Origin of the sequence: Paraburkholderia fynbosensis, assembly GCF_902859935.1 — a bacterium.
Classification (GTDB): Bacteria; Pseudomonadota; Gammaproteobacteria; order Burkholderiales; family Burkholderiaceae; genus Paraburkholderia; species Paraburkholderia fynbosensis.
Window position 1 is genome coordinate 57672 of sequence record NZ_CADIKI010000005.1, and the last position, 57135, is coordinate 114806.

The following is a 57135-nucleotide window of genomic DNA, read 5'->3' on the forward strand; positions in this document are numbered from 1 at the left end:
TGCCAGCAACTATGAACTTGGTTTGAAGTGCAAGCCAGCGCCAGGTGGGGTACGCATAGCGTTCAGTCCATCGTTGGGGCTCGCTGTCACGCCCGAAACCACCGTCCACGATGCGGTCGTGCGTGCGGCCGACACATTCCGTGACCTTGGCGCCAGGGTCCATCCGGAAGACCCGCCGGGTATCGCTCGCTGTAACGCGATCCACGCCATCCTCTGGCCGGCCTGCTGCCGCCAGCTCACCGAAGGCATGCCTGACGGCGGCGCGGCGCTCGATCCATCGTTACAGGCATACTCTGATGCGGGCGCCGGGATATCGCGCCAGGCGCTGCTGGGTGCGCTGATCGAGAGAGGCGAACTGGGCGCCACCGTCAACGCATTCTTCAAGCGGTACGACCTTGTCATCTGTCCCGTGTATCCCCGTGTGGCCATGCCCCTTGCGGAACTCCCAGCCAGCGGTGAATTGTTTCCCCACTTCACCGCATGGTGCAACCAGCTGGGCCTTCCCGCTGCAAGCATCTATGCAGGTGCGACTTCGGAAGGACTGCCAGTCGGCGTACAGATCGTTGGCGGCCGTCATGCGGATGCACTTGTGCTCTGGGCCAGCCACATCCTCGAACTTGCCCTCGGACGCGCGCCGTTGACTGAGCTCGCGCGCGCGCTTTCCTCATCCATTGCTGGCCGCAAACTGCATTGACGCTACCTGTCAACAAACGTTCGGACCTGCAGAACGCGGGGCCGGACGCCTTATCACGAGCTTCCTTTACTCCGTACGTGCAGACCAAGGTCCGAATCCAGGACCAGCTTCTGCCGCAAGGCCGCATGTACCTTGCGCAGTTGCGCTTCCGCTTCTTCCATGTGCGCCGCCATGAACTGCTCCACCGCGTCGGCGTCGCGCCTCTTAGCGGCATCCATAATCGCTCGATGGGCAGCGACGGTCTGCCGGCCAAATGCCTGGTAATCATCTTGCGTCACGTTACCTGCCACGATCACCAGGCTGTGCAACATCTGGTTGATGATCTGGCATACGCAGCGAAGGAATGCGTTCGGATTTGCCGCGGCGAGCACGTCATGAAAGTGGATGTCCTCGTGGCGCTGGTCAAGCGCATGGTCATGGCTTGCGACAAACGGCTCGCACACTTCCACGCTATGCTCGAGCGCTTCCAGGTCGGCCTCCGTCAGATGCTCGACCGCCCCTGCTGCAAGTAGCGGCTCCAGCACGCGCCGCACGGCGTAGATATCTTCGAGATTGATGCTCTCGAAAAACAGGTAGTTCTGTAATGCCTGAAATGCACGGGCAAGCGGCACTCGCGTAATCGTCGCGCCACCGTCCGGTCCTGTACTCAGACGCACAAGTCCCTGCACCTCCAGTGCCTTGAGGGCATCGCGCATCGAGCCGCGGCTGACGTTGAATATGTCCTGGAGCTCGGCCTCCTTGTTCAGTCGCACACCGGGGCGCACCTTTCCATCGGTAATCCACGTCTTGATAAGTTCGGCCACCTGGTCTCCCCGCTTGGTCGTGCGGGGCCCCCGCTTGTCTCGCTTCAGCAACGGTTTTTTCTCTGTCGCCTGTTTTCGCGCTGCCATACGTCACACCCGTAGTTAGCCATCATCGTTCGATCCAGACGTCATTATCAGTCATCCGCTGTCGCGTGACCGCGATAACGTCGCCGCCGACGCCCCCCGATACAACACCTCCCAATGTTCGGAGGTGACGCCTTCCCGTCCCATGCCTACGCTCATTGCCAGACGACACGCAAACTTCATTAATGGCTTGGCGTGAATGTTGGTCCTGGGCGCAGACACGCCCGCTTGGGAGAGCTCCATATGACACGGCATGAGCAGACGTCGCAGGCGGTTCGCACGATCGACGATATCGGTGCCGCGCTCGCCGAGCGTGGACTCGATCTTGATCTGCTTGCCAGGCGTATGCGCAACGTCAGCCTCGAATCGGATACAACCGGCCAGATCGTCGGCCCTCCCTGGCGTGCGGATGACGTCAGCGCCCTGAACATGAACCTTGTACCCATCCAGTACGGCGGCTGTCCGCTCCTGCAGTCCCTCGTGGCGCAGGCAACGTTGATGGCCTTCCTCGGGGAAGCCGATGCAAGCCTCGCCCTTGCTTTACCGGGCCCGGGTCTCGCCATGCCGCCTGTCGTTGCGCTCGCCTCGACGCAACAGCAGGCCCGGTTCTTCCAGCGATTCCAGTCGGGCACACCGCGCTGGGGCGCCTTCGCTATCACCGAGCCGGACTATGGTTCCGACGCGACTGCCATGCGTACCAGTGCAAGGAAGACCGGTCGCGGCTGGGTTCTGAACGGCACAAAGTGCTTTATCACGAACGGCGCGCGCGCCGACTATGCCATCACGTTTGCAACGATCAACCGGCAGATGGGCCGTTACGGTATCCGCGCATTCCTGGTAGAGAGCAATACACCTGGATTCGAAGCGTCGCGCATCGAGCGGATGGCAGGCCTGCGCGCGACCCAGCTTGCCGTGCTCTCCTACACCGACTGCGAGGTCACCGACGATGCGCTGCTTGCCCGTGGCGACGAAAAGCCGCTCGACGACGCTTTCTCGGGTGCACAGCGGTCCTGGGCCTACTTCAGGCCCCTGCTTTCCGCCGTCATGGTCGGTAGCTGCAGGCGGGTGCGCGCGGACCTGGCGGCCTGGCTGGATGCGGGTGGCACGCCCGCGGACAGGCACCAGGGCGTGGCCGGCGTGGAAGCCTCGCTGCTCGACATCGACCGCCAGATTGCGGCCGCATGGCTCCTCTGTCACTGCACGGCCTGGAAAGCAGATCGCGGCATTGCAACGTCAATGGATTCCTCCATGACCAAGGCGTTTGCCTCGCGCGTGGCCGCGCGGGTGACGCGCGCTGCAATGGACCTCGCCGGTCTCGATGGCATCGCCGCCTGTCCGTCACTTGAGCAGGGCTACCGGGACGCCAGGGCGTTCGACATCATGGAAGGTACCGGCGACCTACAGCGGCTCATGATCGCACGGGCGGCGCAGCGATCAACGTCACGTCCATGGGACATGACGGTCGTGCCTTGCAACTGCCCCGCCACACCTGACTCATCACCTGTCTTACCGACCGACCCATCGCCTGACCTAGCCAACGCCCACCGATCCGGGAAGGAGATACCCCATGACGACGCATAACGCGTACAGCCCGGGGCGCGAGGAAATCGCAGCCACCATCCGGTCATGCCTGCTATCAGCCATCGGCATCACCATGGCCGCGGACCTGATCGCGGACGACACGAACCTGTTCGACGTTGGTGTCGACTCCATGAACATGACAGACCTGCTTCTTCAGCTCGAGCAGCGTTTCGGCTTCACGCTCGCGCCGGAAGACCTCTCTGCCGATCTGTTCCTGCGCTTCGGCAACCTCGTCTCCTTCGTGGAATCCCATGTCCTTCGCAACTGACCCCGTTCGCGGGCAGGCATGCATCGCGGCCACGGCACGCTACGTCCCGCAGGCGCGCGTGCGGCCCGACGCAGTGTTAAAGCAACCAGCGGCCGCACCATCATGCGCGCGCGAAACCATCATGCGATCAGTCTATGCCGATACGCTGCGCTGGAGTGGCGAGGTGGCACGTCCTGCCCACGTCAGTCATTCGTCGGGATCGGTGCACGCCGCATTGCCGGTGCGCGTCGCCTGCGAGCCACGCCTTTTCCTCTCGGAAATGGCATCAACGGTCGCCGGGAAAGCTATCCGGCGGTGTCCCGGGAAGGACAACCTCGTGCCGGATCAGGTCATCGTCTGCGCGACAAGTTTCGAGCAGGACCTCGCACTCTCCTGTGCGGGCCGGCTGCACAGCGAACTGGGATCGACGGGTGTGCCGTTCGCGATTGGACAACTGCAGGGCGTGTCCTTCTTTCTTGCACTGAAGATGGTGGCCGACATGATGGCCAGTGACGATCACACGTGCTGTGCACTGATCGTCGGCGCTGAACGCTGGCTGCCGCCGTTCTCGCGGCTGGCCGGATCGCTAACGGCACTGGGCGACGGTGCGGCTGCCGTAGTGATCCGGCGTCACGCCGGTCCCGGATGGAGGGTGCTCAGCGTCAACGTATGCACGCCTTCGGTTCCCGTCGCGCCCCCCGATATGTGCATCGACGAAACCGTCGTGGTGGACATCATCGGGAAGACGTGCAGGCAGGCAGGCCTGAAACCCACGGCAATCGACTGGATCGTGCCGCCGCGCATCAGCGCAACCCTGGCGTGCAACGTCACCGCACAGGCCCGATTGCCTGCATGGCGAATGTGGTACCCCGACCCGGGCGACATCGGGTACCTGTGCGCCGCAGACGCGCCGGCGCAACTCCACATGTTGCTGCAATCGGTTGCTCCGTCGGACGGACAACGCATTCTGCTGTGGTCGGCCGGCTTTCAGGGACAGGCCACCTGCGCCATCTTCGAATACCGCGTGAGGCAGCCATGACTGCGCCCGCAACCACTTCCATGTTATCGCTGTCCGGCATCGCAACCAGCTTTCCGGCCCGGACAGTCGATGCGAACACCTGGGCCCGTCGCTGCGGATTTCCCCAAGCGCGCGCGAGCGCGCTGCTGCGCAATGGCGTACAGCAGTTCCACGATGCTGCAGCGGGGTCACCCGTCACATTCGCGTGCGAGGCGGTTTCCACCCTGCTCGACGATACCGGTACGACACCGGCAAGCATCGATGCGCTTATCTATACCCACACCATCCAGAGCAGCGTCCTCGCACCGCCTGCCGGTACGGCGGCATTCATCCAGTCCCGTATGGGCCTGGACCGCGCACTCGCGTTCTCGCTGATGCAGCAGAACTGCGTCTCACCGGTAGCCGCCATCCGCCTGCTGCGCGTGCTCACCGTCGCCGGTCGTCCCATCCAGCGGGCGATCGTTGTCTGCGCGGATGTGATGGGCTCGGGCTGCGATCATCTGCGCGCCATCCAGGACCTCGCGCTGCATAGCGACGGGGCGTGCGCAATCCTGCTGGAGCGCGATACCGACCGCAACCGCATCATGGGGCTGCATCTTTATACAGACAATCGCTACTTCCGCGGCACCGACGACGACCTGCAGCCTGTGCCAGATGATCGTTACTACTGGTCGGCATTCACGACAATGCGTGCGGCACTTCGACAGGCAGGCATCACAGGCAATGAACTCGTCCATGTCCTGCCTCACCACGTCAACCTCCCCGGCTGGCAGCGCCTGATGGCCATGCTGTCCGTACCACAGGAGCGCCTTTTCACGGCGAATTTCGGACGCCTCGGCCACGTGTTCGGTGCCGACCCGTTCATCAACTTCCACACCGCGCCGCGCGCGCAACCGGACTCGCACTCGCTGCTTTTCTCCAGCGGACTTGCCGGCTGCTTTGGCGCGATGGTGATCCGCCATTGACCCAGAACTTAATAGCAACCGGCCATGCGAAACCTCCTTGATCTTGTGCAGTCAGCAGCGCGCCGTTCACCTGATGCGCAGGCGCTCGTATGCGGCGATGTCCGCGTCTCCTACCTCGAACTACTGAAAAGGAGCCACGCATTCGGGCAGGCTCTATCCTCATTTGGCATCGCTCCGGGGGAGCGCGTTGCAATCTTTCTCGACAAGCGTATTGAGACCGCCGTCTCGATGCTCGGCGCCTGCGCTGCGGGTTGCGTGTTCGTCCCGGTCAATCCGCTCCTGAAACCGAACCAGGTGGCCCACGTGCTTCGCGACAGCGGCGCGCGATGTCTGGTGACCTCCGCATTTCGCGCCCGGTCCCAGGCTGCGGAAGGCCTTGCACCAGTATCCGATCTGATCGTGGTAGATGAGCCTGACCCGGTCCTCTTCGGCACAGGAACGGTCATGATTCATCGCTGGCCGGACCGCGACACCGCTGCCCCCGGGAATGCCTCGATTCCGGCACCGTCCACGCCATGCATTGACACCGACCTTGCCGCCCTTCTCTACACCTCCGGCTCGACGGGCCTGCCCAAGGGCGTGATGCTCAGCCATCGGAACCTGCTTGAGGGCGCCTGGAGCGTCGCGGAGTATCTGCGTCATGAACCGTCCGACCGCATCCTCGCGCTCCTCCCGCTGAGCTTCGATGCTGGTCTGAGCCAGCTCACCTCGGCCTGGTCTGCTGGTGCAACAGCAGTCCTGCTGAACTACCTCACTGCGCAGGACGCCATCCTCGCGTGCGAGCGCGAACGCATCACCGCCATTACCGGAGTACCGCCACTGTGGATGCAACTCGCGGGCGCGACGTGGCCCGACGGGCCGCGCAATGCGGTGCGCTACTTCGCGAACACCGGCGGTCGCCTCCCATTGCCCGTGCTGCAGAAGCTCAGGACGCTCTTCCCCCGTGCCACGCCGTACCTGATGTACGGGCTGACCGAGGCATTCCGTTCCACCTATCTCGATCCCGCACAGGTCGACCGGCGGCCCGACTCGATCGGCAAGGCTGTGCCCAATGCGCGCATCCTGGTGGTCCATGAGGACGGTACGCCGTGCGCGCCCGACGAACCCGGCGAGCTGGTGCACGTGGGCGCGTGCGTCACACTCGGCTACTGGAACGACGCCGCGCGCACCGCGCAACGCTACCGCCCGTCGCCCGAAGCAAAGCCGGGCGGTGCGCCGCGTGATACGGCAGTCTGGTCTGGCGACCTCGTGCGGCGCGACAGCGAAGGTTTTCTCTATTTCATCACCCGCAATGACGCCCAGATCAAGAGTTCCGGCTACCGGATCAGTCCGGAGGAAATCGAGGAAACGGTCCACGCAAGCGGCCTCGTCGTGGAAGCCGCCGCGCTCGGTATCCCGGATGATGCGCTTGGCGAAGCGGTTGCGCTGCTTGTCGTCCTGGCTGATGACTCAGCTGTCGATGACCTGCGCGACTGGTGCATGCAGCGCCTGCCACGTTATATGGTCCCGCGTGACATCGTGAGCTGTCCGGAGATTCCACGCAATCCCAACGGGAAGTTCGACAGGGCGGCGCTACGGAATAGGGTTGCCGCGTTTGGATTTGCCGCGCTCGCCCACGGTTCAGGGGAGAAAACATCGTGAGCCTGACTCTCATCCGGCGACCTCCGGGGCTGCAGTTCGGTGGCGTGGACGTAAGACAGCTGGCCGATCGTGCCGGGCACACACCGTTTTTTGCCTATGACCGATCTGCGATCGACGCCCGCATCCGGGAACTGCGCAGGCTGCTGCCTTCCGGCATGCACCTTCACTACTCGATCAAGGCGAATCCGATGCCCGCCGTGGTGCACTACCTCGCCGGGCGGGTCGACGGTTTCGATGTTGCCTCCGCACAGGAGATGGCCATCGCGCTCGATGCCGGTACCACCCCAGCCGCAATCGGCTTTGCCGGGCCAGGCAAATCTCACGACGACCTGCGACGCGCCGTCGCCAGCGGAGTGAACGTGCACGTTGAATCAGAAACCCAGTTGCGGCTCGTCACCGCACTCGGATGGGAGCTCGGCGTGCAGCCCAGCGTGGCAATCCGCGTCAATCCCGACTTCCAGGTCGGACAGAGCGGCATGCGCATGGGTGGCGGTGCGGCGCCGTTCGGCGTCGATGTGGGCCAGGTCCCGGCGCTGCTGCGCGAACTCGAAGCGCGGGAAGTCGCACTCGCCGGCTTTCACATCTTCTGGGGCTCGCAGTGCCTGCATGCAGCGACGGTCATCGAGGCCCAGCGCCAGAGTGTTGAGCTCGTTCTCCGGCTGGCCAGCGGCTTGACCGGACCGCCGCGGTTCGTGAACCTTGGCGGCGGCTTCGGCATCCCCTACTTCGCGGGCGAAACACCGCTCGATGTAAAGGCAGTCTGCGAGGCGATGCACGACTGGCTGCCACGGCTTGGCGAACGTCTGCCGGGAATCGTGCCTATCCTGGAACTCGGGCGCTACCTGGTCGGCGAGGCGGGAATCTACGTATGCCGCGTCATCGACCAGAAGGTCTCGCGCGGCAAAACGTTCGTGATCACGGATGGCGGCCTGCATCATCACCTCGCGGCCTCCGGCAACTTCGGTCAGGTCCTTCGCCGTAACTTTCCGGTCGTCATCGGAAACCGCCCCGACGGTGTGACACGCGAACGCTGCCATGTGGTGGGCTGCCTGTGCACGCCGCTCGACCGTCTGGCGGACGACATTGAACTTCCCGAAGCTCATATCGGAGATTTCGTCGTGGTGAGACAGTCGGGTGCGTACGGCCGCTCAGCGAGCCCGCTGCATTTCCTGAGTCATCCCGAACCTGTCGAAATGCTCGTATGACACCACGAGATCTGGAGGAACATCATGCCATCGAGTGAATCCGTTGTGGCAGACCTCACACCCGCGTCCTGGACACTCAGCGACGACCAGCAGGCGTTGCGTGCTGCCGCCAGGCAGTTTTCACGCGAGCGCCTTGAACCACTGCTGGCCGCCCGGCCAGACTCCGCCCTATGGAGCGAAACGGTCACGCTCGCGGCGACGCTCGATCTCGCGACCATGATCCTGCCGGAACAGGTCGGAGGCATGGGAATCCGCCGGCACGACCTGGCACTTGTCGTCGAACAGTTCGCGGCAGGGCCGCTGGAACGCGCAGCCGAACTGACTCTCAGCAGCCCCGCACTGATGACGCTGCGCGAATACGACTCACTCGACCGGCTGCCCGATCGCGATATCCAGCATTACTTCGACGGCACCGCATCCATTGCGCTGGGTATCCCTGACGCGGATGCTTCGAGCGTCTGGATCCTGCGCCAGCATCCAGCCTCGCCGGCAATGATGGTCGGTATGAACGATGAACGTCCGCAGCTCATGCTGGCGACGCTGCCTGCCGGACAGGACGTTCAGGGTGCCGTTCCCGTTGCCGTGCTCGGCGCGCTATCGATCACCCGCACTCCCATTCGGGCGGGCGATGTCCCACTCCTGGTGATGCCCCAGGGCGCGAATCACGGCGGTGATCCGGTAAGACGGTGGCTCGTCGATACAGCAATCTACCTCACAGCGCTGCTTTCCGGTGCCGTGCAGCAGGGCATCAACTTCGCTCTCGCCTATAGCGTGACCCGACAGACATTCCGCAAGCCGATCGTCACCCATCAGCTTGTCGCTGCCCGACTCGCCGACATGCTCATGTCCGCGCACACCATCCACCTCTTTCTGCGGTCGGTGGCGGCGGACGATACGCAGGCGCAGATCGCCGCCGTATCGCAGATGGCGCGCCACGTTGCCACCGAAGCGACGGACGTTGCGCGGGAGCTTGTACAGCTTTGTGGTGGCCATGGCTACGTGGAAGGTCTTCCACCTGCTGCACGGTTCCAGACGGCGCACTGGTTTGCGATGCTGCTGATGAAGGTCGAGGCGGCGCTATGCACGTTCACCACGTCGGCATAAGTGGTTCACCAGCAGGACATTCCCCGTGAGCAGCGAAGGGCGGACACAGGCATCCGCGCCCCAGACTGAAGGACCCGGCGAGACGGGTGGAGGATCCAGCTCGTGCTGGCTTCGTGAACCGGACAGCAACGATGTGAATGACATCGCTGCCTGGCTCTCCGAACCGGACATCAACCAGTGGTTCGATTTTGGGCAAGGCCGTCAGACGCTTCCTGCGCTCGCCGTGCAGATCATGATGCAAAGCGCTCGGCACCGCCTGCGCGTATTCGGACCGGCAGGCCATGAAGCGGCAAGCGGCGTTGTGGCTGTCAGCGATCTGACGCATGGATTCGGCACCGGCTCGTTCTGGGTACTGCGCGACAGCCAGCGGCCCACCTGCCGGGACATGACGTTTGTTGCCTCCATCAGGCTGCTCCACGAGGTGCTCGAAACCGACCGGCTGCACTGCATCACGGCGTGGGCCGTAGACTGCAACGTGCGCTCGCGACGCCTGCTCGAACGGATCGGTTTTCAGCTGATCGGGCTGCAGCGGGATTGCCACGTCATACATGGATCGCGGTTTGGGCGCGTACTGTATGACCTGCTGCCCGCCGATCTCGCCAACGACTGCGGCTCGGCCGAGGGTGGCGCATGAACCCGCCCGTCATCACCGCAGTGACGGCCTGGGTGCCGGACGCCATACCGCTGTCCCGATGGACGGCAATGGAGTCGGCATTGCGCGCGACAGGACATCCCGGCTGGGATGCGTGGATGAGATCCTGGCATGCCGACTACGGGCACTGGCTGGAGGCTTGGCCCGGTGAGGAAACCGGTGGCTCGCGCCCTGTGCATTCCGGTCTGGCAACACCCGACATGACCTGCATGGTGCCGGTCGAAACCGGTACGGATCTTTCCGGACTCGCCGCAAAAGTGGCAAACGCGATCTGCGCCGCCCGGCCGCCGGACGCGCGCCCAATCGATGTCATCGTGTTCTGTCATAGCAGCCTCGATGAACATATTTCGACCACAGTTGCCGGACGGCTGTGTGCAGGGATCGGCGCACCGTGTTTTCCTTTTTCGGTCTCGCAACAGCACGGCGTGTCGCCATTCACAGCATTGCGGCTGGCGTCCGACCTGTTCGTCGCTGAACCGGAGGTTCACACGATACTGATTGTCGCGGCGGAGAAGTGGAGCCCACCGCTTTCCAGAATATGCGGACCTGGCATTGTGCACGGTGACGCCGCCGGTGCGTTGCTCGTTGAAAGAACCGACTACGGAACAGGTGGGCTGCACCTGCTCGATGTGGCAGCCCGGCACGTTCCTGTTGACATCTGTCGTCGTGCCGCACCAGTCTCCGACGCCCGGACATTCACTTTGCTATCGGTGATCGAGTTTCTGCTCGCGCGACACGCTCTTCGTCACTGTGAAATTGACGAGGTTGTCGGGCACCCGGGTATCCCGTCGCTCAAGCGCGCAGTATGCAATCTGCTCGGTCGGCAGGACGCCGGAGCGCAGCATCGACATTGCATCCATCTCGGCGCGGCCGAATCCATCGTACGCCTCGCACAGGCTCTCCGCCGCACCGCATGCAGCCGGACACACCGCATGCTGCTATGGGGCTACGGGATCGGCGGCTTTGCGGGCGCTGCGCTGCTGGAAGCTCGCGGCGCACCCTACCTCTGTCAGTGGGACGATAGCCGGTCTGTCTCATGACCCCCGATCTCGGCATACCGCACGTCGCCTTCCATCTTCCCCAACGCATCGACGACGTCCGGTGCTGGGCAAAGCGCACCGGGCAGAACTCCAGCACCGTACTGAACCTGGAGCGGGCCGGGATGCGTTACTACCGCAATGCGGATGGGCAGACCGCAATCGGACTCGCGGCCAGTGCGATCCAGCGTCTCCTGCTCGCCTCCGCCGTCGCACCTGGTGAAGTCGACTGCATCGTCTACGTGCATACGCTCCAGGGCAGCATTGCGCCACCGCCGCAGTCGCTACCCGGCCTGCTATGTGACCGGTTCGGTTTCATCGACGCTGAGGCGTTTTCGTTCGCGCAGCAGCATTGCGCATCCGCCCTTGGCGCACTACGTGTGATTCGTGCGATGTTCATCGCCCGGCCCCACATGAAACGGGTCCTGCTTGTCGGCGCCGACATCATGCCACTCGAATCAGAAAGGTTAATGCAAACCGAGGGGATTCTGGGTGATGGTGCATTCGCCGCATTCATCGAGCGCGGCGCCGCCGTCAACCGCCTGCTCGCCATCGCGACATATGCCAGCGGCCAGGGCTGGCGAGCGGTACTGACAAATGAGGAACCGCGCCTGGCAGCGCAGCACTTCTTCGCGGCGCGCAGCCTGATCAGGCGGACAGTCCAGCAGGCACATTTCACGCTGGACGACATCCAGCGTATCCTGCCCCATCATCTGGATCTGCCTGCATGGTACCGCCTGCTCGATGCGCTTAAGATCCCGCAGGAGCGGCTGTTCACGGAGAATTTTGCCCGCATCGGCCACGTCACCGTCAGCGATGCGTTCATCAATCTCGCCCAGTGTCATGGACTGGTACGGGGCAGGCCGTTCCTGCTCTTTGCACGGGGCGTCGGCGGGTTTTCAGCAGTAGCGTTGCTGCTCCGTTAGCCCATCGACACAATCAACCTTCCTCACACCTGCCCCTGCACGGTGCGCATGATTTCAATCCCTTACATGCGTCGTTGAACCGCCATCCACAGACTACAATGAACGCTAAACTGACTCGGGCGGGGTGCACAGTATGCCCGCGGTTGCCATCGCCGATGCCTGCGGCAATCGCATGTGCCATCTGACTCGCCGCCTCTCTCCCAAAAGCCCGTGCCGCATGGACCGCGCTGTCATCGCGCGCGTGCCTCGTTCTCATTTGGCACCCGCCGTTCCAGTCCCTGTCGGGCAACGCCAGGGTAGCGAACATGAAACATGTCTCTCGACGCCGTTCGAACGAGGGCCAGCATAGGCCGTCACCCATTTCTGATCGTCGGCAGGCTGGCGCACCAGCACCGGTCATGCGTCTTGCATGCGCCGCCGATATTCCTTCCCTCGTCGACTCTTTCGGCCATGCGGCTGGCAAGCTCGGCTTCCCGCATTACGTGATCAGCCGCGTTACGCGGAGCCGTTCGACCACCGCCCGGCGAACGGCGCTCGAGATGATCGGCTCACATTATCCGCAGGAGTGGGTGCGGCAATACCAGCGTCGGGATTACGCCTCCACCGACCCCGTTCATCGCACTGCATTCCTCCAGTCGGCTCCCTACCGATGGCACGACATCATCGGCTTGAGCAAAGCCGAGCGGCGTCTGCTCGACGAAGCAAGAGAGGCCGGCCTGCCCGCGGGACTTAGTATCCCGGTTCACCAGTCCGATGGCAGCATCCTCCTGTTCAACCTGTCGGGCCCTCTGCATTCCGTCAACAACACAATCAACTCCCGGCTGGCATACCTGATCAGCGCGCAGTTTCACTTCGAAATGCATCGCCTCGCGCTGATGCCTCCGAAAAGGGCGGCACACCTGCTTACGGCGCGTCAACTCGAATGTCTGACCTGGGTCGCCCGCGGAAAAACCTCCGCCGAGATTGGCGAGATCCTCGGGCGCTCCCGCTATACCGTTGACTACCACATCGAAGAAGCGATGGAGGCTCTCAACATCCGAAGCAGAACGGCCGCAGCAGTCCACGCGACCGTACAGGGCATCATAAAGCCCTGAATCCTTTTTCTGAAGTTCCACCCCACGTCCTGCCCGTCACCGTACAAGCGACGTGGGCCAGTGCACGCTCGTGCGTGCAAAGTGACACCCTCCGAAAGCTCCGAGTTTCTGGGCCATAGACACGCTGATAGCGTCGCGTCAACGGCTGACATCGGAGGAGCCCATGTCGTACATCATTGCCGGCAGGCTTGATGACCTGCCACCGGATATCCATCACCATCTTGGAGCATTCCGCCACAAGGTCTTCGTCCAGCGCCTGCACTGGGAAATACCCGGTGTGTCCCAAGATGCGACGAGCGAGTGGGATGAATTCGACGGAGGCAGTACCGTTCATCTGGTCGCACTGTCCGCGGACGACGGGGTCTGCGGATGCGCGCGGCTGATGCCCACCACAGGAGCCTATCTGCTCCGTGATGTTTTCCCACAGCTCACAGACCCAGGCTCACTGCCGTCATCGAGTTCGATATGGGAGATGTCGCGATTCGCAGGATCAGGTCTGCCGGACCATCGAACCGGCTCAACCTCGGGCATGTCGTTGTTCCCTTACGCGATGGCACTCGCCCTCTCGTTCGGCGCGACGCGAGTGATCGGTGTCGTCTCGCGCTCCGTTGCGCGTCTATACCGACGCTTCGGGCTCGAACTGCGCGATATCGGCGCTGGCACTACGCCCGGCCGTGCCGATATCGTTGCGTGCTCATTCGAACTGGGTCCTGCTACGTTCCGCAATCTCCAGTGCGATCCCAACGCGCTACTGGAGTCGATCACGCGCTTCGGACAGATCCCACTCGCCGAAGCTGGTTTGCCGGGTCATTCGTCCTCCACCGACGCGGGCGCGCGTCCTGCGTATGGCCCCGGTGACAGGCACCTCGCGGTGGACGACAACGAAACGATGCGCACGCAAGCGCCAGTCTAGACGACTGGCCTCTTGCATGGGCGCATCAGCGCATCGCTGCAGGCCGGCAATGGTGGCGATTGTCGGCCTCCTTTATCCAGTCCGGCCTGATCGCCGACGCGTAAGCCTGCCCGCTACGCGAAGCCTCTCCATTCTGCTGCGAGGCCAAGCCCAGGCGTTCGTCGATGGCGTGCGCCACAGTCGCGGACTTCGGCGGATGTGCGCGATCGCAGTCCGCCCAGAACGTACACATCGCATCGATCAGGACGGACAGTATTGACGTCACGTAGGGCAGTTTCACGACCCTGCCCTCCTCTGGTCGGTCGCTGGCGGACCCGCCCCAGTGCTCCTGGAACCCGTTCACGGGCATCATGATCCGCAGGGAATCCAGTTCACGCTGCAGGCGATTTTCAAATGAATAGTGAACCGTCGCCGAATGCGCAAGCGCCTTGCGCAACTCGCAGAGTTGCCGGTCCTTCATCTCCATGCATCTGGTCAGCCGACGGACTTCGGCTTCGGCCCGCTGCAAACGCTGATCGGGAGCAGCGTTCGCCGGTAGCATCAGTGGGGTGCCGTCCATGCCAGCGACGGTCCATCCGTGGAGTTCTTTCATGATTTTCCCTGGCCCAAATGCGTATGCCTGTATCGTTCTGGCTGGCCCACTCTCCCTCTTCCGCACGCACGGGAAGGCGCCTGGAGTACCCGCCACCGGTCAATCGCGGGGCTTAATCGCGGCGAAGTCATCCTGCTTCAGCCACGTATCTTTTTTCGGTTTTCTCAGACGAAATATCAACTGCGAAGCAAAGCAGGGCATGCTGTGCCACCGTCGGCACAGAAATGCGAAGCTGAACTTCCTACAGTTCTGATGACGGTTGGTCAGCGCGCACGCGCCGCTGGAACGCAAGGCGCATGTCGTCGCAATCATGATGGAAAGGAGCATATTTCTAGGTAGCAAGCGATCTCGTACGGAAGCTCGTTTTCACGGCCCACTGGATGCGTTTTAAAGAATGTCCTGCAATGGCTGACGTTCGATGACCCGTCGTGGGTGCCGTTCGCAATCACGCAGATGACGCTCGACGAGCTGAAAAACCAGGTGGACGATGCCGTCGACGCGATGGAAAAAGCCGCCGACGTAGCCCTGCGCAGGATCGGCAACAGCGCACGCGTCGCGTGCAAGCAGGCGCAGACCGCGATCGACGCGCAGGCAGGCGCGACCGAAAAGATTCGGGATACGATGCTTGCCATTGAAGGGGCGTCCGCGCAAGTTACCGGACACTGCTGGCCGAATTCTCGGCGGAACATCTCGGCAAGCTCATTGAGAAGGGTACCAACTCCACTCCTGCGGAGAGATTGGCCGTGCGAGCGTGCCCGTTCTCCTGCACCTGCACGGCGCCTTTGGGCTCGGCGAAACGGAAGTTATTCTGGCAGCCTTGGCTCGTCGTGCCGGGTTCGCATTCTTCGCCCCAGACAGCTTCTCGCGTAAGATGCGTTCCAGCAACTGCCAGATCGAGAACTGTGAAACCGGAGCATTTCCCCTGGCAGACCTCTATCGTCGTGCTGAGCTCTTAGATGCAGTGAGGCGCGTCGAAGCGTGTCCATTCATAGAACCGGGACCGCTTGTCGTATCGGGTTTCAGCGAAGGCGGAGCCGCTGTGTCCATTTGGGGCGGCGCCGTAAAGGCGGAAGCCTACATCATAGCTGGGTGGTCATGTAGCGCTCCGAAGAACTGGGGGTGGGCGGACGGATTGCGCACACCTGACCATACGGGGCTGTACTACACATCCTGGCGGATCGCGATCCGTGGTTTGCACGGCCAGGTTGGCGGCGCCGTGAAGCGGCTAAGCCTCCTTGGGTTCGCGAGGTTATCGTGGATAGTGACGATCACTACGTTTGCCGCGACGCGCGTGCACAAAATGCCATAACGACGTTTCTTGACGGAATTCGCAGTTCTCGATGCTCGATTGAGGCAAGCGGTGAACAAGACCCATCTCAGTGATAAGGCCATGACGTCTGACAGTAATTCGTACCGCAGCCTACTGGGCATTGCAAATGTGCCGCTCGTATTGGGCGCAGCTGCCATGTCACGTCTGGCTAGCCACATGTTCGCACTTTTGATCGTTCTTTATGCGCTATCCCGATTCGGATCGCCGTCCTTCGCGGGATGGCTATCGTTTGCAGCAATGGTGCCAGGTCTGCTCATCAGCCCCGTGTCGGGTGCCTTCCTGGATCGCATCGGTGCCCAACGCGCGATCATATTAGACATGGCTGCAAGCAGCGTGCTGTTGGCTACACTGACCGGCAGCCGAGCTGCTTACCTCGGCTAATGAAGTAGTTATCCTCTTGATCGTTGCCGCCTATTCACTGACGAGCCCTCTTAGTGCTGCCGGAATCAGGACATTGTTTCCAAGACTCGTTTCGCCGGCGGAGCTCGACCGGATAAACGCAGTTGACACTGCCATATACGCAGCTACCGACGTGTTGGGCCCCGCCCTCGCTGGTGTGGTGTTCTCTTACCGCGGCGGTGCCGCTACGTTTCTCGTGATTGCAGTCGCGTATGCTCTCGCCGCCTGCTGCCTGCTTCCCGTCCATCTCGTCGAGCCTCATCGTCCTCATTCTGGCTCGATCTGGCATCAGACTTGGGAGGGCCTAGTACTGGTCCTGAAAGAACCAACGCTGCGTGGACTGGCAACCTCTTATTCGCTGTACCAGATGACATGGGGCGCGCTGCTTATCGTGATTCCTGTCATAGTAGGAGCGAATTTTCACGCTCCGGAAAATGATCGGATTACGGGCGCACTTTGGGCCATCGTTGGCTTCTCCGGCGCTATTGGCGCCTTGGTAACTGGACACCTCCGAACCGCGGGGAGGGAACGTGCGGTGATGGCAATCGGGATGGCTGTCACCGCCGTCGCCTGTTGGCCTATCGCTGCCTGTAACGGCTGGGCGGGAGTGGTGGTCTGCCTGATTATCGCGGGCGTAGCGGTCGGCCCCGTCGATGTTGGACTACTGACGCTGCGACAACGGCGAACCGACCCGTCGAAATTCGGCCGAGTCCTTTCGGTTTCCATGAGCTTGAACTTGTCCGGCTTACCCATCGGTTCGGCGGTTGCCGGCCTGCTCTTAGGAATATCCGCAAACGCGGCGTTTCTTTTTGCTGCCGCCGCTGCCGCTCTTGCCGCTTTTCTTATCCGGTTGATACCAACGAACGGTAGTCCTCGGTAGGATAGGGGTGGCCATCCAGTATGGCTAGATGCACATCCCGTGAAGGTATCAATTGCTTCTGGCGCCAGATATGGAAGCGCACCAATTGCCGACTTCGACGTCGTCCGAGTTGAAGTGCCTCCCTTCGGCGGCTTCGATGAGTTCCTCCTGCATCCTTTTTCTCGATGCCGAAATCGGTAACCTTCACGGCATGCAACTGGAAGCCACCAGTCACCATGATGTTCGTCGGCTTCAACTCGCGGTGCTCGATGCCAACACGATGAACGGCAGCAACACCCTTTTCCATGTGATGAAAAATCTTCGCCACGAGGAACGTCACGGCGTCCTCTCTTTGAGGGCTGTACTCTCGTCGTCAAGTCTTGTGCTGACCGCGCAGGTCGTTCTGCGCCTCAGAAGATCACAACGACTGCGGTGGCTGCAGTTCCGTTAAAAACGCCTTGATTGAACCAGCATCCCGGGGCCCAGCGCCTCGCGCGCGGTAGCGTAGCTGTGCTTGGATCTGATGAAAAATTCCGTCGGACTCGCCAGCGTCGGGATCCGACGGCGCTGATCGTCACCGGGAGCGCCCCATGCGCTAACAACCCGCAGCTTTGTCCAGTCCGGTTCCTCGCCGCTCTGTCCAATGCAAAAATTGTTGATGGGCCGCTTGAACTGCCCTTTAAGCGACCGGGTGTGGAATGTGACCGCGATGCGCAAGTCTGGATGCTACGTGTGAAGATACGCGGCCTTGAGTGCAAGCACGATCGTCTTGCCAGAACCTTCCAAGCCCCGTACCTGTTCCACCCCGTCCACCGTCTCGATGACGGCACGGTTCTGACGGTGATCGAGCGTTGCTATCGAATATTCGAGTCTCTTGAGCTTTGCACCTCGCGAGTTGGGATTGCTGACTTCGCGCCTTAGCTGGCTCTTGCGGATGGAAGACAGGCTCTCGATCGCTGACAGCGTCGTCCAGTACAGGTTATCGGTGTCGCTCTCCCACGACGCGACGGCCGCCATCACATCCGCCAGGTTTTTCTCGTTTGCGATCGGATAGCCTTCCTCCGCAAACCGGGCAACGTCCGTGACTGCAGGCACAAAGGTGATAACCTGGAGTTCGGGAATGAGCTTTCACCCTTTGACTAGTTCCTTGTGCAGTCTCAGCTTCGCGTCGATCTTGTTGGCGAGATCGTCCTGACGTGCAGGGTAATCCGCTACGTCGGTCCCCTTCAATCAGATCGAAAAAAATGACGCCCTTTTGCGGACTGACAAACGTCGCATCAAGAAAATATTTGCCCTCAGGCGTCGCTATCAGCGGATAGCCAAAGAAGCAATCGCCCGAGAAGCCGCTGATGGCGGCAAGGGCCTCCTCCAGAGCCTAGGTCTCGACAAGCTTCCCATTGGCTCCGCGTAAAGTTCACACTGGTCATTTACTTGTCCGTCCGACGATTCCACGTGCGGGCGCCCTCGAAGGGCGGTTCCCACGGCAGCCCCGGCGGGGCCATCGCACGGGCCGACGCAGATGTCAGTCGAGCGACCCGGAGAGACCGGAACTCGCGGTGAGCGACGTCATTGCGCCGCATCGTCGCCAAGTCTTTCTGATGGAGTCGATTCCCGCCGGCACCCTAAAGTCCAAGCTACGTTGACTGACACGACCCACGAAACGCGGCCGCCGGATGCGACTCGACGGACCACGCCGGTGATTGTTGCTGCCCCTACAGCAAACGAGAGGCTATGTCGGACCATGACGGGTGGCTTCTGCGCGGCTCGCGATCCATGCATCGATTTCGCTTTCGAGCCAGGCCACCCGTCCGCCACCGATCTTGACAGGTCTGGGGAATTTTCCTGCCGCGAGGTACCGGTATACCGTGCTCGCGCCAAGGCCCACCCGCATGCGCACCTCTCGAAGCCGAATAAGGCGGACTTTCGTACCTCCGTAACCACCAACGTGCTCGTTCATGATGCGGGCCCTCCTGACGGCGTCGCATGCCACCGGACGTTGCCAGACTAACGCACGAGCACGGGCTCCATCAAAGGAGCGGTCAGGAAAATAGTTACTGGAATCGCAACCACGGCTTCTGCGGTGGACATCCCATGGATTCCCATCGATTCCCCTCCGCCAGGTCCACGAGGCGGTTTTTTTCGGCGCTAGCCCACCAGGGAGAAAGTCCAGGCTATTTCCGGCTACGACTGACCGGCAACAGAACGACACGCTAGCATGAACCACTGACACGCAGCATGTTGCCCCCAGCGTTGGCGTTCATCACTTGCGAGTTGGAATTCCCGAGCACTGCTAGGCTATTCTTTCCGCGAACAATAAGCCGCCCAGTCGTCCATCATCTGCTTGCGACGCAGGAACATGTCGCCACGACGATATGCGGCCTCGACCTTGTCATCCACTGTGTGCGCCAGCGCCATCTCCGCCATCTCGTTGGGATAGGTCGTACACTCCGCGGCCCAGTCACGGAATGTCGAGCGAAAACCGTGTACTGTCAGGCCGGTGCGTTTCATCCGGCGCAGAACCGTGAGCATTGCCATGTTGGACAGTGACCTGCCCTTCTTCGCCCCCGGGAACACCAGGTCGCCGTCTGCCTCTTCAAGCAGCCGGCGCACCAGTGCAAGCGCGGAATCAGGCAGCGGAATCCGGTGTGCCCGTTCGGCCTTCATCCGCTCCGCCGGCACCGTCCAAATAGCCGCCTCCAGATCAAACTCGTTGCGGAGAGCACCAATGACTTCGCTGGTCCTCGCCGCAGTCAGGATGAGCAGTTCGAGCGCCCGTGCCGCGAGGCCATCCTGCACCCTCAGTGCCTTGACGAACGCAGCTGATTCCTTGTACGGCAGGGCTGCATGGTGCCGGACCTTCCGCACGTTTGTGCGCGCAGGCAGTATCTTGTCGAGGTGGCCCTTCCATCGTGCCGGATTCTCGCCTTCACGATACCGGTGCACCGTCGCCCAGTCGAGCACTGACTCGATACGCCCACGCACCCGGCTGGCCGTTTCAGGTTTCGCTTGCCATATTGGCTCAAGCACGCTCACGATGAGCGCCGTATCGATATCACGCGCGCGAAGCGATCCGATGATGGGTGAGGCATAGGTGGCCAGCGTGTTCTCCCACTGCGCGACATGCTTTTCATTCTTCCACCCTGCACGGTTCGTTTTGGTAAATGCCTTGGTGCATTCATCAAATGTCCGGCTGCGCGCGGCGGTCGCAAGCTGCTGTGCCCGCTCGGCATGGCGGGACTCGATCGGATCGACGCCGTCGAACAGCATCCTGCGGCAGCGCGCTGCGAGCTCGCGTGCGTCGGCAAGCGAGATAACGTGCAGTGGCCCGAGACCCATTTCACGCAACCGGCCCTGTAGCCTGAAACGGTAGACCCATGAGCGCGTACGCGCCGCCGACACCTGAAGGTACAGACCACCCCCATCGCAGTAATGGCCAGGCTTGTTCAGGCGCGCGACGCCGAGCGCGGAAAGACGGTGGATGGAACGCGGATTTGTGCTCATGGCGACCTCCCCTGTACCCATACTACTACCCATACTTCTGAGTGCGATTGAGGGGTATGGAACGGGAAGGTCCGGCACAAGAAAAAACCCCGGAAGGCCCATGTGGCGGCCTTCCGGGGTTTGGTCCGGGACATTGCGAGATGCCCCGGGAGGTGCTCCTGGCGGAGACCTATGAATATCTCTACATTCTCACAAACAAACTGCATGTTTAACTGGCACCGTGTCCGCTGATACTCAATGAAATATCAGCGGATCGGCAGGCAACGAAGCGCCGACGCCCCCGCTTTCCCGATATGCCGATGAAGAATGCTCGCGAGCAGTGCGCCGACCCCGAACTCCCAGGGCGCAATGCGATGCGAATAGTTGACCGTGTTGACGAGCGCTCCGAATCGCGGGCTCGATATCGTTACGATATCGCCGATCTGATGCGTGAATCCTTGCCCCGGCACGTTACGATCTGCGGTCGGTGCGAACAACGTCCCGAGATAAAGCATCATTCCGTCCGGGTATTGATGGTGAGAGCCCATCGCTTGCGCAACGAGTTCCGACGGGTCCCGGCTGATGCGCTTCATGGAACTTGTCCCTGTCAGAACATGTCCATCTGTTCCTTCTACGTGCAGCGAAAGCTCCGCAGCCCGAACATCATCAAGGCCGAATGTACCGTCGAAGAGGCGAATGAACGGGCCAATAGAGGCCGACGCGTTGTTATCCTTGGCCTTACCGAGCAACAGTGCACTCCGGCCTTCGAAATCCCGAAGGTTGACGTCGTTCCCAAGCGCGGCGCCGACGATTTCCGCCCGGCTGGTCACCGCCAGCACGATTTCAGGCTCCGGGTTATTCCACTGCGAATTTTCATGAATTCCGATCTCGCTGCCGGTGGCGACGGCGGACATGGGTTGCGCTTTCGTGAAGATTTCCGCATCCGGACCGATGCCGACTTCCAGATACTGCGACCACATTCCTTCCTGAATAAGCACGTGGCGCACCGCCCCGGCTTGCTCAGACCCCGGGCGGACGCTTGCGAGCCGATCGCCCAGCACGGACATGACACGCGCGCGCACTTCATCGGCCCGGCTCGCGTCACCTCCCGAGCGCTCCTCGATCACCCGCTCCAGAAGGCTTTCGACGAACGTCACCCCGCTCGCCTTGACCGCCTGCAGGTCACATGGCGCGATGAGCCAGGGGTAGACGGATCGCGTCGATCGAAGGCGGAATTGGCAAGAACCGGGTCCAGTGCCGCAAGCCTCGGCAGGTTCGCAGCGGCCTCCTTAAGCCGAAGGCCGATTTCTGGTTGTTCAACCAGCGTGCTGGTCGTCAGCGCGACCGACGACACATCCACCAGTTCGCCACCGATAACGGCAACAGGACGCGGTGCGCCGATATCGGCGCACCACGCGCGCCCCACGAGCACAGCCCGCTCCAGATCGTCAGGCAGCGCGGATCTATCATTCAATGACATCTTCTTCTCCAACCTTGCATGGGTATTGCCGGGCATCGGTGCGGTATATGCTCTACTTATGCCGGACACCGGCGGCTCACATGATTGCGCTGATCTGCCAGGGGACGAATTCGTTTTGTCCGTAACCGTGCTGCTCGCTACGGGAACGTGTCCCGGAGGCCACGTCGAGCAGCAGTTTGAACAGCACTGCGCCAAGTTGCTCGATCGTCGTGCTCCCTTCCAGCACTTCTCCACAGTTCAGGTCCATATCGTCGGACTGACGTTGCCAGAGTGCCGTGTTTGTCGCGAGCTTCACCGACGGCGAGGGCGCGCAGCCGTAAGCCGAACCGCGTCCCGTCGTGAAGCAGATCAGGTTCGCACCGCCGGCAACCTGGCCGGTAGCCGACACCGGGTCGTAGCCAGGCGTGTCCATGAACACCAGACCGCGCGCCCTAACCGGCTGGGCGTATTCGTACACCTCGACAAGGTTCGTCGAACCTGCCTTTGCGATGCCGCCCAATGATTTCTCGAGAACGGTCGTCAAGCCACCGGCCTTATTGCCCGCCGACGGATTGTTGTTGATCTGCGCCTCCTGCCGCTGCGCGTACGCTTCCCACCACCTGATGCGATCGACCAGCTTCTGTCCCACTTCGGGCGTTACTGCGCGGCGGGTCAACAGGTGCTCGGCGCCATAAATCTCCGGCGTCTCCGAGAGGATCGCAGTACCGCCGTGCCGCACGAGCAAGTCGACGGCTGCACCCAGCACGGGATTGGCCGTGATGCCCGAATATCCGTCCGACCCACCACATTGAAGGCCGATGGTGAGATGACTCGCCGAAACTGTTTCCCGCTTGACGTCATTCGCGTCGGGCAACATCTGCCGAACCAGTTCGATACCCTTTGCAATTGTCAGGCTCGTGCCACCGGTGTCCTGAATCGTGAAAGTTCGCAAGCGGTCGTGTTCCCTGAGCCCCTGAGTTTCGAGCAGCCGCGAAATCTGATTCGTTTCACAGCCCAGGCCGACAAGCAGCACGCTCGCGAAGTTGGAATGGCACGCATAGCCACCAAGCGTGCGCTGCAGCATCGCGAGACCATCGCCTTCTGAGTCGATGGCGCAACCCGAACCATGGGTGAGCGCGACGACCCCATCGACATTCGGAAACGCGGCCAGCGCTTCGGGACGAATGTCACGGCGGAAATAGTCGGCAATGGCTCGCGCGACCGTGGCCGAGCAATTCACCGAGGTGAGAATGCCGATGTAATTGCGCGTGGCCACACGGCCGTCTTCACGCACAATGCCCTGGAATGTCGCGGGCTCGGTTGACGGGACGGTGGCGCGCACGCCCTGACTGAATGCGTAGTCACGGGCGAATTCGCCCATCGCAAGATTATGCGTATGAACGTGCTGCCCCGCGCGGATCGGCTGGCTCGCAAAGCCGATGATCTGGCCATAACGGTGCACCGCCTGGCCCTGACCGATGTCGCGTGTCGCCACTTTGTGACCGGGCGGGATCAATCCGGAGACCGTCACCGCTTCCCCATCCAGCACCGTGCCGGACATAAGCTGATCCAAAGCGATGACGACGTCGTCAGCGGGATTGAGTCGAATGACGCGCACCGGCCTGAGCGCGGTGGATGCGACGGGCTTGCCCACAACAGGGGACGACATGGAACTGCTCCTTCGTTTCTCAATGCGTGACGACAGTTTCAGGACCGGCTGCGCCGCGTCGCGTGACGCGCCGCACAGCCGTGTTCAAACGACGTTTCAGCCGGCGCTCCACGGCGTTTTGCACCGTGTGTACTCCAGTTGATAGAGCGTAGAGTCCGGCGCAATCGCAGCGGCCCCGGGCAAAGCAGCGAGTCCGGCAATGAATGCGTCCACCGCTGAGCGGACATAGTCGGCGCGGCATCCTTCGATCATCACGATCCATGTCGGCACCTCGGTGCCTTCCGAGCGCGCCTTCTTCTCCGCAGTTTCCACCTTGCTGACGGCCTCATCGGCCAGACACAGGTGCACGCCCGTGATGCCGCGCTGGTCGGCGAGCGGCGGCAAGACCTGCTGGCGCAATCCCTTCACGACGTCGGCCCGCGCCGCGGAAGGCACGTCGAAGCGCACCGTCATGAGATTGGCGCCCTGGCCCACGCCGTCAGAATACGCCACATGGCAGATCGAGCGGGCCACGCTGCGAAACGAGGGAACGACCTGCTTCGTCCACGGCGTCGGCGAATTCAGCCGAAGCAGGTAGTCTTGCGCGCCGAGCACCTCCACGGTGTCGGCTTCATACAGATTGAAGTACTCGGGTCCCGCATCCAGCGCGATGTAGCGCCGGCCGCGCCTGAACCCAGGAATTCCGGCGCGTTCCGGCATGTGCTCGCGGTTGTGCCATTCGTAGAATTCATCCTTCGCTTCCGGCAGCAGGTCATGCCAGATCGCGACCACGCCCGTTCCAGCAAGGCTCATATCTCCTCCTTCCATAGGTTCAATCGTTTTATCGTGCCAACGGATATTCGCCGCGGACCCATGCCGCGCCAAGCGAATCCGCGTATTGCACAACCTTCTGGGCCTGCTCGCCGAGTCCGCTGCCGCCAAGGGTCATCGTGTCGCCCGCTTTCAGAAAGACGGGCGGCTTCTGACCGAGCCCCACGCCGGGGGGCGTCCCGGTGATAATCACGTCGCCAGCCATCAGCGGCATGAAGCGGCTGAGATACGCCACGATATGCGCGACGTTGAAAATCATCGTGCGTGTATTGCCCGTCTGACGACGCGAGCCGTTAACGTCGAGCCACAGGTCGAGCACCTGCGGGTCGGGCACTTCATCACGCGTCAGGAGCCACGGGCCGAGCGGGGCAAAAGAGAAGCCGCTTTTGCCCTTGGTCCACTGACCTTCGCGTTCGAGCTGATAAGCGCGTTCGGAGATGTCATTGGCAAGGCAGTAACCCGCCACATGATCGAGCGCGGAGCCTTCATCGATCTGCCAGGCGGGTTTGCCGATCACCACTCCCAGTTCAACCTCCCAATCCAGCTTTTGCGCGTCTGCCGGCAAGATGACCGGATCGTTCGGACCGCTGATCGAACCCGTATGCTTGTTGAACACGACGGGTTCCCGCGGGATCGGCGTATCGGTTTCGGCGGCGTGATCGGAATAGTTCAGGCCAATGCACACGAGGTTACGGACATTGCCGATACAGGCGCCGAGGCGCGTGCCTGCTTCCACGGTGGGCAGACGATTCAGATCGAGTTCGCCCAGCTTTGCAAGGGCCGCTGGCGAAACAGTCGTTCCATCGATGTCGTCGACGATGCCGGTCAGATCGCGGATCGCACCGCTCGAATCGATGACACCGGGATGCTCCTGACCAGGCTGGCCGAAACGGACGAGACGCATTTGGATACTCCTATCAAGACGAAAAAATTAGGGGCAACGTGCCCAGATCACCGAAGCCGATATGCAACTCACAACCGATCGGCAATTCGAGCACGCCCGCGTAAGAGCCCGTGATCACAGCCTGCCCGGCATGCAATCCAATGCCGCGAACGCGGAGAAAGTTGGCGAGCCACACGATCGGCGCGAGCACGCTGCGATCAGGGTGGCGGCCTGCAAAACTGACCGTGTCCTGCCCGGCGCGAGCCAGACTGACGGTGAATTCAACCGGGAGATCGGCCGGCGTCGCGCCCTCGCGCAATCGAACGCGCGGGCCAATGACAAGACCGGCATTGAACAGGCCGTCTGCCAGCAATTCAGGAAACGTCAGCGATTCGGGACGCGCATAGCGACTGCCCAGCAGTTCGAGCGCGAGGTGAACATTCCCGAGAGCGTCGAGCACTTCGGCTTCGCTATATGCTTCGCGCCGTGGCGGCAGATCGCGGGCCAGCAAACAGGCGAGTTCAGGCTCTGCCCTTACCCCAGGTTGCCCAGGCACGGCGCGAACGCGGCAGTGGGCGCTTCGATGAATGTCGGCGTCATAGATTGGTGCGGCGATGATTTTGCCCGCCGGCGGCAGCGCACATTTCCACGCGCCAGCCTGCCAACCGAGCTGATCACTCACCTTTCGCTGGATCGCGAAACCTTCGTCCAGATTCGCGGGCCGCAGTTCGACGGAAAGGCGCTCCGCGAGCTTGCCTTGCCGACGCGCCGCGACGAGAAGGCGTGCTGCCTGCTCATCCAACGCGGCGGTTCGCTCGATAGCCTGATGTGTTCCCGGCGTGTTCATGCCGCCTCACTCACATGCGCACCGACGCTCTGGCGCGGCCAGACGGCACCCAGCTTCGCAGACGCTTGCTGCAATAGCGCATAAAAGGCCTCGTAGCGCTCCGGCCGAACCCGTGTGACCGGCCCGGCAATGCTCATCGTGCCCACCACCGCACCGTCAGGCAGCGAACGCACCGGCACCGCCAACGCGACGACACCCGGCTCGGCCTCTTCAACGACCAGGCCATAGCCACGCTGCCTGGTCCGCTCCAACTCCGGAATCAACTGCTCGACGCTGGTGATTGCCTTCGGCGTCCATGCGCCGGCGGCAGACGCTTTTCCGAGTCCGCCACGCAGGGCGTATTCGATCGCCTGGTCGTTCGGCATTCCAGCCAGCCACACCTTGCCAACCGATGTGGCATGCAAGACGATGGGACTGTGCATGGACGGCGAATACATGAGGCCCGGCGCCGCGCCCTGGGACGCTGCCAGCCACGCGAGGGTTCCTTCGTTGACCACCGTCAGCCGGACCAGCTCGCGGCACTGCCCGGCGACTTCGTCAAGGATCGGCTGCACCAGCCCCGGCAGACCGAGCCCATGCAGGTACCGCTGACCGAGCAAGGACAGCTTCAAGGTCAGACGGTACTGGGACGTCTGTTCATCCTGCTCCGCCCACCCCTGCTCGCACAGTTGCGCGAGCACCCGATGGGCAGGGCCCTTCTCCAGCCCGAGGTCGGCGGCAATATCGGACATGCGCATCCAGCGCGCTTCACGTGCGAGCAACTCGATCGCCTGAAGCGACCGGTCAACTGCTCCCTTGACAACTCTCATAATTGACGTAACATGATTCTTACTGGAACGATGTTACAACAATAGACAACCAGCACCGAAAAGTCAATCGAGACGGAGACAAGCATGACTCGGAACACTCAGGTTCAGCCTCACGGCAAGCGCCAGTCGAAGATAGCCGCGGCCAGCGGCTGGATTGGCTCGGCATTGGAGTATTACGACTTCTTCATCTACGCGACCGCGGCGTCGCTGGTGTTCCCGCAGCTCTTCTTTCCGTCTGATAACCCAACGGCCGCGATCATTGCGTCACTGGCGAGCTTCGGTGTCGGCTATATCGCCCGGCCGGTGGGCGCCGTCGTCCTCGGGCACTGGGGCGACCGCTACGGCCGTAAGACGGTGCTGATCCTCTGCATGTTCGTCATGGGCCTTTCGACAATGGCCGTCGGGGCCCTGCCAACGTATAAGCAGATCGGGATCTGGGCGCCGGTGCTGCTCGTGATTCTTCGCCTGATCCAGGGCTTCGCGGTCGCCGGGGAGCTTTCCGGCGCCAGCTCGATGATTCTCGAGCACGCACCGTTCGGTCGGCGCGGCTACTTCGCGAGCTTTACACTCCAAGGCGTGCAGGCCGGACAGCTCATGGCGGCAGCCGTCTTCCTGCCTCTCGCGCACTTCATGCCCAAGGACCAGTTCACTTCCTGGGGCTGGCGGATTCCGTTCCTGCTGAGCATCGTCGTGATGATCGTGGCTTACATCATTCGCCGCGAAGTCGACGAGACCCCGGCCTTCGCCGAGGAGCGCGCACACGGCGAAGTTCCCGCCTCGCCGGTCGTCGAAGTATTCCGGCAGAGCTGGGACGATATCGTGCGCGTGGTCTGCATGGCGCTTACCGCCGTGATCGCCCTGGTCGCCGCGGTCTTCGGTGCCGCCTACGCGGTTCAACCGGCGTACGGCATCGGCTTCCCTTCCGGCGTGTATCTGTGGATTCCTGTTCTGGGTAACATCTGCGCAGTGATCCTGATTCCCTACGTCGGCAATCTCTCGGACAGGATTGGCCGCCGGCCGCCAGTTCTTGTCGGCACCCTCAGCGCCGGACTGCTGTCGTTCGTGTATCTGTACGCAATCAGCATCCACAACCTGTGGCTGGCGATGGTTCTCTCGGTGCTCATGTGGGGCATCGCCTATCAGGGCTTCAACGGCGTATTCCCGAGCCTGTTCCCCGAACTGTTCCACACGCGCGTGCGCGTGTCTGGGATGGCCATCGGACAGAACGTCGGGACGACACTTTCCGCGCTTCTCCCGGCATTTTTCGTCGCGGTCGCGCCCCCCGGCTCCGCCCATATTCCGCTGAAGATCGGAGCCCTGACATTCGGCATCTGTGTCGTGGCCGCGATCGCCGCTTTCACCACGCGCGAGACGTACCGCGTCCGCCTCCACGACCTCGGCGACCGCAACGCGGTCCCCGTACCCAAAGGCGACTACGATCGCCTGCGCGCCGGGGCGATGCGCGGGACCACCGGAACAGCCGACCCACAGGACTTAACAAACCAGCTGCGCTCATAGCTGAAGCCACGGCGATATCGCTGCGACCGCCATGTTGGCGCAACTTAGGACGTTCGGATGGGCCGGGCAGGATCCAGCGGTCGCGGCACTTGCGAATATCTGATGCCACACAGGAGAAAGGCACATGCATAACCAAGGTACGCCACGTTACGACGGCCCACGCGAACTCGCGCAATCCCTGACTCCGTTCGCACGCGTGAGCGCGTGCGCGGCGGTCTGGAACCAGGAGGGGCTGCGCGCGGACGCCGAGTATCGCGACCTCGGGCTCGCCGCAGTGACCAACGGTCGCATCGGAGCCAAGCACATTCGCGCGCTGAAGCCGTTCACCGATGCCACGGGCTGGCACTGGCACGACATGACTGCGCACTACCTGTATGTGCTGCGTGGATCGGTCACGTTCCGTTTCGCCGGCGTCGAGGGCAATGTGACTCTCAACGCCGGGGACGACCTCTCGCAGCCCGCCGGCGTTCCGCACAACGTGATCTGGCGCTCCGATGACCTTGAAGTGATCGAGATTAACGAGCCCGCGGTCTACGGAACATGGGATCTCGCCGAACCGCCGGCACCCTGGAAGTGAGCACCAAGCTATGACTGCACCTTCCGTCAACATCGGACATGAGGCCGCAATGCATCCACCTATCACAGGAAGAACGCGACTCTACGGGTTAGTGGGCGATCCACTGACGGCAGCCAAGTCGCCGCAATTGCTGAACCAGCTTTTTATCGAACAGCGCGCGGACGCGGTTTGCATTCCGTTTGGGGTCAAGGCGGAGGGCCTGTCCGCATTTGTCGCCGGCGCACGAGCGATAGGCAATCTTTCCGGCATGCTGGTCACGATGCCTCATAAGCAACGGATGCTGGCTTTTGTCGACGAACTGCATCCCACTGCTTCCAGGGTCGGCGCACTCAACGTCATCCGTTGCGAAGAAGATGGACGCTGGGTCGGCGCCATATTCGATGGCGTCGGCTGTGTGCTTGGCATGCAATGGGAAGGCAATCATCCGGCGAACAGGTCCGTTCTTCTCGTCGGTGCCGGAGGCGCAGGCAGAGCTATTGCATTTGCAGTCGCGGCCGCGGGCGCCCGGACGCTCACCATATCCGACGTCGACGCGCATCGGGCTGGCGATCTCGCTAAATCCGTGGCTGCCGAAACCGGTTGCATCACGCATGCCGGACCACCCGACCCGCACGGATTCGAAATCGTTATCAATGCCACACCGCTCGGCATGAACAGGAATGATGCCATGCCGGTAAATCCCGAGCGGCTCGCGCCCGGCACCGTCGTCGTGGACATCATCAATGCGCCCGAGCCGACGCCGCTTCGCCGCGCCGCGCATGCGCGCGGCTGTCGTACCCAGGACGGAGGGCCAATGCATGAAGGGCAGGCATTACATGCCCTACGCTTCCTTGGGTTCGATTACCGCCCTGCTGGAAGGTCAGCACCAGACGATGCCTTGCTGTTCGCGCCTGCCAAGGACGCAAGCCCCTGATGCCGAACGCCTGAGCGAAAACGCCCGGAATCAACGGTTATCACCAGTTTGAATGGAGGGAAGATGCGATGAATAGTTTCAACGTTCTCACACCAGTATGTGCGGATGGCTTTAACGCGCGCAGCGCGCAAGCACCAAGTCGACTTGTCGACGGTGCGAAGGGAGAACACGCATGAAAGTCGCATTGCTGGAGGCCAGCCATTGGCATGTCCCACTCTATCTTGATGCGCTCGAGGCGCCCGGGATCCAGGTGGTAGCCGTTTCGGATGCGGAGCAGGCGAAGGGGCAGGCAATTGCCGCGCGATTTGGGAGCAGGTTGTACTCGTCAGCCTATGAGTTGCTAGAGCGCGAGGAGGTCGATTTTGCATTTGTGTTCGGGCGGCATTCCGAAATGCCGACGCTCGCTGAGGCGGTGATCGCACGAAAAATTCCATTCGCGCTCGAAAAACCCTGCGGCGTCAACAGGTCGCAGGTCGCGCGGCTGCGCAAACTGACAGAGGAAGCCAATCTTTATTGCGCCGTACCGTTGATCTTTCGCATGAGCGAATTGCTCACCGCACTGGAAGATGCCGAGGGGCGCATTCCGTCGGACTTCAACTACATGTCGTTCCGTTTCATCGTGGGTCCGCCTGGTCGTTATGAAGCTGCGGGCGCAGGTTGGGCACTCGACCCGGTGTTTTCCGGAGGCGGATCCACGATCAATGTCGCAACGCACTTCATCGATCTCTTCAGATTGCTGACCGGTAAAGAGGTCGCGCGAGTCTCCGCCACCATGAACGCCCGAACGCATCGAGGCGCCGTCGAGGACTACTCGTTGCTGACAATGCAAACCGAAGACGGCGTGATCGGGCTGGTGGAGACCGGATACAGCTTTCCCAGTACTCAAGACGAGCAGCGCGAATTCTCCTTCACCCTTTCATCCGATCGCATGTACGCGAAATCGGGCCCCGACCGGATCGAGATTCGGGACCGAAGCAGCCTTGCCTTCGGCACTCGAAGTCGCCGTCTCCAGTTAGAGACTGACATTTACTACCCGCTGTTCGTCAAGCGGGTGCTTGCTGAATGCCGCACAGGTGCAAAGCCGATCGCGTCATTGCGCGACGCCGAGGCGATGATGCAGGTCATGGATGCGGCCTACGCTTCTGCCCGGCAAGGGGGTGCGCTTCAGACTCTTGCGCCAATTTCTGTATGACCCGAGCTGCGGGATCGCCTCGCACGCCTGTGCCGCTAACGAGATATTGCAATTTGGCCCATTATCCCGCACCGAAGGAAGACGACTGGATCGCGCGAGACTTCCGTTTCCACACCGGGGAGGTGATGCCGGAGCTGCGGCTACACTACCGAACCATCGGCGACCCGTCCGGCGAGCCGGTCCTGGTCCTGCACGGCACGGCGGGCACAGGCGCCAGCATGCTGACGCCCGCCTTCGCGGGAGAGTTGTTCGGGCCGGGACAGCCGCTTGATGCCAACAACTATTTCATCATTCTCCCGGACGGGATTGGAACAGGCGGATCGTCCAAGCCGTCCGACGGGCTGCGCACGCGGTTTCCAGCTTACAACTACGACGACATGGTGCTTGCGCAGTACAGGCTCGTAACCGAGTGCCTGGGCATCCGCCACCTGCGGCTGTTGATCGGCAACTCGATGGGCGGCATGCACGCATGGATGTGGGCGGTGCGATATCCGGACTTCATGGACGCGCTGGTGCCAATGGCGTCGCAGCCCACAGATGTCCGGCCGCAACTGGATGCTGCGCCGCATGCTCACCGAGATGGTCCGCAACGACCCGGAGTACCAGGATGGCAATTACCCCAGTCCGCCCCGCTCCTTGCGCATTGCCAGCGCGTTCTTCGCGCTGGCCACCAACGGCGGAACGCTGGCCTACCAGAAGGTGGCGCCGACAATGGAGTTGGCCGACAACTACGTGGACACCCAGTTGGCCCAGCCCTTCACGTTGGATGCCAACGACTTCTTATATCAATGGGCTGCCTCGCGCGGCTATAACCCGGCACCCGGTCTGGAGCAGGTCCAGGCTACGGTGCTCGCCGTCAACGCGGCCGACGACGAACGCTATCCGCCCGAGACCGGTCTGATGGAGCGCGCGATGCAGCATGTGCGCCACGGCCGGCTGTTTTTGATCCCTGCCAGCGAGGATACGTGCGGCCACGGCAGCAGCGGCCTGGCTCGTTTCTACAAAGCTGAGCTGCAGGAACTGCTGCTATCAGCCCCACGCCGCGCCTCCATGTGATGCTGACCCGACTATACGGCGCCCGTTCGTCCGGCGCGCCGCTATTGCGGTGGATCTACACAACATGTCTTTCGAGCAACGACCATGATTGCGTTCGGCGACGAGTGGTGCTGTCGCCGTGCGGCGGCCGAACGTGACGCTGCTGCTCTCACGTCGGCCTTCAGCGTCCGCCCGATGGTGTTGTCGCTGCGGTGCTCGTTCTGGCCGTTCAGTGGATCGAGCGAGCTGGCGCCAAAGCCCGAAGCAACGCGGCGGTTCGCTCGATAGCCTGATGTACTCCCGGCGTGTTCATGCCGCCTCACTCACATGCGCACCGACGCTCTGGCGCGGCCAGACGGCACCCAGCTTCGCAGACGCTTGCTGCAATAGCGCGTAAAAGGCCTCGTAACGCTCCGGCCGAACCCGTGTGACCGGCCCGGCAATGCTCATCGTGCCCACCACCGCACCGTCAGGCAGCGAACGCACCGGCACCGCCAAGGCGACGACACCCGGCTCGGCCTCTTCAACGACCAGGCCATAGCCACGCTGCCTGGTCCGCTCCAACTCCGGAATCAACTGCTCGACGCTGGTGATTGCCTTCGGCGTCCATGCGCCGGCGGCAGACGCTTTTCCGAGTCCGCCACGCAGGGCGTATTCGATCGCCTGGTCGTTCGGCATTCCAGCCAGCCACACCTTGCCAACCGATGTGGCATGCAAGACGATGGGACTGTGCATGGACGGCGAATACATGAGGCCCGGCGCCGCGCCCTGGGACGCTGCCAGCCACGCGAGGGTTCCTTCGTTGACCACCGTCAGCCGGACCAGCTCGCGGCACTGCCCGGCGACTTCGTCAAGGATCGGCTGCACCAGCCCCGGCAGACCGAGCCCATGCAGGTACCGCTGACCGAGCAAGGACAGCTTCAAGGTCAGACGGTACTGGGACGTCTGTTCATCCTGCTCCGCCCACCCCTGCTCGCACAGTTGCGCGAGCACCCGATGGGCAGGCCCTTTCTCCAGCCCGAGCTCGGCGGCGATATCGGACATGCGCATCCAGCGCGCTTCACGTGCGAGCAACTCGATCGCCTGAAGCGACCGGTCAACTGCTCCCTTGACAACTCTCATAATAAGACACGCATGACTCGGAAAATTCCAGTTAAGCCCCACCGCAGGCGCCAGTCGAAGATAGCCGCGGCCAGCGGCTGGATTGGCTCGGCCTTGGAGTATTACGACTTCTTCATCGATGCGACCGCGGCGTCGCTGGCGGTCCCGCAGCTGTTCTTCCTGTCTGACAATCCAACGGTCGCCATTATCGCATCAAGCGACCGGCGCCAGGCGACCTAGAGGTGGCGCCGAGAATTCGGACAGGTCGGTAAGTGGAAAAGCTGGGGCGTGAGTCGGTCATATGGCCGGCAACAAGAAACCAGAGGATGACGAAACGCAACCGACGGACACACTCTCCGGGGTTCAGGCAAAGGTGGCACTCGCGGCGCTCAAGCGCGACAAGACGCAGGCCGAGCTGGCCCAGCAGTTTGATGTGCATCCGAACCAGATCACGGACTGGAAGAAGCAAATGCAAGAGCGTGTTGCCGAAGTGTTCGAGACGGGCCAAACATCGGCCGAGCCCCTGGTCGATGTGAAGGCGTTGCACGCGAAGATCGGGCAATTGACTCTGGAGAACGATCTTTTGGAAAGTGCGCTCGGCAAGGCGGGATTGCCGAGCGTAAAGCGACGATGGATCGCGAGCACGCATTGCCGGTGAGCCAGCAGGTGCGGCTGGTGGACATTGCCCGTTCAAGCGTCTACTTCCAACCGCACCCGGTCAGCGAAGTCCGCCCAGGAACCCGTGCAACCACAGTCGCGCTCGAGTGTCGTTGCGCGCCACGGCACGTCGCGCGCTCAGCGGACCAACAGCCTCATTCCGCCAATCTTGTGATCGCTACGCGGCTGCCCGCTTGCTCCCGCAGGCGAAACTTCTGTATTTTTCCGGTAGCAGTTTTGGGCAATTCGCCAAAAATCACGCGGCGCGGGCACTTGAAATGCGCCAGTCGCTCCCGACAGAACGAGATCACATCCTCCTCGGTGATGCTTGGGCTATCGGGCCTCAGCTCGATAAACGCGCAAGGAGTCTCGCCCCATTTGTCATCAGGCTGCGCGACGACGGCCGCGTTCAGGACGCCCGACATGCGGTAGATGACCTCCTCCACCTCCACAGACGAAATATTTTCTCCGCCAGAGATGATCACGTCCTTCGAGCGGTCTGTGATCTGGATATAGCCGTCAGGATGGACGATGGCCAGATCTCCAGTATGGAACCAGCCGCCCGCGAGAGCTTTTGCGGTTGCTTCGGGATTTTTAAGATATCCCATCATCACCGTATTCCCTCGAACCAGGACCTCACCGCAAGACTTGCTGTCGGCCGACACCGTCTCTAGCGTCTCAGGATCGGCGACCGACATTTTTTCGAACGCTGCCGCACGTACGCCTTGCCGCGCTTTCAATTTCCCTTGCTGCTCCGGCGGCAACGTATCCCACTCGTCATGCCATGCACAGCTGATCGGAGTGCCGGAAATCTCAGTAATCCCAAAGACATGGTCGACATCGAAGCCCATCGCGCCAACGGCCTCGAGAACAGCGGCTGGGGCCGGCGAGCCGGCTGTCAGGACCCGCACCCGACGCGGCAGCGGCTGCCGTTCTGAATGAGGCATGCTTGCGAGGCCTGACAGGACAATCGGCGCCGCACAAAAATGATCGACACCATGTCTGACGATGGCGGAAAGAACATTGGCAGCATTGACCTTGCGCAGGCATACATGCGTTCCGGCCGCGGCAGTAATCGCCCATGTGAAGCACCAGCCATTCGCATGGAACATGGGAAGCGTCCACAAATAAACCGGCGCGCGCGGCAGCGGCCAGTTCGTCATCTGCAACAGGCTCATCAGATACGTGCCGCGGTGGCTGGGAACGACGCCCTTCGGATCCCCGGTTGTACCCGACGTGTAATTCAGGGCAATGGGCGTCCACTCATCGACCGGGCGGCGACCGGCAAATGCGGGATCGCCGCTCGTCAGCAGCGACTCATAATCAGTTTCCCCGATGGCGGGGCCGTCAGGCGCTTCGTGATCGTTGATGTCGATCACGCGCGGCGGATTGGAAACCGACCGCAACGCTTTCTCGACCAGCGGAGCAAATTCGCGATCTACCAGCAGGAGCTTGCATTCGCCGTGGCGCAGAATGAATGCGACACCGTCAGCATCGAGGCGGCAATTGACGGCGTTGAGCACGGCACCGGACAGTGGCACGCCAAAGTGTGCCTCAAGCATGGCCGGGGTGTTCGGCGCGATGATCGACACCGTTTCGCCCGATTCGATCCCCATCTGAACGAGCGCCGACGCGAGGCGATAGCAACGCTCGCGGGTTTCGGCCCACGTCTGCCGGAAGTCGCCATGAATGATCGCAGTCCGGTCCGGATAGACGTCGGCGGTTCGATCGAGGAAGGTCAATGGCGTCAATGGAACGTGGTTTGCCGCGTTCTTCTCAAGTCCTTGAGAGTAAGCCTTTGCACTCATGACTTTGTCTCCGTTCATTTTTCGTAGAAAGTGGTGAATTCGCCGACCGGGCTGCGCTCCGTGACGAGCGAGTTCTCGATGCAACTGGGATCCGCATAACCCAGACTCATCCCGCAGACCAGCATGTGATTGTCGGGAATGGACAGTTCGTTGGCGATGACACGGTGGAACTTGTTGAAAGCCGCCTGCGGGCAGGTGTCGAGGCCCCGCGCCCGGGCGGCGATCATGACGCTTTGCAGGAACATGCCGGTGTCCAGCAGACTTCCTTCACGCATGACCCGGTCAACCGTGAAAAACAGGCCTACGGGCGCATCAAAGAAGCTGTAGTTGCGGCCGTGCTGGACGTGCATCCGCTCCTTGTCCCCCTTCTGGATACCCAGCAGGCCGTACAGATTCCAACCCACCTCCCGCCGCCGGTCCACATACGGCGCGATCCATTCGCGTGGGTAGTAGTCGTAGGGCTCTTCCAGGTCGGAACTTCGTGCAGGATCATCATTGATCTCGTTGATGGCAGCAGACAGGCGGGACTTCATCGTGCCTGTCACAACATGCACATGCCAGGGCTGGATGTTGACGCCGGTTGCGCTGAAGCGCGCAACGTCGAGGATGGACTCGACTTCCTCGCGGGGCACCGGTATAGGCAGGAAAGCACGGACGCTGCGCCGGGTGACGAGTGCCCAGTCGACGGCTCGACTCACGTCGGCAAACGAGCTGAAAGGAGGAGCAGATAGACGGTCCATTTTTCTCGGCATGTTGAAAATTTGCTGCGACGTGGACTTGGTGTTTTTTCGGGTGGAGAGTCCGCGACAGCCGCGCTCTTCACACGAACGAACCCCGACCATGAAGCCGCGTATGGTAGAGACCTCAGCGCCCTGCGCTACCCTGAACTAAAGCGACAGGCGCGCTGGCTGGGCGGTATGAGTCGGCACGTGTCTGATTGATCAGCGTCACCGCCGCCGCACCGATAAGGCCGGCCAGACCGATCGCCATGAAGTTCTGTTCAAGCGGCAGCTTCAGGGAGACGAGCCAGCCGATGAGCACCGGTGCCACGATGGCGCCGATCCGGCCCACGCCAGAAGCAAAGCCAACACCGGTAGACCGGATCGCATGGGGATAGAAGTCACCCGCGTAAGCATAGGCAAGCAGTTGCGTACCAAGCGTCGATGCGCCGACAACGAATACGACGACAAACAACGACACGGTCGACTTCGTGTAGCCGATCAGCGACAGCGCAACCGCCCCGACGACGTAAAACGCAATCAGTACCCTCTTGATGTTGACCTTGTCGCTGAGCCAACCACCAAAAATCGCACCGGCGATGGCGCCGACGTTGAAGACGATCACGAAGTTCAAAGCTGAACCCAGGCTGAATCCGGCCATTGCCATCAGCTTGGTCAACCAGGAGCTGAGTGCGTAGACCATGAAAAGGCCGGTCATGAACGCGACCCAGATCATCGTCGTACTGAAGCCCCGCCCGTCCTGGAAGAGGCGTCGCACCGATGCGTCCTTGCTTTTGTCCGCCGAAGATCCGACAAAGCGCTCCTGAGCGCTCACCGGATAGTCGGGCACCAACCGCTTCACCACGGTGCGCAGTTCGTCGTGCCGGCCGCTTTTAACCAGGAAGGACATCGAATGGGGCATCGTTTTGATGATGAACGGAATCAGCAGGACAGGCAGGCCTGCGGCAAAAAAGACGGATTGCCAGCCGTAGCTGCCGATAAGCTGCTTTGCAGTCAGCGCCACAAGAATTCCGCCAATGGAATATCCCGCGAATACCAGCGTCACCAATCGCGTGCGCAGGGCGTTCGGCGAAAATTCTCCCATCTGTGCGGTGACAATTGGCAAGACCCCGCCAATGCCCAGGCCAGCGATGAATCGCGTCACGCTGAAGGCGACGGGATCGCTGGTCAACCCAGCCGCTGCGGTGAAAAGACTGAACAACGCGACGCAAACACAGATCATCATGGGTCGGCCGAAACGGTCAGCCAGCGTGCCAAGGAAAATGGCCCCGAGCATCACGCCAAAAAGTGCCGATCCGGCCATGACGCCAGCCCTGGTCGCGTCGATGCCCATGTCCTTCATGATTGATGGCAACGCTGCGCCCACGACGGCAAGATCGTAGCCGTCGAGTATCAGCATCAACAGACACCAGAACAGGACCAGGGTGTGAAAGCCATTGAATCTTGCCTCACCCGCGAGTGAGTGCACCTCTATCTGGTTCATCCTGTCTCCTTTGGTTTTGACGTCGTGGGCGAAGTCCACGCGGGCTCCAACAGCCCCCCCAATGGGGCGGCCTTGTCGCAACTCGACTGGCCGTTGGTCTGTGCTGTAACCAGTTTCAGCGGGACGACGCCGGCCGTCCATGTCCATGAAGTTCAACCTGAATGAGGTCACCGAACACCCGCGCTTGCGGCGTTGCGCCACTGGCGGGAGCCCAAATCCGTCAGGCGAGGACACCGATTTCCAGTTGGAGAAATCGGTTCTCGTGACGACGGATTGACGGAGCCCCTCGAACAGACCATGACCGTTTGGCTAGTCCTAGGTAGTCGGCGAGGAGCCTCCGCGGCGCATTTGCACCACTGAAGCGCGACTGCCGATTTCCCAGGACGAGATCGGGCGCATGGCCGGACTGCCGAGACAGAACACCAACCGTGCGCTGCACGATCTCGAACAGACCGGGCTCGTGCGCATCCGGTACGGAGCGATCGAAGTGCTGGACCTCGAAGGGCTGCACGCGTACTCGGCAAGGTCTAGCCCGGCATGTCCACGGCTCACATCCCCGCTCGTACTCCAGCAGCGCCGATGTTGAGCATCGAGGTGTCACTCTCCGGACATGACCAATTGGAAGCGTCGTTGATCGCGCCCGAGCCGTTGTATTGCGCCTTGCTCGGGAATGGACACAGCGGCATGGTGCGTTGCACGCTCTTGCTTGCGTCGTCGTCTGCATACTTGGAGGCGATGATGCTCTTCGGCGGCGTGCCTTTTTCGACCCAGTTCTGCAAGGCGGCCAGCGCATCGTGGTCCGTATCGAACGGAACCTGTGGACCGGCAAACCAACCCTTGGCGTTGTATTGGTTCAAGAACGCATTCGGCCCGTCGCCGCCAACACAGTGGTTCATGCCTGGCGCGAGAAACAGCCGTACATCCTTCTGGAGGTTGCCGTAGCCACCCCTCGCCGCGGCAAGAGCCCGATAGTAGCGGATCGTCGTATTCGCGTTCATCAAGGCATCGGTCAGGCCGTGATACATGATGAGCTTGGCCCCGCGGCTGCTGAAGCTGGAGAGTGCCGCGGGATCGTCCCACAGGCCCTTCTGGAACGCCGACGTGATGCGTTGAACTGTGGTTGTCGGCATCGTGGCCTGGAAACTCGAGGCGTCGGCAGGATCGCCGAGGCCAAAGGACATGCCCAGCGATCGGGTTCCGTTGTAGTCAGAGGCTCCTGCGTACACGAAATCCCGCAGGATATAGTTGCTGAACGCCCACTCAGTAAACATCGACAGGTATGGTTCCGGCCCGAAGGGGTCCCGGCCCGTCAGGGTGAGCGGTGCCGAGGGGAACTCATAGAAGAAGGACTCGTTGGAGGTTAACGTCGCCGCCGCCCAGCCGGCCGCGACCGTGTTGCCGCTCGTGTCCCTGACGGCGGACAGGATGGCCGATACCGATTCCATCTGCGCCTGGGTCAGGCAACTGTCGCTGGCGCTCCCCGCCGCACATAGCGGCACCGCCGTTCGTACATTGAATACACAGGCATTGGGATTCTGGTCGAGACCATCGTTCACGCCGTCGCTCGCGTCGCACGACGCGGCTGCCTTTGCTACAAGTTGCATTTGGGCATCACTGAGCGCGGCAGCCGGACTGCGGAATTGCACCAATTCCCGCGTCATCCAGTTGGTGTGGGCAGCCGGTGGGTCGTACGGCGCGCCGGCGACGATGCCGTCGAAGTCATCCGGATAGTGCGTTGCCTCGACCATCGCTTCCCTGCCCCCATCAGAGCACCCGAGGAAGTATGAGTGGTCCACCTTGGCTGCGCCGTAGAGCGCGGCCGTGGCCTGCTTGCCCACGGCAGACAGGGAATGAACTGCGCGGTAGAGGTAATCGTCCAATGCATCGGTGTCAGGTACGCCCGGCGCCTTCACTGCGAAGGTCGGATCGGCCTCGACCGAGAATCCCTTTTCGGCAATCGACCGATCCACATGGCCATCGTCGGTATGCCACATGGCGTAGCCGCTGCTGATGTGCGCCACCGTCGGAGGGCCGGCTTCGAAAACGCTGCCGCAATTGCCTCCGCAGCCGAATTGCAGATACTTGCCGTTCCACTTTCCTGGTGCAGGGAAGACAGCGCCAAAGTTGGCAGTCTTTCCAGACTCCTTGTTGGTGACGAAGCTCCCCGTCACCACGCAGTAGGGAGGTGCGCCGTCACCCAGCGCGTTCTCCGCCACCACCACCGTGCCGCCCTTCGTGGTTCGCATTTGTGCCGGCAGGTACGTGAGCGCGTTCGGTATGTCCTTGACTGTTGCTCCCGCAGGCATGATGCGTTGCATATAGGCTTGCGTGCACATTTCGGCGAGTGTGACCGTGGGCGCGTTTGCCGGTGCGACGTCATTACCGCCGCAGCCAGATACAGCAACGGCTGATGCTGCGAATATAGCACTCACAATAGCCGAGCTTCGGCGGCCTCTTAAGCGGGTTCTCATCATCGTCTCCATGTATTTTCTGCTGCCGGAATGATTTGCTCATCGATGGCATTTTTCTTTTCTCACCGCTGAGTCGGTGACGCGTTGGCGACAAAACCACTGCGCCAATAAGCGATACGCTTCACCTAGGTTGCGATGGCGATCAAGTGCGGGGTCTCGTGAAGCCAACTCCGGTTACATTGCGTAACCGGGCGCCAGGCTGTTCGGGTTTGCCGAACACGACTGCAGTGTCAGCCTGGTTGGAACCCCAATCCATGTCCGCCGACCTCAATCTGAATGAGGTCTGCAGACAGACAGGCTGCGCCTTCTTCGGGGTTTGCACGCGATCGGACCATCGCCCTGAGGATCAGGTGCGTGTCAGTGGAGTGGGTTTCAGAGCCGCACGCTATGCGCAATCCGTTCGGGCGGCCTGGTTGTGCTTGACTGGCCTGAGACTGCAGCTCAGTTTTTGCGCGGCGCACAGTCTGAAGACGGCGTTCGAATCTGCCGACCGATCACAACCGCGAGCGCATCCATATGCGCCAACTGCGCCGTGACTACCTTCCCAGTTCTAGATCGAAGAAGTCGCCTTGCCATGGCGGTACATTCCCGGGCTGGCCCCCGTCCACTTCCTGAAGGCCCGATGAAAAGCGCTGGTCTCCTGGAATCCAGTCCGTGCGGCGACTTCAGCGACCGTGAGAGAACTGCTCGAAAACAGGTCGATAGCAATGTCGCGGCGCAATTCGTCTTTCAGTTGCCGGTAGTTGGTGCCCTCGGCCAGCAGGCGGCGCTGCAGCGTGGCCGAGGATTGATTCAATAACTGCGATAGCGTCTCGAGGTCGGGCCAGTCGTCGGGAATCTGGTTGCGCAACCGGCGCCTTATCAGGGCAGTAGTGCTGGATTCGTTACGGTACTTCACCAGGATGTTCGCCGGTGCACCCTGCAGGAATGCGCGCAGGCTCGTCTCCGTCTCTGTCAGTTTGAGGTCGAGGAAACTGCGATCGAACCGGATCAGCGTCTCCTGTGCGGCAAACGTCACGTCCTCGCAAAAGCGCATGCGATAGTCGCTGTCATCGACTGGTGCGGAAGCGCGGAATCTCATCTCGATCAGCGGAATCCGTCGCCGTGCCAACCAGCACGCAAGGCCGTGCACGAGGATGAACCACGTCCCGTAGGCAAACAGGCGGCGCGTTGGCCCATCATCATGCAGGACGATCAATGCATGCTCGCCTTCGCAGCGTAGCTCCCCGTGAATGTCGTCGAGAACCGCATGCAGAAACTTCAACATGCGACGCAGCGCGTGTTCCAGGTTTTCAGCGTGCAGCACCGCGTGACACATGAGCGCGTAACTGCCCCGGCGCAGTGGGTGGCTGTCCAGACCAAAAAATTCGTCGTCCATCAGATCGGCCAGAGCCGCCCACAACCGCGAAAAGGCGAGCGCGGGTACTCGGGCTCTCGGGGCACTCAACAATTCTGCCGGGATACCGGCGTGCTGTAGTGCGACCGGCACGTCCAGATTACGTTGCGTAGCGACGAGAATTGCTTCACGCACCAGGCCGATTGAAGTCGTGCCCTTGTCTTGAGCTTCATGCATGGTCAGGTTCCGCCTATCGAGGTGCCATGATGTTAATCGCTGCAAGCCGCAATTGAAACGTGGGACGGCTGGGCGCTGGCAGTCTCTAGCCGACGTGCCGTGTCGTCGAGATCGACGACCCCCTTCGATATGCCCAGGAGGCTCATGCACGACGAGGTCTATGGGCATGGGCGAACTCTCGCCTGCCGCTTACGATAACCAACCAGTAGCTCATCGCGAACGTAGCTTTGTCGGCGAAGGCTGTGCAGCAACGTGCCGGTCACGTCACATATCGCTTCGGGCGCACCCACGCGTTGCGGACTCGTGCTGGCATGCGTATCGCCCGGGTGCGCTGTGCGTCGGGGCCATCACTCAGGAGACAGAAATGCAGGTTCAGGATAAAGGTTTCGTCGTCACAGGCGGCGGTTCCGGCCTCGGCGCCGCCACGGCACGCCGCCTTGTCGCGGGCGGCGCCAAAGTACTGCTGGTAGACCTGGACCAGCACGCGTGTGCCGCACTGACGGCGGAACTCGGCTCCAATGCCCGCTTCGCCAGGGCAGACGTGTGTGATGTCGCCAGCGCGGAGCATGCATTAGCCGCATTCCGCGACACCTTTGGCATGCTGCACGGCTTGATCAATTGCGCTGGCGTTGCACCCGCCGAGAAAGTGCTTGGCCGCGAAGGCCCGCATCGGCTGGAAAGTTTCGCGCGCACCGTTCAGATCAACCTGATCGGCGCCTTCAACATGGTGCGGCTGGCCGCAGCCTGCATGTCCGAGAACCTGCCCGACGCCGATGGCGAGCGCGGAGTCATTATCAACACCGCTTCAGTCGCGGCCTTCGATGGCCAGATCGGGCAAGCGGGCTACGCTGCCTCCAAGGGTGGGGTGGTAGCGATGACGCTGCCGATCGCGCGCGAATTGGCGCGTCACGGCATTCGCGTAGTCGCCATCGCGCCTGGGATCATGGAAACGCCCATGCTCAAAGGCATGCCCACGGAAGTACAGGATGCGCTCGGAAAGATGGTGCCTTTCCCCGCGCGCCTCGGGCGACCCGACGAATTCGCGGAGCTCGCGCTGCATATCGTCGCAAACACCTATCTCAACGGCGAGGTGATTCGCCTCGATGGCGCTATCCGTATGGCGGCCAGATGACGCGGCGTGCGAAGCAGTCATCGTGACGCCTGCTGCCGCTTGTAGCCGCTCCCTGCGCTTGACCTGAGTCGCCGAGCCCGAACGCGGTCAGCCAGGTCCGGCCAGGCCGATATCTTTCTTCCCCTTGCAACGCCGCCATGGAGCGGCGGATGGAGACTCGCATGCCTACCTCTTCGACTTCCAATGATCCCGTCGTCATCGTCGGTGCCGCCCGCACGCCGCTGGGAGCCTTCCAGGGCGACTTGGCCTCACTGACGGCACCGCAGCTAGGCGCCAACGCGATCCGTGCCGCTGTGCAGCGGGCCGGCATGCAGCCGGAGTCCGTAGACGAAATACTGATGGGCTGCGTGCTGCCCGCTGGCGTGGGGCAGGCGCCCGCACGTCAAGCGGCGCTGAGCGCCGGGTTACCGCTTTCGGCGGGCTGTACAACAGTCAACAAGGTCTGCGGCTCCGGCATGAAGGCCGCCATGCTGGCGCACGACCTCCTGCTAGCCGGCACTCAACAGGTGATGGTGGCCGGTGGCATGGAATCCATGAGCAACGCGCCGTATCTGCTGCCCAAGGCTCGCTCGGGCCAGCGCCTGGGGCACGGTCAGGTGCTGGACCACCTGTTCCTGGATGGACTGGAGGACCACTACGGCTCGGCCTCCGACGGTCGCCTGATGGGCACCTTCGCCGATGACTGCGCTCGCCATTTCGGCTTCACGCGTGAGGCGCAGGACACCTACGCTTTAACCTCCACGCTGCGTGCACAGCAGGCACAGCGCGACGGCCTGTTCCGGTGGGAGATTACGCCGGCGGCCGTGCCGGGCCGCAACGGCGAGAAACTCGTCGTCGACGACGCAGCGCCGGCGAAGGCACAACTGGACAAGATCCCGACTCTCAAGCCCGCCTTTGGCACGGACGGCTCCGTCACGGCGGCCAACTCCAGTTCGATCTCCGACGGTGCAGCGGCGCTGGTGCTGATGCGCGAGTCCACCGCACGCAAGCATGGCCTGGCACCGCTGGCTGTTATCCGCGGGCACGCCACGCACTCACAGGAACCGGCCTGGTTCACTACTGCGCCCGTGGGCGCGATCCAGAAGCTGCTCGCGAAGGTGGGATGGCAGGTCGACGATGTAGAGCTGTGGGAAATCAACGAGGCATTCGCCGTGGTGGTCATGGCCGCGATGCGCGAACTGTCGCTGCCGCACGAGCGCGTAAATGTGCATGGTGGTGCCTGCGCGCTGGGTCATCCAATCGGCGCGACGGGCGCTCGCCTTATCGTGACGTTGCTGGGGGCGCTTCGCCAACGAGGTGTCAGGCGTGGCGTGGCCAGCCTTTGCATCGGGGGCGGCGAGGCCACAGCCCTCGCGATCGAAGTCGTCTGAACGACATCGTTCCTCCTCGGGGTGATTCCAATAGCCGCTACGCGGCCGCGAACTTGGGGAACGGGCTGTCGTTGCCCATCGAAATCATCACATCGCCGTCGCTGCATTGGAACGCCTGGTACGGACAGGTGATTTCAGAACTGGTGCCGAGACGCGGCGGCTGTTTGCCCGATGCGAAATAATTTTGCGCCATGTGCGAAATTGCGCCGATCTGCGCATCGAGCAGTGCGACATCGATATGCTGCCCTTCGCCCGAAACCGTATCCCGGTGATGAAGCGCGGCAAGGACCGCCGACGTGACGTAGAAACCCGCCTCCTTGCCGAGCCCTTCGAACAGATCGGCGATCTCGGCATAAAGCGCGAGCGTCAAGGCGTTCACGGGCGGACGGTCCAGCGTGACGATGGCGACGCCGTCGCGCTTCTCGAGTTTCAATGACATGCTGTCTCCTGTTTGCGTGTGTAGGTCGGCGTAACGCAAGGTCGTCTGGCATCAGACGTGGCATCCGCGTCCAGCAGTTCGAGTGGCGGACGCACGCCCTACGGCAGCGCAATGTCATGCAGGTTGAGCGTCATCGACACCAACGTGTAGTACCGATTACCGCGCCGAGTTCGACCACACCCACCGTCCCCCAGCAGTTCATCACGCGCTGATACACCGCTTCCTCGACGTTGCCGCCCTGCTGAAGCTGGCGCGCAAATTCATAGACATCGGCCTGCTGCTGATCGTGAAAGCGCACATCGCCGCCGCAACGAATCGCCTCCAGCGAGGCCTCGTCGATGCCGGCCGACGCCTGCCGAGATGTCCAAAAGGCGAGCATTGCAAGAAGAGAGCGAAAACCTGCTAAGGCGCGTGGACGCCGTCAGATCGGTCCCATAGGGTCTTCAAGCGGTCGACGAACCATTTGCCAGCGGGTCCTGGGGGCTGCGAGGGTTGGTGATATACCGACATGGTCAGCATCCAGCCGCTGGGCGGCATGTCGTCCACGTCCAGAACGACCAACCTACCTGCCGCGATGTCCTGCTCGACCATGTGCAAGGGCATTCCCCCCCATCCCACGCAGTCTTTGAGAAACGCATATTTCGTCGACAAGTCCGCCAGACGCCAGGTGGAGGCTGACGCAACCCCGAAGTCACGACCTGCGGTCAGATCCGACCTGTCTGTCAGGACCAGTTGGACGTGTTTGGCAAGTTCACGCCGTGGTATGCGATGACCCACGCCTGCGAGGGGGTGGCGCGCCGAAGCAACTGCGACGAGCGGCAGTTCGCCAAGCCGCTCGCTAACCAATGACGGAAATGCCTGCGGCAGCGGTGGCAGTATGCCCAAACTGCATCGCCCGTCCAGAACCGGTTGATAAGCCGCTCCCAGGCCCTCGACGAAAAGCCGTAGCGGCGTCAGCGGGAAATGCTCTGCAAATGCTTTGGCGACGGCGCTGATCACCGACGTTGGGAAGAACACGTCGACCACCACCGAGAGTTCCGCCTCCACTCCCGAAGTCATGAGCCCGGCTCGTGCCTTCAGCGTGTCCACCCCGTAGACGACGTTGCGGGCGTCAGCGAGCAACAGCACGCCCTGTGGCGTGAGCTTCGGGAACCGGCCCGAGCGGTCGAACAGCAGGACGCCTAATTGATCTTCCAATCCGCCAATCCAGCCGCTCACCGCGGACTGGACACGGTTGAGCTTTCGGGCCGCTGCCGAGAAGCTGCCCTCGTCCACGGCGGCAATGAAGGTTCTGAGCTGATCCAGCGAGATCCCATCCAGCATAAGCTGCGTCATCCATCGCTACGGTAGATGGATTCTATCTCAATATCCCGGCTTCTCAGATGCATGCCGCACTGCCATTATGGCTTTCAACGCAGCGACGTTTTCGTAAAACCATCCGCAGTGCTTGACGCCACGCGGAGTGAAGCCCATCAGTCCAGGAGTTTTTTTATGACATCTTCCATTATCGGCAGCGGCAGCGTCGGCGCCGCCATCGCCCGTCAGTTCGCCCGGAGCGGCATCACGGTCGGCATCGCCAACACGCGCGGGCCGGAGTCCATCGCGTCTATGGCCCACGAACTGGGTGACAAGGTGGTTCCCCTCACGCTACAGGCGGCACTCGAGGCCGACGTGATCATCCTGGCGGTCCCGTTCCGGGCCCACCGCGACGTCGCCCAAGCTGCGGCGAGCTGGAAAGGCAAAGTCGTCATCGACGCCACCAATGCCTATGGCGTGCCGCTCTCCGAACTGGACAGCCTGCCATCGTCGGCGGTGGTGGCGAAAGCGTTTCCGGGCGCATCCCTTGTCAAGGCGTTCAATCATTTGCCCGCCAAGGTACTCGCCGAGGATCCCGTCAGTGCCGGTGGCCGTCGAGTGATCTTTCTGTCTGGCGACGACGAGGCTGCAAGCGCGACGGTCGCCGCCCTGGTCGAGCGGCTCGGCTATGCGGCGGTCAGTCTCGGCAGGATCGCGGAGGGCGGGCAGCTCGTGCAGGCCCGCGACAAGAGCTGGGCGCCCCTGATTTTCCAGGACCTGTTCAGGAAGGAGCAATAAACCATGTACGACCATGTCATCTGGCCAGAGCGCTACGACCCGAAAACGTCAGCCATCTATGCCCTCAACGACATCGACGTGAAAGCGCCGCCCGAAGTGGTGTGGAAGCTGCTCGTCGACGCGAAGAACTGGTCAAGCTATTTCCCGCCCGAGGACCAGGTCGAGATCCTGTCGGGCGAGTCGGAACTGGCCTTGGGAACCCGCTACAGCCGCGTGACGGTCGGCTTCCCGATGAGCCTCGTGGTGACCGAATACGTGCCGAACCAAAGGCTCGCCTGGGCGACCACCGTCGACGCAGACGAGACCGGTTCCAGCGCTTACCACGGTTGGGTAATCACGCCGACGGACGAAGGCTGCCACGTGCTAACGGAAGAGACGCAACAAGGTCCCTGGTTTCTCGATGTGCTCGGACGGCAACATCCCGGTGGGCTCTATCGCTATCACCAGGATTGGGTCGAGCGCCTCGCGCGAGCCGCAGAGGCGGAAGTCGCGAAGATCGCGGGGTAATGCATCAGTTCCAAAGCGCAGGGACGTTGCGCGTTTGACTGTTTGCGCGCGGAAGCAGCGAACCGGCTTGCGCTCGAACGAAGTCCGGTTTCGCGCGTGTCCGTGTCGATGAATCGGATTGGCGGATCAATCGTTCCACCATCCACACCCAGAGAAAAAGTCTATGAAGATCGAACTCAAGGGCCGCAAGGCCATCGTTACCGGCTCGACGGCAGGCATCGGCCGCGCGATCGCCGAGGGCCTTGCCCGCGCAGGCGCATCGGTCGTGATCAACGGGCGCGGAGAGCAGCGAGTAGCCGCCGCGCTAGATGAGATCCGGGCTCTCGTGCCCGACGCGGAACTGACCGGCATTGCCGCCGATCTTTCTACCGCGGAAGGATCGGCCGCCCTCGTGGCACAGGTGGCGGATGCCGACATCCTCGTCAATAACCTCGGTACCGCCCATCTGAATGGTTTCTTCGAGCAGAGCGATAGCGAATGGCTCGACCTCTTCCAGCTCAATGTGATGAGCGGCGTGCGCGCTGCGCGGCACTATCTGCCGGCCATGGCCAGGCGCGGTTGGGGACGGGTTGTGTTCATCAGCAGCGAGTCCGCGATCATGATCCCCAAGGAGATGATCGATTACGGTATGACCAAGACGGCGCAACTCGCCGTATCGAGGGGACTTGCCGAGTTGGTGAGTGGCACAGGGGTAACCGTCAACGCGGTGCTGCCGGGGCCGACCCGCTCCGAGATTCTGGGCAACTGGATGAAAGCGACCGCTCAGGGGCAGGGCATCACGCAGGAGGAAGCGGAGCAGAACTTCCTGAAAACGATGCGACCGACCACGCTACTCAACCGGTTCACGTCGACCGAAGAAATTGCCAACATGGTGGTGTATGTCTGCTCCGAGCAGGCCTCCGGTACGAGCGGCGCGGCATTACGCGTTGATGGGGGTGTCATTCGCGCGATCTTCTGAGCCAACGCGTGACAGGCCTGCGCTGCGCCGTTCGCCCTGCCGGCAACCGAGATTTCTGCAGTCTCGGCAAAGTTCAAATCAGACCCCAATCCCAACCATGAATAACGATATGTTCGAAGCAATCCATTGGCCTGTGGACATGGCGCCCAGCCGCTCGCCCATCCATTTCACGAATGAGCTTGAGGTTGCCGTTTCGCCTGAAACTATCTGGTCTCTTCTCATCGATCCCAAGGCCTGGCCCCGTTTCTATCCAGGCGTCAAGGATGTCGAGCTGTTAGACGGACACGAGCTGTTGCAAGCCGGCACGCGCTTTGAAACTAACCTGGCTGGCCAGGACGTCTTCGCGTCGGTACAGGAGTTCGATCCTATCGCCCGCATCGCGTGGGGCGGCGGTCCAAAGGCTTCGAGAGAATCCAGGGCCTATCATGCCTGGATCATCACCCCGACACCTCGCGGCTGTCACCTGTGGACTGAAGAGACGATGCAAGGGCCGCTCTGGATCGAGTTGGCGAAGGAAGCGCCAGATATCTTCTGGCGCACCCGTGAAAAGCTTCTGGAAGACCTCGCGAAGGTCGCACTCACGCTCGAAGCACAGGGCGACGCTAGAAGCCGTGAATAGACGACGGCTGTGGAATATCTGAAAAGGAGCCCGTAGGTCTGCCGGGGTATTGCCGCTTGACGACTCGCTCGCGATGACTGTTTAGGTCGTCGAGCACACCAGCAGTGCCTAACGGCATCATCGTCGGTGTGTGTGAGCGTCGTGAAGGTCTCTTCGGGGTCCGAAATGAGCCGGTTGGATGGCTCCGGCCCGACCCGTCATCGTGTGGCGAACGCCTGACGGCCCGTCGCCATCGACCATCGCAGTGTAAGCGGCGACCAACTCGGCGTTCTCATCCGCCTACCTGCTCGATGCGCAAAGCCCCCATGTCGACATTATGCCGACGCGCATCGTGCTTCCTCTGCGACCTGTCCGACATCTCGCCTTTTTCCGGCAAAACATCCGACCTGCTTCCCGTTTTCGAAGTCGACGGCGAAGAATGTTTCCTTGATACCCTTGGCATGAGCGCGGCCCCCTTGAACGCTCTCGGTATGTGCATCGGTTCCCATTTTGATCGACTTGAGGCCATTCTCGCGGCGTCGACCGGATCTTCGGCGCATACTGAGCGATCACCCTTGAAACCGCTCCGGGAAAACCGCGATTGGAGATGCGATGCCATTTGACAAGCAACAGGAAAGGCTCAGGCAGAATGGCGCAACTACGCGTCCGGGTCCGCCGGGCTTATTGGCGAAGGTACTAGCCGTCGTAATAGGCGCTGCGCTGCTCGTCGTGGGGTTCGCCGTTTCGCTCATGGTGTTGGCACTGGTGCTTGGGGCAGGCATTGTGATCGGCGGTTTCGTCTGGTGGAAAACGCGCGATCTGCGCAAACGACTTCGCGAGCAAGCAATGCGCGCACAGCAGATGCACGAGCAACAGGTGCGCGAGCGCGCGGGCCAGCGCATGGATATCGGCGACGTGATCGAGGATGTCGACTTCCACGACGAGACTCGACGGAAATAAGCGTTGCTCCGTGACTGCACATGCGCCGCCCGCGTTACCGCTCCCGGGAGCGGAACATACACAGTGAACTCCGCTTGCACCGGCACCATGAAAATCACTTATACCGCCGGCGGCGCCGTGCCGGCCGGTGTCGGAACTGATCTGAACTGGGTCATCGCTGCGGATCGGACGCTCGTCGAATCCGTTGTTTGCAGGGCGGTCACCGTCTCAGGCGCGAGCGCGGACGGCTCGGTAACGTGCCCACAGTTTTGCGAGCAAGCTGCGCAAGATAATTTCGAGGGGAAGAAGATCGTTGTCTATGGCTTCCGCTAATCGAGCGCGAGATGGGCTCACGTTCGCTGAGGCGCTTGTCATGACGACCGAATTTTCGTGACGTACCGGGTCCGATTTTTCATCGGCGCCCCGTACTCTACCCGCTCGGGGCGGAGTGAGCGGCGCGCAAGGCCTCGTCTGCGGCAGCCAGACGGGACGCCATGACCTTGACGACAAAGCGATGAATTTGCTGTACGGTCACAGGGTCGTCGCGTTCGAGCGCGTGCAACGATTCGAGCGTCAAACGCAGGACGCGTGCGGGACCCTCTGCGAGCACATCCGCACTGCGCGCCTGCTGCGTATACACCGCCATTTCGCCGACGATCGTACCCGGCCCGAACGAGCGCAACCTGAGGTTGCGCCCATCGGAGAGCGGCAGTAAGACCGCGACACGGCCGCTCTCGACAAAGTACATGGCGTCCCCCGGTTCGCCGCGACGGAAAACCGGCTCCCCCGCGCCGAGTTCCCGCACTTCCAGACGGGCCAGCAACCTTGCTAGCGCGGGCGACGTGAAATACGGCGCGAGCATCGTGTGGAAATCCTCTTCGGCGCGCGGCAACGCGCGTGTATCCGAGGCGAGAAGCGTATCTTCGATCCATTCCAATCCCGCATCGAGCGTAGAGAACTCGTGGATCCGCAGATTCAGCGTGCCGGTCTTCATGAGTAGTTCACGCGAGCGTGTCGGCAACCCCGTCAGCACCAGGTCCGCATCAGTCGCTGCGCACAACTGCCAAAGCTTGACGAAGCTAACCGATACCGATGCGTCCATGCCATTGGTCGACGCGAAATCGAGCACGACAAAGCGAACGGATACGGGCCCGCTTGCGGCCAGCCGTTCGCGCACGCGCTGCAGGATCGAATTGGCCGTACCAAAGAATAGAAACCCCTGCAGACATGTTCCGCACACCTGTGCACCGAGTTCGTGAAGCCGTTCGGTGGCCTCGATACTGCGTTCGACAGTCGATGTACGCGTACTGCCGTCGAACTCCATACGAACGCAGCTGACACGGCCGTACAGCAACGCGAACATCACGCATGCGGCGATCACTCCGGCCACCACCCCCGTGACGACGCCATAAAATGCAATCGCGCCCAGAATAAGCGGTACAAGCAGGTACTCATGCCAGTTGAGCTTGCGAAAAGCACCGACCAGCCACTGGATCAACAGACGCACTCCCATGAAGAGCTGCAATCCGACCAGCACGGGCACCGGGAATAGCGCCACCAGATCCGGTGAGACGGCCAGCACGAACAGGCAAGCAAGGGCAGCGAATACGCCGGCCAGACGACTTGTCGCGCCAGCGCGTGCATTGAGCATCGATCGATTGAACGACTGGTAGCCGACCATTCCGCCTAACATCCCGCTCGCGATGTTGGCGATGCCTGCCGCACGCATCTCGCGGTTCAGATCGATATCTTCACCCGTGGCTGCGCCTATCGCAGTCGAATTCATCAGGATCGAAATCGCCGAAATCGACGTAACGACGAGGGTCTCCGGCAAGTGCGCACCGATTGCCGACCAGTCGACCCCGCCGTGCATGAGCGATGCCGGCAAATGCAACTCGGGAATTCGCATGGCGTGCGGCGCCACGCGCGGAAGCAACAATCGCGTGTCGCGGGCGTCGTCGATCGACAGGCCGGCCGCAAAGAGGAGCACGTAAAACAGAGCGACGCCGAGTGCAAGCGTGATGGGCAATGCCGCAGCGTGTTTCCAGGTGCGCGACAGAAGCGTGGCTGACGCGCACACGAATAAAGCCGGTGTCCAGACCTGCCAGTTCAGGTGCATCACCAGCGCCGAGGTGTGCCAGTTCATGGGCTCGCCGGTCACGACCCGAAACGCGCCGGCCAGCAGGAGGTAGCCAGTCCCGGCAAGGAAGCCGCCTACAACCGGGTAAGGCAGGAATTGCAGGGAACGGCCGCGCCTGGACGACCCGAGCGCATACAGAATGACGCCCGTCACCACCGAACACAACGCGATGGCGATCAACACCGTCAGCAAGATTGTTTGGGGTGTTCCGCCGTCAGCCCGCACGCTGCTCGCGACGCCGGCCGCCACACCGGCAAGAAACGCTGTCGCGTTGCCGTCGGGTCCGGCGATGTTCACGCGCATCGAACTCATCAAGGCGATCACGAGTGCCGTCACTACGCAACTGATGAGGGCGGTGGGCACCCCAAGCCCGGCGTAACGGGCGAGATCCGCGCTAAAGATCATGGTACCGAGGCTCATTGCATAGCAGAGCATGACCAGCATCGACACCATGCCGGCCGTCAGATCTCCGGCCAAGCCCCGAATGCGTAGCCGGGAGCTGGGACCGGGTGAGGAACCTGACATAGCTGGCTTCACAGTATTTCCCCATGAGAGCGGATGCAGTCTCGCCTGGGCCGTGCGGTTCGCGCGCCGCGCCGCGGCGGCGCCGTGTTCGAACATCACCTATCCTTTCGGATGACGAACGACCGCACGTCGCGCTCGCCTCTTCGCGGGACAACGTGCCCGACTCGTCGTGCAGTATCCGCCGTGGCCGCAACCAGTGTCAAACGCACCGCGGCGCGATGGCACGCGGCTGGCGGAATCTGCACCCACCGCGTCGCTCATGAACGCTATCCGTCTTCTTCGCGCTGGACGTACACTGTGTTTGATCGGGAATAATTTCAACGAGAGTATCTGACTGTTGCGCCCGTCGCAGCCCGGCAACGGAAGGGGCGTCGTTTCGTATGATCCGTGGGTCCAACACGGCCCGGTCCGGGCATAGGGTTCGATAACCTGCGCGGCAATGAGCGGCAATGAGCGGCGCGGAGTAAATTCGAACGCATCGGATTGGCGGCGGCGATGGATATCGATCAGTGGCTGCATGGATTGGGACTTGAACAATACATACCCGCATTTGCCGGGAACGACATCGATTTCACGATGCTGGAACAACTCGACGACGCGGACCTCAAAGAACTCGGCGTCCTCTCGCTCGGCCACCGCAAGCGCCTACTCGCGGCCATTGCCGATCAGCGTGTCGCCATGTGCGCAGCGCCGCCTGCCGCGAATGCGCCTGCGAGCGAGCGCCGGCAAGTCACCGTTCTCTTCGCCGATCTGTGTGGCTTCACGGCGCTGTCGCAAACACTTGATCCTGAAGAGTTACGCGAATTGACCGCTCGTTACACCGCGCTCGTCGATGGGATCGTGCTCGGCTACGGCGGTACGATTGACAAGCACATCGGCGATGCCGTAATGGCCATCTTCGGCGCACCGCGCGCGCACGATACCGATCCGCTTCGCGCGGCGCGTGCCGCGTTGGAAATTCATGAGGCACTTAACGGACTGGCCGAGCAGGTGTCGCTTCCGCTGAGAGCGCATGTGGGCATTGCCAGCGGCGAGGTAGTCGCGGGTCCGTTCGAGCGCGCGGACGTTCGGGACTACACCGTGCTTGGCGAGTCCGTGAACCTGGCGGCCCGGCTAGTTGCCGCCGCCGGCCCTGGCGAAACTCTGCTCTCCGATGGCGCGCATCGCGCACTCGGTCAATGCGTGATAAGCGACGCCGCCGGCGCGATGCGCTTCAAGGGAATTGATTCGCCGGTGCACGTGTGGCGTCTGCGCTGTCTCGCCGGTGAAACCGTCATCCCAAGCCGAAGTGTTTTCGTCGGCCGCAAGGCTGAACTTGAGCAGTTCAAGGGCCTCGCCCGCGCGTGCCTCGAGCAGCGGGCCGGCCACGTCGTCTATGTCCGCGGCGAGGCGGGCATCGGCAAGACGCGGCTCGTCGACGAAATGCGCCGCTTCGTCGAAACGCTGGGCTTTGCGTGCCACCGCGGCCTCGTGCTTGATTTCGGCGTGGGGAAAGGCCAAGATCCCATCCGCGCCATTGTCGGCAGCCTGGTGGGCCTCGCGCCGGCGGCCGGCGTCGATGAACGGCGCGCTGCCGCCGGACGGGTTGCGGCCTCCGGGGCCATCGGCCCCGAGCAGCTCATGTTTCTCCACGACATCCTCGGCCTCACGCAAACCGGTGAAGGGCGCACGCTTTACGATGCGATGGACAATGCTGCACGCGCGCGCGGCAAGCGCACGGTCGCGGCAGCGATCACGGAGGATGTCTGCCGGCACGGGCCAACCTTGATTGCCGTGGAAGACCTTCATTGGGCCGACCCGCAGGTGCTCGGTTATCTGGCCGCCTTCGCCGCGGCGATCGCGAACGGTCCGGGCCTGCTCGTGATGACTTCGCGCGTGGACGGCGATCCGCTCGACACGGCATGGCGAGCCAGTTGCCGCGGCACGCCCTTTGCCACGATCGATCTTGGCCCGCTGCGCAGCGAGGAGGCGCTGAACCTTGCCGGCAGCTTTATCGATGCAAGCGGGCGTGTCGCGCGTGCCTGCATCGAACGAGCCGGCGGCAATCCGCTGTTCCTCGAACAACTCCTGCGTAACGCCGAGGAAGGCAGCGAGGAAGCGGTCCCCGCCACTATCCAGAGCCTCGTACTGGCGCGCATGGACCGGCTGACTGCGCGCGACCGCGAGGCGTTCCAGGCCGCCGCAGTCATCGGACAGCGCTTTGGCCTCGCCTTGCTGCGCCGGCTGATCGATACACCGGACTACGTCTGTCACGGGCTCGTCCGCAATGCGCTCGTCTTGCCGGAAGGCGAAGATTTCCTGTTTGCCCACGCGCTCATCCAGCAGAGCGCCTACTCGACGCTGCTGCGGGCACGCCGGCGCGAGTTGCACCGCCTCGCGGCCGACTGGTTTGCAGCGTCCGACCCGGTGCTGCGCGCCCAGCATCTCGATCGCGCCGAGGACGAGCGGGCGCCGCCGGCCTACCTCGACGCCGCGCTCGCACAACGCGCGGCGTACTTCACCGAGGCGGCATTCCGGCTAGTCGAGCGAGGCCTGCAAATCGCACAAAGGGATATCGATCGCTACGCGCTGACCTGCTTCAAGGGCGAACTCCAACGAGACCTCGGCGACATTGCCGGGTCGATCGCGACGTACCGTGCGGCCGTGGCCGCTGCGCCGAATGAAGCCGATCTCTGTCAGTCGCAACTCGGGCTCGCCGAAGGTCTGCGGGTATGCGAAGGCCTCGCCGAAGCCCTCCCGCTGCTCGACGCCGCGCAGCAGGTGGCCGAGCGTCTGGGCATGGTGCCCGAACTCGCACGCCTGCATCACTTGCGCGGCAACATCCTCTTTCCGCTTGGCAGGATCGAGGATTGCCGCGCCGAGCACGAGCGCGGGCTCGCCTATGCACGGCGGCTCGGCCTGCCTGAAGCGGAAGCGCGCGCACTCGGCGGCCTCGCGGATGCGGCCTACGCGCAAGGGCGCATGCGCACCGCCTTCGAGCACTTCAGCCTGTGCGTCGCGTTGAGCCGTGAGCACGGTTTCGGCCGCATCGAGGTCGCCAATCGTTCGATGGCCGGCTTCAGCAGGATCTTCCTCAACGAGGCATGCGCGGCGCGCGAGGACGTAAGCGCCGCCGCGCGCGCCGCAGCGCTGGTCAGCCAGCCGCGTGCGCAGATGCTGTGCGAAACGTTGGGCGTGTTTGCCTGCTACGAAATGGGTGACATGCCGGCTACGCTCGCTCATCTCGAGCGCGAGATGCGGATCATCCGTCAACTGGGCGCTCGCCGCTTCGAAGCACAGAACATGGAAATGCGAGCGCGCGGGCTGCTCGACAGCGGGCATCGGCGAGAGGCCGCCGAATTGCTGCGCGAAGCGCTGGCGATTTGCTCCGAGGTGGGAACGCAGTTCAGCGCCCCCAAGGCCGTCGGCGCACTAAGCCGCGCCGTCGAGGACGACGATGAGCGCACACGTCTGCTCGCCGAAGGCGCCGACATGTTGCGGCGCGGTGCGGTCGGGCACAATCATCTGTGGTTCTACCGCGATGCGATCGAAGCGATGTTGTCCGCCGGTGACGCTGCCGGCGTATTGCACTACGCCGCTGCCCTCGAAGACTATACCCGCGTCGAGCCGCTGCCCTGGGCAGAACTGTTCGTGAGGCGCGGGCGCGCCCTCGCTCGTGCGCAGCATGACCATTCTGGCGAAGGAACGCGGCGCGAACTCGAGCGTGTACGCGCGGACCTCGTGGAAGCGGGATACGGCAGCTATCTGCCTGCGGTAGACGCTGCGCTTGCCTCGTAGCGGAGGCGTTGCCCGCTGCATTCCATCGATTCGGTTCGCTCAACTGCGAACGACAGGAGCAAAGACCCGCTCATGATGTGCGCATTCAGCGAACAATCCCGCCGTCCGGGCGGTGTCTGGCCTTAAGGCGAATTGTCCCGGCTGTCTTGTTATGGCCCGAGTCACCCGCTCCAGCGTTGTTGCCGTTGCTCGATAACATGGGCGGCGCCCCTGTCGTTGCATCGCCCTCGCGACACGACGGTGCCATTCGCGCCCCTGCCCTTAATTGAACATTTCTGGCCGCAAGTCGCTCACCTCGATGATCACATCGGCAGGCAGGTTCGCCCGGCGTGCCGCAGCGCGGATGGCGTCGGCGTTGGGCGCCTCGTATAGGCAATAAGTCTTCTTCTTGTCCGCACTGAGAAACGAAAAGAGCCACTCGACGCCCTCCTCGTCGTTGATCAGTTTCACGGCACCCGCACTTGCGCCGGTGACCTCCAACTGTTCC

54 protein-coding genes and 3 pseudogenes (2 of these 57 running past the window's edge) are annotated in these 57135 nt (G+C 62.2%); 32 read left to right on the top strand and 25 right to left on the bottom strand.

Translation table 11 applies throughout. The features are described 5' to 3' along the window. A protein-coding gene (locus HV770_RS09930) for an amidase family protein (protein ID WP_175159237.1) crosses the window boundary here: on the top strand, nucleotides 1–694 show its final stretch. It extends 731 nt beyond the left edge of the window; 694 of the gene's 1425 nt are visible here — the last part of the coding sequence; the start codon falls outside the window, past its left edge; the stop codon is at nucleotides 692–694. 53 nt (nucleotides 695–747) lie between these two features. On the opposite strand, the gene HV770_RS09935 is transcribed toward HV770_RS09930, so the two are convergent. Then, entirely contained in the window at nucleotides 748–1584 is an 837-nt protein-coding gene (locus HV770_RS09935; RefSeq protein ID WP_175159238.1) for a FadR/GntR family transcriptional regulator, read from the bottom strand. A 240-nt stretch (nucleotides 1585–1824) separates the two neighbouring features. Between HV770_RS09935 and HV770_RS09940 the strand changes: the two genes are divergently transcribed. The 12 genes from HV770_RS09940 to HV770_RS09995 all read left to right on the top strand — a co-directional run bounded on the left by HV770_RS09940 (nucleotide 1825) and on the right by HV770_RS09995 (nucleotide 13964). Continuing rightward, on the top strand, nucleotides 1825–3162 hold the full coding sequence (locus HV770_RS09940) for an acyl-CoA dehydrogenase family protein (RefSeq protein ID WP_175159239.1): 1338 nt from the start codon (nucleotides 1825–1827) through the stop codon (nucleotides 3160–3162). Beyond that, nucleotides 3149–3430 carry an acyl carrier protein gene (locus tag HV770_RS09945; protein WP_175159240.1) on the top strand — a complete coding sequence of 94 codons (282 nt, stop codon included), beginning with the start codon at nucleotides 3149–3151 and terminating at the stop codon, nucleotides 3428–3430. Before HV770_RS09940 ends, HV770_RS09945 begins: the two co-directional genes overlap by 14 nt. Beyond that, nucleotides 3414–4448 (top strand): 3-oxoacyl-[acyl-carrier-protein] synthase III C-terminal domain-containing protein, encoded by a 1035-nt coding sequence (locus HV770_RS09950; protein ID WP_175159241.1) that lies wholly within the window; start codon nucleotides 3414–3416, stop codon nucleotides 4446–4448. Before HV770_RS09945 ends, HV770_RS09950 begins: the two co-directional genes overlap by 17 nt. After that, nucleotides 4445–5392: a ketoacyl-ACP synthase III family protein gene (locus tag HV770_RS09955; protein WP_175159242.1), complete on the top strand. Its 948-nt coding sequence runs from the start codon at nucleotides 4445–4447 to the stop codon at nucleotides 5390–5392. Before HV770_RS09950 ends, HV770_RS09955 begins: the two co-directional genes overlap by 4 nt. A 24-nt stretch (nucleotides 5393–5416) precedes the next feature. Then, nucleotides 5417–7033: an acyl-CoA ligase (AMP-forming), exosortase A system-associated gene (locus HV770_RS09960; protein ID WP_175159243.1), complete on the top strand. Its 1617-nt coding sequence runs from the start codon at nucleotides 5417–5419 to the stop codon at nucleotides 7031–7033. Beyond that, nucleotides 7030–8238 carry a pyridoxal-dependent decarboxylase, exosortase A system-associated gene (locus tag HV770_RS09965; protein ID WP_175159244.1) on the top strand — a complete coding sequence of 403 codons (1209 nt, stop codon included), beginning with the start codon at nucleotides 7030–7032 and terminating at the stop codon, nucleotides 8236–8238. The genes HV770_RS09960 and HV770_RS09965 overlap by 4 nt, the downstream gene beginning before the upstream one ends. Before the next feature lie 24 nt (nucleotides 8239–8262). Beyond that, complete coding sequence (locus HV770_RS09970; RefSeq protein WP_175159245.1) at nucleotides 8263–9342, top strand: acyl-CoA dehydrogenase family protein; 1080 nt, start codon at nucleotides 8263–8265, stop codon at nucleotides 9340–9342. A gap of 25 nt (nucleotides 9343–9367) precedes the next feature. Next, nucleotides 9368–9976, top strand: coding sequence for a GNAT family N-acetyltransferase (locus HV770_RS09975; protein ID WP_175159246.1), 609 nt, complete (start codon nucleotides 9368–9370; stop codon nucleotides 9974–9976). Next, a complete protein-coding gene (locus tag HV770_RS09980) occupies nucleotides 9973–11034 on the top strand; it encodes a beta-ketoacyl-[acyl-carrier-protein] synthase family protein (RefSeq protein ID WP_175159247.1) in 1062 nt (353 codons plus the stop codon). Before HV770_RS09975 ends, HV770_RS09980 begins: the two co-directional genes overlap by 4 nt. Beyond that, nucleotides 11031–11957, top strand: a complete 927-nt coding sequence (locus tag HV770_RS09985; RefSeq protein WP_175159248.1) for a 3-oxoacyl-[acyl-carrier-protein] synthase III C-terminal domain-containing protein — start codon at nucleotides 11031–11033, stop codon at nucleotides 11955–11957. The genes HV770_RS09980 and HV770_RS09985 overlap by 4 nt, the downstream gene beginning before the upstream one ends. Nucleotides 11958–12355: 398 nt before the next feature. Further along, the gene (locus HV770_RS09990) at nucleotides 12356–13051 is read left to right on the top strand and encodes an autoinducer binding domain-containing protein (RefSeq protein WP_246290794.1); all 696 of its coding nucleotides are present in this window, start codon (nucleotides 12356–12358) and stop codon (nucleotides 13049–13051) included. Nucleotides 13052–13214: 163 nt separating this feature from the next. Continuing rightward, a complete protein-coding gene (locus tag HV770_RS09995; protein WP_175159250.1) occupies nucleotides 13215–13964 on the top strand; it encodes an acyl-homoserine-lactone synthase in 750 nt (249 codons plus the stop codon). A gap of 25 nt (nucleotides 13965–13989) precedes the next feature. Here the strand turns inward: HV770_RS09995 and HV770_RS10000 are convergent, their stop codons facing one another. Next, a complete protein-coding gene (locus HV770_RS10000; protein WP_175159251.1) occupies nucleotides 13990–14556 on the bottom strand; it encodes a hypothetical protein in 567 nt (188 codons plus the stop codon). Nucleotides 14557–14864: 308 nt separating this feature from the next. After that, nucleotides 14865–15188 carry a hypothetical protein gene (locus HV770_RS10005; protein ID WP_175159252.1) on the bottom strand — a complete coding sequence of 108 codons (324 nt, stop codon included), beginning with the start codon at nucleotides 15186–15188 and terminating at the stop codon, nucleotides 14865–14867. A 728-nt stretch (nucleotides 15189–15916) separates the two neighbouring features. Here HV770_RS10005 and HV770_RS10010 point away from each other — a divergent pair. Further along, the gene (locus HV770_RS10010; protein ID WP_175159253.1) at nucleotides 15917–16267 is read left to right on the top strand and encodes an MFS transporter; all 351 of its coding nucleotides are present in this window, start codon (nucleotides 15917–15919) and stop codon (nucleotides 16265–16267) included. A gap of 16 nt (nucleotides 16268–16283) precedes the next feature. Beyond that, nucleotides 16284–17165 (top strand): MFS transporter, encoded by an 882-nt coding sequence (locus HV770_RS10015; protein WP_217468585.1) that lies wholly within the window; start codon nucleotides 16284–16286, stop codon nucleotides 17163–17165. Here the strand turns inward: HV770_RS10015 and HV770_RS39675 are convergent. The 10 genes and pseudogenes from HV770_RS39675 to HV770_RS10065 form a co-directional block, all read right to left on the bottom strand. Continuing rightward, nucleotides 17128–17451, bottom strand: a complete 324-nt coding sequence (locus HV770_RS39675) for a hypothetical protein (RefSeq protein ID WP_425497396.1) — start codon at nucleotides 17449–17451, stop codon at nucleotides 17128–17130. The two genes, HV770_RS10015 and HV770_RS39675, sit on opposite strands and share 38 nt — an antisense overlap. Nucleotides 17452–17870: 419 nt before the next feature. Beyond that, entirely contained in the window at nucleotides 17871–18239 is a 369-nt protein-coding gene (locus tag HV770_RS10025; protein WP_175159254.1) for a hypothetical protein, read from the bottom strand. A 634-nt stretch (nucleotides 18240–18873) separates the two neighbouring features. Continuing rightward, nucleotides 18874–19101, bottom strand: a complete 228-nt coding sequence (locus HV770_RS10030; RefSeq protein ID WP_175159255.1) for a helix-turn-helix transcriptional regulator — start codon at nucleotides 19099–19101, stop codon at nucleotides 18874–18876. Nucleotides 19102–19439: 338 nt separating this feature from the next. Further along, a complete protein-coding gene (locus tag HV770_RS10035; protein WP_175159256.1) occupies nucleotides 19440–20645 on the bottom strand; it encodes a tyrosine-type recombinase/integrase in 1206 nt (401 codons plus the stop codon). Between the two features lie 245 nt (nucleotides 20646–20890). After that, a pseudogene (locus HV770_RS10040) lies at nucleotides 20891–22104 on the bottom strand (fumarylacetoacetate hydrolase family protein). A gap of 76 nt (nucleotides 22105–22180) precedes the next feature. Further along, the gene (locus HV770_RS10045) at nucleotides 22181–23752 is read right to left on the bottom strand and encodes a UxaA family hydrolase (protein WP_175159257.1); all 1572 of its coding nucleotides are present in this window, start codon (nucleotides 23750–23752) and stop codon (nucleotides 22181–22183) included. A 96-nt stretch (nucleotides 23753–23848) separates the two neighbouring features. Next, a complete protein-coding gene (locus tag HV770_RS10050) occupies nucleotides 23849–24544 on the bottom strand; it encodes a hypothetical protein (RefSeq protein ID WP_175159258.1) in 696 nt (231 codons plus the stop codon). A gap of 28 nt (nucleotides 24545–24572) precedes the next feature. Next, on the bottom strand, nucleotides 24573–25466 hold the full coding sequence (locus tag HV770_RS10055; RefSeq protein WP_175159259.1) for a fumarylacetoacetate hydrolase family protein: 894 nt from the start codon (nucleotides 25464–25466) through the stop codon (nucleotides 24573–24575). 13 nt (nucleotides 25467–25479) lie between these two features. After that, nucleotides 25480–26292, bottom strand: a complete 813-nt coding sequence (locus HV770_RS10060; protein ID WP_175159260.1) for a 2-keto-4-pentenoate hydratase — start codon at nucleotides 26290–26292, stop codon at nucleotides 25480–25482. After that, nucleotides 26289–27101 (bottom strand): IclR family transcriptional regulator, encoded by an 813-nt coding sequence (locus HV770_RS10065; protein WP_175159261.1) that lies wholly within the window; start codon nucleotides 27099–27101, stop codon nucleotides 26289–26291. The genes HV770_RS10060 and HV770_RS10065 overlap by 4 nt, the downstream gene beginning before the upstream one ends. Nucleotides 27102–27185: 84 nt before the next feature. Between HV770_RS10065 and HV770_RS10070 the strand changes: the two genes are divergently transcribed. The 6 genes from HV770_RS10070 to HV770_RS39685 all read left to right on the top strand — a co-directional run bounded on the left by HV770_RS10070 (nucleotide 27186) and on the right by HV770_RS39685 (nucleotide 32357). Continuing rightward, nucleotides 27186–28619, top strand: coding sequence for an MFS transporter (locus HV770_RS10070; RefSeq protein WP_175159262.1), 1434 nt, complete (start codon nucleotides 27186–27188; stop codon nucleotides 28617–28619). Nucleotides 28620–28743: 124 nt separating this feature from the next. After that, on the top strand, nucleotides 28744–29196 hold the full coding sequence (locus HV770_RS10075) for a cupin domain-containing protein (RefSeq protein ID WP_175159263.1): 453 nt from the start codon (nucleotides 28744–28746) through the stop codon (nucleotides 29194–29196). A 10-nt stretch (nucleotides 29197–29206) separates the two neighbouring features. Further along, nucleotides 29207–30109, top strand: coding sequence for a shikimate dehydrogenase family protein (locus tag HV770_RS10080; protein ID WP_246290800.1), 903 nt, complete (start codon nucleotides 29207–29209; stop codon nucleotides 30107–30109). Nucleotides 30110–30281: 172 nt separating this feature from the next. Continuing rightward, complete coding sequence (locus HV770_RS10085) at nucleotides 30282–31301, top strand: Gfo/Idh/MocA family protein (protein ID WP_217468587.1); 1020 nt, start codon at nucleotides 30282–30284, stop codon at nucleotides 31299–31301. 218 nt (nucleotides 31302–31519) lie between these two features. Continuing rightward, nucleotides 31520–32113 (top strand): alpha/beta fold hydrolase, encoded by a 594-nt coding sequence (locus HV770_RS39680; RefSeq protein ID WP_425497397.1) that lies wholly within the window; start codon nucleotides 31520–31522, stop codon nucleotides 32111–32113. 34 nt (nucleotides 32114–32147) lie between these two features. Beyond that, entirely contained in the window at nucleotides 32148–32357 is a 210-nt protein-coding gene (locus HV770_RS39685) for a hypothetical protein (protein WP_217468588.1), read from the top strand. Nucleotides 32358–32645: 288 nt separating this feature from the next. Here HV770_RS39685 and HV770_RS10100 read toward each other — a convergent pair whose 3' ends face one another. Further along, on the bottom strand, nucleotides 32646–33458 hold the full coding sequence (locus HV770_RS10100; protein ID WP_175159266.1) for an IclR family transcriptional regulator: 813 nt from the start codon (nucleotides 33456–33458) through the stop codon (nucleotides 32646–32648). Nucleotides 33459–33470: 12 nt separating this feature from the next. Between HV770_RS10100 and HV770_RS10105 the strand changes: the two are divergent. Both HV770_RS10105 and HV770_RS10110 read left to right on the top strand, forming a co-directional pair. After that, nucleotides 33471–33653 (top strand): annotated as a pseudogene (locus HV770_RS10105) (MFS transporter); the annotation flags it as partial. A gap of 110 nt (nucleotides 33654–33763) precedes the next feature. Further along, a pseudogene (locus HV770_RS10110) lies at nucleotides 33764–34160 on the top strand (transposase); the annotation flags it as partial. Between the two features lie 89 nt (nucleotides 34161–34249). On the opposite strand, the gene HV770_RS10115 reads toward HV770_RS10110, so the two are convergent. From HV770_RS10115 to HV770_RS10125, 3 genes are all read right to left on the bottom strand, one after another. Next, nucleotides 34250–35902, bottom strand: a complete 1653-nt coding sequence (locus HV770_RS10115) for an AMP-binding protein (protein WP_175159268.1) — start codon at nucleotides 35900–35902, stop codon at nucleotides 34250–34252. Between the two features lie 14 nt (nucleotides 35903–35916). Further along, the gene (locus tag HV770_RS10120; protein WP_175159269.1) at nucleotides 35917–36642 is read right to left on the bottom strand and encodes a nitroreductase; all 726 of its coding nucleotides are present in this window, start codon (nucleotides 36640–36642) and stop codon (nucleotides 35917–35919) included. Between the two features lie 124 nt (nucleotides 36643–36766). Further along, nucleotides 36767–38125 (bottom strand): MFS transporter, encoded by a 1359-nt coding sequence (locus tag HV770_RS10125; RefSeq protein WP_175159270.1) that lies wholly within the window; start codon nucleotides 38123–38125, stop codon nucleotides 36767–36769. A gap of 367 nt (nucleotides 38126–38492) precedes the next feature. On the opposite strand from HV770_RS10125, the gene HV770_RS10130 reads away from it, so the two are divergent. Beyond that, nucleotides 38493–38711: a helix-turn-helix domain-containing protein gene (locus HV770_RS10130; protein ID WP_343048162.1), complete on the top strand. Its 219-nt coding sequence runs from the start codon at nucleotides 38493–38495 to the stop codon at nucleotides 38709–38711. On the opposite strand, the gene HV770_RS10135 is transcribed toward HV770_RS10130, so the two are convergent. After that, on the bottom strand, nucleotides 38674–40443 hold the full coding sequence (locus tag HV770_RS10135; protein WP_217468589.1) for a tannase/feruloyl esterase family alpha/beta hydrolase: 1770 nt from the start codon (nucleotides 40441–40443) through the stop codon (nucleotides 38674–38676). The two genes, HV770_RS10130 and HV770_RS10135, sit on opposite strands and share 38 nt — an antisense overlap. Before the next feature lie 703 nt (nucleotides 40444–41146). Further along, on the bottom strand, nucleotides 41147–42169 hold the full coding sequence (locus HV770_RS10140; RefSeq protein ID WP_175159273.1) for an AraC family transcriptional regulator: 1023 nt from the start codon (nucleotides 42167–42169) through the stop codon (nucleotides 41147–41149). Between the two features lie 364 nt (nucleotides 42170–42533). Between HV770_RS10140 and HV770_RS10145 the strand changes: the two genes are divergently transcribed. Further along, nucleotides 42534–43301: a 3-hydroxyacyl-CoA dehydrogenase gene (locus HV770_RS10145; RefSeq protein WP_175159274.1), complete on the top strand. Its 768-nt coding sequence runs from the start codon at nucleotides 42534–42536 to the stop codon at nucleotides 43299–43301. Between the two features lie 161 nt (nucleotides 43302–43462). Continuing rightward, a complete protein-coding gene (locus HV770_RS10150; protein WP_175159275.1) occupies nucleotides 43463–44671 on the top strand; it encodes an acetyl-CoA C-acyltransferase in 1209 nt (402 codons plus the stop codon). A 37-nt stretch (nucleotides 44672–44708) separates the two neighbouring features. On the opposite strand, the gene HV770_RS10155 is transcribed toward HV770_RS10150, so the two are convergent. From HV770_RS10155 to HV770_RS10165, 3 genes are all read right to left on the bottom strand, one after another. Next, nucleotides 44709–45110 (bottom strand): CoA transferase, encoded by a 402-nt coding sequence (locus HV770_RS10155; protein ID WP_246290802.1) that lies wholly within the window; start codon nucleotides 45108–45110, stop codon nucleotides 44709–44711. Nucleotides 45111–45240: 130 nt separating this feature from the next. Then, on the bottom strand, nucleotides 45241–45489 hold the full coding sequence (locus tag HV770_RS10160; protein WP_175159276.1) for a carboxymuconolactone decarboxylase family protein: 249 nt from the start codon (nucleotides 45487–45489) through the stop codon (nucleotides 45241–45243). 23 nt (nucleotides 45490–45512) lie between these two features. After that, nucleotides 45513–46445 carry a LysR family transcriptional regulator gene (locus HV770_RS10165; protein WP_343048145.1) on the bottom strand — a complete coding sequence of 311 codons (933 nt, stop codon included), beginning with the start codon at nucleotides 46443–46445 and terminating at the stop codon, nucleotides 45513–45515. 156 nt (nucleotides 46446–46601) lie between these two features. On the opposite strand from HV770_RS10165, the gene HV770_RS10170 reads away from it, so the two are divergent. The 4 genes from HV770_RS10170 to HV770_RS10185 all read left to right on the top strand — a co-directional run bounded on the left by HV770_RS10170 (nucleotide 46602) and on the right by HV770_RS10185 (nucleotide 49288). Further along, nucleotides 46602–47204 carry an NADPH-dependent F420 reductase gene (locus tag HV770_RS10170; protein ID WP_175159277.1) on the top strand — a complete coding sequence of 201 codons (603 nt, stop codon included), beginning with the start codon at nucleotides 46602–46604 and terminating at the stop codon, nucleotides 47202–47204. A 3-nt stretch (nucleotides 47205–47207) separates the two neighbouring features. Further along, a complete protein-coding gene (locus tag HV770_RS10175; RefSeq protein WP_121324282.1) occupies nucleotides 47208–47711 on the top strand; it encodes an SRPBCC domain-containing protein in 504 nt (167 codons plus the stop codon). A gap of 163 nt (nucleotides 47712–47874) precedes the next feature. Further along, nucleotides 47875–48669: an SDR family NAD(P)-dependent oxidoreductase gene (locus HV770_RS10180; protein ID WP_175159278.1), complete on the top strand. Its 795-nt coding sequence runs from the start codon at nucleotides 47875–47877 to the stop codon at nucleotides 48667–48669. A 109-nt stretch (nucleotides 48670–48778) separates the two neighbouring features. Further along, nucleotides 48779–49288 (top strand): SRPBCC domain-containing protein, encoded by a 510-nt coding sequence (locus HV770_RS10185; RefSeq protein WP_175159279.1) that lies wholly within the window; start codon nucleotides 48779–48781, stop codon nucleotides 49286–49288. A 675-nt stretch (nucleotides 49289–49963) separates the two neighbouring features. Here HV770_RS10185 and HV770_RS10190 read toward each other — a convergent pair. Next, a complete protein-coding gene (locus tag HV770_RS10190) occupies nucleotides 49964–50206 on the bottom strand; it encodes a hypothetical protein (RefSeq protein ID WP_175159280.1) in 243 nt (80 codons plus the stop codon). Nucleotides 50207–50314: 108 nt separating this feature from the next. On the opposite strand from HV770_RS10190, the gene HV770_RS10195 reads away from it, so the two are divergent. Continuing rightward, nucleotides 50315–50539 (top strand): hypothetical protein, encoded by a 225-nt coding sequence (locus HV770_RS10195; RefSeq protein WP_246290803.1) that lies wholly within the window; start codon nucleotides 50315–50317, stop codon nucleotides 50537–50539. 97 nt (nucleotides 50540–50636) lie between these two features. Here the strand turns inward: HV770_RS10195 and HV770_RS10200 are convergent, their stop codons facing one another. Further along, nucleotides 50637–52871, bottom strand: a complete 2235-nt coding sequence (locus HV770_RS10200) for a SulP family inorganic anion transporter (RefSeq protein ID WP_175159281.1) — start codon at nucleotides 52869–52871, stop codon at nucleotides 50637–50639. A 495-nt stretch (nucleotides 52872–53366) separates the two neighbouring features. Here HV770_RS10200 and HV770_RS10205 point away from each other — a divergent pair, with 495 nt between their 5' ends. Continuing rightward, nucleotides 53367–56648, top strand: a complete 3282-nt coding sequence (locus HV770_RS10205; protein ID WP_175159282.1) for an adenylate/guanylate cyclase domain-containing protein — start codon at nucleotides 53367–53369, stop codon at nucleotides 56646–56648. Between the two features lie 261 nt (nucleotides 56649–56909). Here HV770_RS10205 and HV770_RS10210 read toward each other — a convergent pair whose 3' ends face one another. Further along, nucleotides 56910–57135 carry the 3' portion of a DUF4242 domain-containing protein gene (locus HV770_RS10210; protein ID WP_175159564.1) on the bottom strand. Its footprint extends 32 nt past the window's final position, so the window shows 226 of its 258 coding nt (coding positions 33–258); the start codon falls outside the window, past its right edge; the stop codon is at nucleotides 56910–56912.

Bases quoted from the DNA above. Each gene is read 5' to 3' on its own strand.
- HV770_RS09935 (WP_175159238.1), bottom strand. From the start codon at position 1,584: ATGGCAGCGCGAAAACAGGCGACAGAGAAAAAACCGTTGCTGAAGCGA.
- HV770_RS09940 (WP_175159239.1), top strand. From the start codon at position 1,825: ATGACACGGCATGAGCAGACGTCGCAGGCGGTTCGCACGATCGACGAT.
- HV770_RS09945 (WP_175159240.1), top strand. From the start codon at position 3,149: ATGACGACGCATAACGCGTACAGCCCGGGGCGCGAGGAAATCGCAGCC.
- HV770_RS09950 (WP_175159241.1), top strand. From the start codon at position 3,414: ATGTCCTTCGCAACTGACCCCGTTCGCGGGCAGGCATGCATCGCGGCC.
- HV770_RS09955 (WP_175159242.1), top strand. From the start codon at position 4,445: ATGACTGCGCCCGCAACCACTTCCATGTTATCGCTGTCCGGCATCGCA.
- HV770_RS09960 (WP_175159243.1), top strand. From the start codon at position 5,417: ATGCGAAACCTCCTTGATCTTGTGCAGTCAGCAGCGCGCCGTTCACCT.
- HV770_RS09970 (WP_175159245.1), top strand. From the start codon at position 8,263: ATGCCATCGAGTGAATCCGTTGTGGCAGACCTCACACCCGCGTCCTGG.
- HV770_RS09980 (WP_175159247.1), top strand. From the start codon at position 9,973: ATGAACCCGCCCGTCATCACCGCAGTGACGGCCTGGGTGCCGGACGCC.
- HV770_RS09985 (WP_175159248.1), top strand. From the start codon at position 11,031: ATGACCCCCGATCTCGGCATACCGCACGTCGCCTTCCATCTTCCCCAA.
- HV770_RS09990 (WP_246290794.1), top strand. From the start codon at position 12,356: ATGCGTCTTGCATGCGCCGCCGATATTCCTTCCCTCGTCGACTCTTTC.
- HV770_RS09995 (WP_175159250.1), top strand. From the start codon at position 13,215: ATGTCGTACATCATTGCCGGCAGGCTTGATGACCTGCCACCGGATATC.
- HV770_RS10000 (WP_175159251.1), bottom strand. From the start codon at position 14,556: ATGAAAGAACTCCACGGATGGACCGTCGCTGGCATGGACGGCACCCCA.
- HV770_RS10005 (WP_175159252.1), bottom strand. From the start codon at position 15,188: ATGGCAAGCATCGTATCCCGAATCTTTTCGGTCGCGCCTGCCTGCGCG.
- HV770_RS39675 (WP_425497396.1), bottom strand. From the start codon at position 17,451: ATGGAAAAGGGTGTTGCTGCCGTTCATCGTGTTGGCATCGAGCACCGC.
- HV770_RS10030 (WP_175159255.1), bottom strand. From the start codon at position 19,101: ATGAACGAGCACGTTGGTGGTTACGGAGGTACGAAAGTCCGCCTTATT.
- HV770_RS10035 (WP_175159256.1), bottom strand. From the start codon at position 20,645: ATGAGCACAAATCCGCGTTCCATCCACCGTCTTTCCGCGCTCGGCGTC.
- HV770_RS10045 (WP_175159257.1), bottom strand. From the start codon at position 23,752: ATGTCGTCCCCTGTTGTGGGCAAGCCCGTCGCATCCACCGCGCTCAGG.
- HV770_RS10050 (WP_175159258.1), bottom strand. From the start codon at position 24,544: ATGAGCCTTGCTGGAACGGGCGTGGTCGCGATCTGGCATGACCTGCTG.
- HV770_RS10055 (WP_175159259.1), bottom strand. From the start codon at position 25,466: ATGCGTCTCGTCCGTTTCGGCCAGCCTGGTCAGGAGCATCCCGGTGTC.
- HV770_RS10060 (WP_175159260.1), bottom strand. From the start codon at position 26,292: ATGAACACGCCGGGAACACATCAGGCTATCGAGCGAACCGCCGCGTTG.
- HV770_RS10065 (WP_175159261.1), bottom strand. From the start codon at position 27,101: ATGAGAGTTGTCAAGGGAGCAGTTGACCGGTCGCTTCAGGCGATCGAG.
- HV770_RS10070 (WP_175159262.1), top strand. From the start codon at position 27,186: ATGACTCGGAACACTCAGGTTCAGCCTCACGGCAAGCGCCAGTCGAAG.
- HV770_RS10075 (WP_175159263.1), top strand. From the start codon at position 28,744: ATGCATAACCAAGGTACGCCACGTTACGACGGCCCACGCGAACTCGCG.
- HV770_RS10080 (WP_246290800.1), top strand. From the start codon at position 29,207: ATGACTGCACCTTCCGTCAACATCGGACATGAGGCCGCAATGCATCCA.
- HV770_RS10085 (WP_217468587.1), top strand. From the start codon at position 30,282: ATGAAAGTCGCATTGCTGGAGGCCAGCCATTGGCATGTCCCACTCTAT.
- HV770_RS39680 (WP_425497397.1), top strand. From the start codon at position 31,520: ATGCTGACGCCCGCCTTCGCGGGAGAGTTGTTCGGGCCGGGACAGCCG.
- HV770_RS10100 (WP_175159266.1), bottom strand. From the start codon at position 33,458: ATGAGAGTTGTCAAGGGAGCAGTTGACCGGTCGCTTCAGGCGATCGAG.
- HV770_RS10115 (WP_175159268.1), bottom strand. From the start codon at position 35,902: ATGAGTGCAAAGGCTTACTCTCAAGGACTTGAGAAGAACGCGGCAAAC.
- HV770_RS10120 (WP_175159269.1), bottom strand. From the start codon at position 36,642: ATGGACCGTCTATCTGCTCCTCCTTTCAGCTCGTTTGCCGACGTGAGT.
- HV770_RS10125 (WP_175159270.1), bottom strand. From the start codon at position 38,125: ATGAACCAGATAGAGGTGCACTCACTCGCGGGTGAGGCAAGATTCAAT.
- HV770_RS10135 (WP_217468589.1), bottom strand. From the start codon at position 40,443: ATGCAACGCATCATGCCTGCGGGAGCAACAGTCAAGGACATACCGAAC.
- HV770_RS10140 (WP_175159273.1), bottom strand. From the start codon at position 42,169: ATGCATGAAGCTCAAGACAAGGGCACGACTTCAATCGGCCTGGTGCGT.
- HV770_RS10145 (WP_175159274.1), top strand. From the start codon at position 42,534: ATGCAGGTTCAGGATAAAGGTTTCGTCGTCACAGGCGGCGGTTCCGGC.
- HV770_RS10150 (WP_175159275.1), top strand. From the start codon at position 43,463: ATGCCTACCTCTTCGACTTCCAATGATCCCGTCGTCATCGTCGGTGCC.
- HV770_RS10155 (WP_246290802.1), bottom strand. From the start codon at position 45,110: ATGTCATTGAAACTCGAGAAGCGCGACGGCGTCGCCATCGTCACGCTG.
- HV770_RS10160 (WP_175159276.1), bottom strand. From the start codon at position 45,489: ATGCTCGCCTTTTGGACATCTCGGCAGGCGTCGGCCGGCATCGACGAG.
- HV770_RS10165 (WP_343048145.1), bottom strand. From the start codon at position 46,445: ATGACGCAGCTTATGCTGGATGGGATCTCGCTGGATCAGCTCAGAACC.
- HV770_RS10170 (WP_175159277.1), top strand. From the start codon at position 46,602: ATGACATCTTCCATTATCGGCAGCGGCAGCGTCGGCGCCGCCATCGCC.
- HV770_RS10175 (WP_121324282.1), top strand. From the start codon at position 47,208: ATGTACGACCATGTCATCTGGCCAGAGCGCTACGACCCGAAAACGTCA.
- HV770_RS10180 (WP_175159278.1), top strand. From the start codon at position 47,875: ATGAAGATCGAACTCAAGGGCCGCAAGGCCATCGTTACCGGCTCGACG.
- HV770_RS10185 (WP_175159279.1), top strand. From the start codon at position 48,779: ATGTTCGAAGCAATCCATTGGCCTGTGGACATGGCGCCCAGCCGCTCG.
- HV770_RS10195 (WP_246290803.1), top strand. From the start codon at position 50,315: ATGAAAATCACTTATACCGCCGGCGGCGCCGTGCCGGCCGGTGTCGGA.
- HV770_RS10200 (WP_175159281.1), bottom strand. From the start codon at position 52,871: ATGTCAGGTTCCTCACCCGGTCCCAGCTCCCGGCTACGCATTCGGGGC.
- HV770_RS10205 (WP_175159282.1), top strand. From the start codon at position 53,367: ATGGATATCGATCAGTGGCTGCATGGATTGGGACTTGAACAATACATA.